At 66.6% G+C, this 52,770-nt stretch carries 61 protein-coding genes and 1 tRNA gene (2 of these 62 running past the window's edge); 27 read left to right on the top strand and 35 right to left on the bottom strand.

The features are described 5' to 3' along the window. A protein-coding gene (gene recR / locus QPR87_RS17705; RefSeq protein ID WP_285050647.1) for a recombination mediator RecR crosses the window boundary here: on the top strand, positions 1-572 show its 3' portion. Its footprint begins 28 nt before the window's first position; 572 of the gene's 600 nt are visible here — the last part of the coding sequence; its start codon lies off the left edge, out of view; its stop codon occupies positions 570-572. 105 nt (positions 573-677) lie between these two features. Here recR and QPR87_RS17700 read toward each other — a convergent pair whose 3' ends face one another. Further along, positions 678-1,124 (bottom strand): Hsp20 family protein, encoded by a 447-nt coding sequence (locus QPR87_RS17700; RefSeq protein ID WP_011749882.1) that lies wholly within the window; start codon positions 1,122-1,124, stop codon positions 678-680. Positions 1,125-1,359: 235 nt separating this feature from the next. Continuing rightward, complete coding sequence (locus QPR87_RS17695; RefSeq protein ID WP_011749881.1) at positions 1,360-1,602, bottom strand: HP1242/YdcH family protein; 243 nt, start codon at positions 1,600-1,602, stop codon at positions 1,360-1,362. Positions 1,603-1,694: 92 nt separating this feature from the next. Here QPR87_RS17695 and QPR87_RS17690 point away from each other — a divergent pair, with 92 nt between their 5' ends. Further along, positions 1,695-2,477 carry a DUF599 domain-containing protein gene (locus tag QPR87_RS17690; protein WP_285050646.1) on the top strand — a complete coding sequence of 261 codons (783 nt, stop codon included), beginning with the start codon at positions 1,695-1,697 and terminating at the stop codon, positions 2,475-2,477. On the opposite strand, the gene QPR87_RS17685 is transcribed toward QPR87_RS17690, so the two are convergent. The 7 genes from QPR87_RS17685 to QPR87_RS17655 form a co-directional block, all read right to left on the bottom strand. Beyond that, entirely contained in the window at positions 2,388-3,584 is a 1,197-nt protein-coding gene (locus QPR87_RS17685) for an MFS transporter (RefSeq protein ID WP_285050645.1), read from the bottom strand. The genes QPR87_RS17690 and QPR87_RS17685 overlap by 90 nt on opposite strands. A gap of 276 nt (positions 3,585-3,860) precedes the next feature. Further along, positions 3,861-4,646, bottom strand: a complete 786-nt coding sequence (locus QPR87_RS17680; protein ID WP_285050644.1) for a crotonase/enoyl-CoA hydratase family protein — start codon at positions 4,644-4,646, stop codon at positions 3,861-3,863. Then, positions 4,643-5,512, bottom strand: coding sequence for a hydroxymethylglutaryl-CoA lyase (locus QPR87_RS17675; protein WP_231000504.1), 870 nt, complete (start codon positions 5,510-5,512; stop codon positions 4,643-4,645). Before QPR87_RS17675 ends, QPR87_RS17680 begins: the two co-directional genes overlap by 4 nt. After that, positions 5,499-6,152, bottom strand: a complete 654-nt coding sequence (locus QPR87_RS17670; RefSeq protein ID WP_011749876.1) for a glutathione S-transferase family protein — start codon at positions 6,150-6,152, stop codon at positions 5,499-5,501. The genes QPR87_RS17675 and QPR87_RS17670 overlap by 14 nt, the downstream gene beginning before the upstream one ends. Further along, entirely contained in the window at positions 6,149-8,077 is a 1,929-nt protein-coding gene (locus QPR87_RS17665) for an ATP-binding protein (protein WP_285050643.1), read from the bottom strand. The genes QPR87_RS17670 and QPR87_RS17665 overlap by 4 nt, the downstream gene beginning before the upstream one ends. Before the next feature lie 79 nt (positions 8,078-8,156). Continuing rightward, the gene (locus tag QPR87_RS17660) at positions 8,157-8,657 is read right to left on the bottom strand and encodes an O-acetyl-ADP-ribose deacetylase (RefSeq protein WP_011749874.1); all 501 of its coding nucleotides are present in this window, start codon (positions 8,655-8,657) and stop codon (positions 8,157-8,159) included. A gap of 5 nt (positions 8,658-8,662) precedes the next feature. Then, positions 8,663-10,267 carry a carboxyl transferase domain-containing protein gene (locus tag QPR87_RS17655; protein WP_285050642.1) on the bottom strand — a complete coding sequence of 535 codons (1,605 nt, stop codon included), beginning with the start codon at positions 10,265-10,267 and terminating at the stop codon, positions 8,663-8,665. A 146-nt stretch (positions 10,268-10,413) separates the two neighbouring features. On the opposite strand from QPR87_RS17655, the gene QPR87_RS17650 reads away from it, so the two are divergent. Continuing rightward, positions 10,414-11,025, top strand: a complete 612-nt coding sequence (locus QPR87_RS17650) for an OmpW/AlkL family protein (RefSeq protein ID WP_285050641.1) — start codon at positions 10,414-10,416, stop codon at positions 11,023-11,025. A gap of 59 nt (positions 11,026-11,084) precedes the next feature. Here the strand turns inward: QPR87_RS17650 and QPR87_RS17645 are convergent, their stop codons facing one another. From QPR87_RS17645 to QPR87_RS17635, 3 genes are read right to left on the bottom strand one after another with little or no spacing between them, the layout of a single operon-like run. Further along, positions 11,085-11,549 carry a lysozyme inhibitor LprI family protein gene (locus tag QPR87_RS17645; protein WP_285050640.1) on the bottom strand — a complete coding sequence of 155 codons (465 nt, stop codon included), beginning with the start codon at positions 11,547-11,549 and terminating at the stop codon, positions 11,085-11,087. Between the two features lie 17 nt (positions 11,550-11,566). After that, entirely contained in the window at positions 11,567-12,106 is a 540-nt protein-coding gene (locus QPR87_RS17640) for a lysozyme inhibitor LprI family protein (protein WP_285050639.1), read from the bottom strand. Further along, positions 12,106-13,266, bottom strand: a complete 1,161-nt coding sequence (locus QPR87_RS17635; RefSeq protein ID WP_104494039.1) for an isovaleryl-CoA dehydrogenase — start codon at positions 13,264-13,266, stop codon at positions 12,106-12,108. The genes QPR87_RS17640 and QPR87_RS17635 overlap by 1 nt, the downstream gene beginning before the upstream one ends. 183 nt (positions 13,267-13,449) lie before the next feature. Here QPR87_RS17635 and QPR87_RS17630 point away from each other — a divergent pair, with 183 nt between their 5' ends. Further along, a complete protein-coding gene (locus QPR87_RS17630; RefSeq protein WP_285050638.1) occupies positions 13,450-14,004 on the top strand; it encodes a histidine phosphatase family protein in 555 nt (184 codons plus the stop codon). Then, a complete protein-coding gene (gene cbiB, locus QPR87_RS17625; protein WP_285050637.1) occupies positions 14,001-14,933 on the top strand; it encodes an adenosylcobinamide-phosphate synthase CbiB in 933 nt (310 codons plus the stop codon). Before QPR87_RS17630 ends, cbiB begins: the two co-directional genes overlap by 4 nt. Here the strand turns inward: cbiB and hemC are convergent. Further along, on the bottom strand, positions 14,930-15,871 hold the full coding sequence (gene hemC, locus QPR87_RS17620) for a hydroxymethylbilane synthase (protein ID WP_285050636.1): 942 nt from the start codon (positions 15,869-15,871) through the stop codon (positions 14,930-14,932). The two genes, cbiB and hemC, sit on opposite strands and share 4 nt — an antisense overlap. A 75-nt stretch (positions 15,872-15,946) precedes the next feature. Between hemC and hemE the strand changes: the two genes are divergently transcribed. After that, complete coding sequence (hemE, locus tag QPR87_RS17615; RefSeq protein ID WP_285050635.1) at positions 15,947-16,975, top strand: uroporphyrinogen decarboxylase; 1,029 nt, start codon at positions 15,947-15,949, stop codon at positions 16,973-16,975. 16 nt (positions 16,976-16,991) lie between these two features. After that, positions 16,992-17,870, top strand: coding sequence for an EamA family transporter (locus QPR87_RS17610; RefSeq protein WP_285050634.1), 879 nt, complete (start codon positions 16,992-16,994; stop codon positions 17,868-17,870). Here QPR87_RS17610 and QPR87_RS17605 read toward each other — a convergent pair. Further along, positions 17,857-18,447 carry a LysE family translocator gene (locus QPR87_RS17605; protein ID WP_104494033.1) on the bottom strand — a complete coding sequence of 197 codons (591 nt, stop codon included), beginning with the start codon at positions 18,445-18,447 and terminating at the stop codon, positions 17,857-17,859. The genes QPR87_RS17610 and QPR87_RS17605 overlap by 14 nt on opposite strands. 67 nt (positions 18,448-18,514) lie before the next feature. Between QPR87_RS17605 and QPR87_RS17600 the strand changes: the two genes are divergently transcribed. Both QPR87_RS17600 and QPR87_RS17595 read left to right on the top strand, forming a co-directional pair. Further along, on the top strand, positions 18,515-18,991 hold the full coding sequence (locus tag QPR87_RS17600) for an Lrp/AsnC family transcriptional regulator (protein ID WP_285050633.1): 477 nt from the start codon (positions 18,515-18,517) through the stop codon (positions 18,989-18,991). A gap of 143 nt (positions 18,992-19,134) precedes the next feature. After that, a complete protein-coding gene (locus QPR87_RS17595; protein ID WP_011749861.1) occupies positions 19,135-20,670 on the top strand; it encodes an ATP-dependent DNA helicase in 1,536 nt (511 codons plus the stop codon). Between the two features lie 11 nt (positions 20,671-20,681). Here QPR87_RS17595 and QPR87_RS17590 read toward each other — a convergent pair whose 3' ends face one another. Then, positions 20,682-21,503, bottom strand: coding sequence for an EcsC family protein (locus tag QPR87_RS17590; protein ID WP_041530376.1), 822 nt, complete (start codon positions 21,501-21,503; stop codon positions 20,682-20,684). A 136-nt stretch (positions 21,504-21,639) separates the two neighbouring features. On the opposite strand from QPR87_RS17590, the gene QPR87_RS17585 reads away from it, so the two are divergent. Next, complete coding sequence (locus tag QPR87_RS17585) at positions 21,640-22,209, top strand: Ivy family c-type lysozyme inhibitor (RefSeq protein ID WP_285050632.1); 570 nt, start codon at positions 21,640-21,642, stop codon at positions 22,207-22,209. Here QPR87_RS17585 and QPR87_RS17580 read toward each other — a convergent pair. Further along, on the bottom strand, positions 22,197-22,757 hold the full coding sequence (locus tag QPR87_RS17580; RefSeq protein WP_011749858.1) for a GNAT family N-acetyltransferase: 561 nt from the start codon (positions 22,755-22,757) through the stop codon (positions 22,197-22,199). The genes QPR87_RS17585 and QPR87_RS17580 overlap by 13 nt on opposite strands. Positions 22,758-22,978: 221 nt before the next feature. Here QPR87_RS17580 and QPR87_RS17575 point away from each other — a divergent pair, with 221 nt between their 5' ends. The 6 genes from QPR87_RS17575 (at position 22,979) to QPR87_RS17550 (ending at position 26,920) form a co-directional block, all read left to right on the top strand. Further along, a complete protein-coding gene (locus tag QPR87_RS17575) occupies positions 22,979-23,575 on the top strand; it encodes a flavin reductase family protein (RefSeq protein WP_285050631.1) in 597 nt (198 codons plus the stop codon). Further along, entirely contained in the window at positions 23,575-24,138 is a 564-nt protein-coding gene (locus QPR87_RS17570) for an adenine phosphoribosyltransferase (RefSeq protein WP_104494029.1), read from the top strand. The genes QPR87_RS17575 and QPR87_RS17570 overlap by 1 nt, the downstream gene beginning before the upstream one ends. A gap of 39 nt (positions 24,139-24,177) precedes the next feature. Further along, positions 24,178-25,128: a 4-hydroxy-3-methylbut-2-enyl diphosphate reductase gene (ispH, locus tag QPR87_RS17565; RefSeq protein ID WP_011749855.1), complete on the top strand. Its 951-nt coding sequence runs from the start codon at positions 24,178-24,180 to the stop codon at positions 25,126-25,128. 93 nt (positions 25,129-25,221) lie between these two features. Continuing rightward, positions 25,222-25,827 carry a glutathione S-transferase family protein gene (locus QPR87_RS17560; RefSeq protein WP_285050630.1) on the top strand — a complete coding sequence of 202 codons (606 nt, stop codon included), beginning with the start codon at positions 25,222-25,224 and terminating at the stop codon, positions 25,825-25,827. Further along, the gene (gene rnhA / locus QPR87_RS17555; protein WP_011749853.1) at positions 25,824-26,291 is read left to right on the top strand and encodes a ribonuclease HI; all 468 of its coding nucleotides are present in this window, start codon (positions 25,824-25,826) and stop codon (positions 26,289-26,291) included. The genes QPR87_RS17560 and rnhA overlap by 4 nt, the downstream gene beginning before the upstream one ends. Beyond that, positions 26,288-26,920 carry a trimeric intracellular cation channel family protein gene (locus QPR87_RS17550; protein ID WP_285050629.1) on the top strand — a complete coding sequence of 211 codons (633 nt, stop codon included), beginning with the start codon at positions 26,288-26,290 and terminating at the stop codon, positions 26,918-26,920. Before rnhA ends, QPR87_RS17550 begins: the two co-directional genes overlap by 4 nt. Here QPR87_RS17550 and QPR87_RS17545 read toward each other — a convergent pair. The 3 genes from QPR87_RS17545 to QPR87_RS17535 are packed head-to-tail and all read right to left on the bottom strand — an operon-like array spanning position 26,917 to position 28,903. Continuing rightward, positions 26,917-27,240, bottom strand: a complete 324-nt coding sequence (locus tag QPR87_RS17545) for a VOC family protein (RefSeq protein ID WP_285050628.1) — start codon at positions 27,238-27,240, stop codon at positions 26,917-26,919. The genes QPR87_RS17550 and QPR87_RS17545 overlap by 4 nt on opposite strands. 48 nt (positions 27,241-27,288) lie before the next feature. Continuing rightward, entirely contained in the window at positions 27,289-27,690 is a 402-nt protein-coding gene (locus QPR87_RS17540; RefSeq protein WP_041530374.1) for a group III truncated hemoglobin, read from the bottom strand. A gap of 40 nt (positions 27,691-27,730) precedes the next feature. Continuing rightward, the gene (locus QPR87_RS17535) at positions 27,731-28,903 is read right to left on the bottom strand and encodes an FAD-dependent oxidoreductase (protein WP_285050627.1); all 1,173 of its coding nucleotides are present in this window, start codon (positions 28,901-28,903) and stop codon (positions 27,731-27,733) included. A gap of 184 nt (positions 28,904-29,087) precedes the next feature. On the opposite strand from QPR87_RS17535, the gene ileS reads away from it, so the two are divergent. Next, positions 29,088-32,018, top strand: a complete 2,931-nt coding sequence (ileS, locus tag QPR87_RS17530; RefSeq protein ID WP_285050626.1) for an isoleucine--tRNA ligase — start codon at positions 29,088-29,090, stop codon at positions 32,016-32,018. A 49-nt stretch (positions 32,019-32,067) separates the two neighbouring features. Here the strand turns inward: ileS and QPR87_RS17525 are convergent, their stop codons facing one another. After that, positions 32,068-33,243: a GT-B fold glycosyltransferase domain-containing protein gene (locus tag QPR87_RS17525; protein ID WP_502921621.1), complete on the bottom strand. Its 1,176-nt coding sequence runs from the start codon at positions 33,241-33,243 to the stop codon at positions 32,068-32,070. A gap of 884 nt (positions 33,244-34,127) precedes the next feature. Between QPR87_RS17525 and QPR87_RS17520 the strand changes: the two genes are divergently transcribed. The 7 genes from QPR87_RS17520 to QPR87_RS17490 all read left to right on the top strand — a co-directional run bounded on the left by QPR87_RS17520 (position 34,128) and on the right by QPR87_RS17490 (position 39,250). Next, positions 34,128-34,328 (top strand): CsbD family protein, encoded by a 201-nt coding sequence (locus tag QPR87_RS17520; RefSeq protein WP_011749846.1) that lies wholly within the window; start codon positions 34,128-34,130, stop codon positions 34,326-34,328. Positions 34,329-34,529: 201 nt separating this feature from the next. Beyond that, positions 34,530-36,947: an endopeptidase La gene (gene lon, locus QPR87_RS17515; protein ID WP_285050624.1), complete on the top strand. Its 2,418-nt coding sequence runs from the start codon at positions 34,530-34,532 to the stop codon at positions 36,945-36,947. 70 nt (positions 36,948-37,017) lie between these two features. After that, positions 37,018-37,311, top strand: a complete 294-nt coding sequence (locus QPR87_RS17510; protein WP_104494022.1) for an HU family DNA-binding protein — start codon at positions 37,018-37,020, stop codon at positions 37,309-37,311. 56 nt (positions 37,312-37,367) lie between these two features. Continuing rightward, a tRNA-Val gene (locus QPR87_RS17505) sits at positions 37,368-37,442 on the top strand. Between the two features lie 133 nt (positions 37,443-37,575). Next, positions 37,576-37,740: a hypothetical protein gene (locus tag QPR87_RS17500; protein WP_285050623.1), complete on the top strand. Its 165-nt coding sequence runs from the start codon at positions 37,576-37,578 to the stop codon at positions 37,738-37,740. A 488-nt stretch (positions 37,741-38,228) separates the two neighbouring features. Beyond that, on the top strand, positions 38,229-38,609 hold the full coding sequence (locus QPR87_RS17495; protein ID WP_285050622.1) for a hypothetical protein: 381 nt from the start codon (positions 38,229-38,231) through the stop codon (positions 38,607-38,609). Between the two features lie 92 nt (positions 38,610-38,701). Continuing rightward, the gene (locus QPR87_RS17490) at positions 38,702-39,250 is read left to right on the top strand and encodes an HNH endonuclease (RefSeq protein ID WP_285050621.1); all 549 of its coding nucleotides are present in this window, start codon (positions 38,702-38,704) and stop codon (positions 39,248-39,250) included. Here QPR87_RS17490 and QPR87_RS17485 read toward each other — a convergent pair. The 10 genes from QPR87_RS17485 to QPR87_RS17440 all read right to left on the bottom strand — a co-directional run bounded on the left by QPR87_RS17485 (position 39,247) and on the right by QPR87_RS17440 (position 46,035). After that, positions 39,247-39,453 (bottom strand): hypothetical protein, encoded by a 207-nt coding sequence (locus QPR87_RS17485; protein WP_285050620.1) that lies wholly within the window; start codon positions 39,451-39,453, stop codon positions 39,247-39,249. The genes QPR87_RS17490 and QPR87_RS17485 overlap by 4 nt on opposite strands. A 147-nt stretch (positions 39,454-39,600) precedes the next feature. Then, the gene (locus tag QPR87_RS17480) at positions 39,601-39,792 is read right to left on the bottom strand and encodes a hypothetical protein (protein ID WP_285050619.1); all 192 of its coding nucleotides are present in this window, start codon (positions 39,790-39,792) and stop codon (positions 39,601-39,603) included. Between the two features lies 1 nt (position 39,793). Then, on the bottom strand, positions 39,794-40,420 hold the full coding sequence (locus tag QPR87_RS17475; RefSeq protein ID WP_285050618.1) for a glycoside hydrolase family 108 protein: 627 nt from the start codon (positions 40,418-40,420) through the stop codon (positions 39,794-39,796). A gap of 207 nt (positions 40,421-40,627) precedes the next feature. Next, positions 40,628-40,897, bottom strand: a complete 270-nt coding sequence (locus QPR87_RS17470; RefSeq protein ID WP_285050617.1) for a hypothetical protein — start codon at positions 40,895-40,897, stop codon at positions 40,628-40,630. Positions 40,898-40,932: 35 nt separating this feature from the next. Further along, on the bottom strand, positions 40,933-43,320 hold the full coding sequence (locus QPR87_RS17465; RefSeq protein WP_285050616.1) for a hypothetical protein: 2,388 nt from the start codon (positions 43,318-43,320) through the stop codon (positions 40,933-40,935). Positions 43,321-43,384: 64 nt separating this feature from the next. Beyond that, positions 43,385-43,558 carry a hypothetical protein gene (locus tag QPR87_RS17460; protein ID WP_285050615.1) on the bottom strand — a complete coding sequence of 58 codons (174 nt, stop codon included), beginning with the start codon at positions 43,556-43,558 and terminating at the stop codon, positions 43,385-43,387. Further along, positions 43,555-43,764 (bottom strand): hypothetical protein, encoded by a 210-nt coding sequence (locus QPR87_RS17455; protein WP_285050614.1) that lies wholly within the window; start codon positions 43,762-43,764, stop codon positions 43,555-43,557. Before QPR87_RS17455 ends, QPR87_RS17460 begins: the two co-directional genes overlap by 4 nt. Then, complete coding sequence (locus tag QPR87_RS17450; RefSeq protein WP_285050613.1) at positions 43,764-44,819, bottom strand: hypothetical protein; 1,056 nt, start codon at positions 44,817-44,819, stop codon at positions 43,764-43,766. The genes QPR87_RS17455 and QPR87_RS17450 overlap by 1 nt, the downstream gene beginning before the upstream one ends. Before the next feature lie 53 nt (positions 44,820-44,872). Beyond that, entirely contained in the window at positions 44,873-45,166 is a 294-nt protein-coding gene (locus QPR87_RS17445) for a hypothetical protein (RefSeq protein WP_285050612.1), read from the bottom strand. Continuing rightward, a complete protein-coding gene (locus tag QPR87_RS17440; protein WP_285050653.1) occupies positions 45,163-46,035 on the bottom strand; it encodes a phage antirepressor N-terminal domain-containing protein in 873 nt (290 codons plus the stop codon). The genes QPR87_RS17445 and QPR87_RS17440 overlap by 4 nt, the downstream gene beginning before the upstream one ends. 247 nt (positions 46,036-46,282) lie before the next feature. Here QPR87_RS17440 and QPR87_RS17435 point away from each other — a divergent pair, with 247 nt between their 5' ends. From QPR87_RS17435 to QPR87_RS17430, 3 genes are read left to right on the top strand one after another with little or no spacing between them, the layout of a single operon-like run. Next, a complete protein-coding gene (locus QPR87_RS17435) occupies positions 46,283-46,558 on the top strand; it encodes an Arc family DNA-binding protein (protein ID WP_285050611.1) in 276 nt (91 codons plus the stop codon). Continuing rightward, entirely contained in the window at positions 46,558-46,884 is a 327-nt protein-coding gene (locus QPR87_RS23670) for a Rap1a/Tai family immunity protein (RefSeq protein WP_350310461.1), read from the top strand. Before QPR87_RS17435 ends, QPR87_RS23670 begins: the two co-directional genes overlap by 1 nt. Before the next feature lie 19 nt (positions 46,885-46,903). Further along, on the top strand, positions 46,904-47,122 hold the full coding sequence (locus QPR87_RS17430) for a hypothetical protein (protein ID WP_285050610.1): 219 nt from the start codon (positions 46,904-46,906) through the stop codon (positions 47,120-47,122). On the opposite strand, the gene QPR87_RS17425 is transcribed toward QPR87_RS17430, so the two are convergent. The 5 genes in view from QPR87_RS17425 to QPR87_RS17405 are tightly spaced (at most 4 nt apart) and all read right to left on the bottom strand, a layout consistent with a single transcriptional unit that may run on beyond the window. Then, positions 47,073-48,725: a hypothetical protein gene (locus tag QPR87_RS17425; protein WP_285050609.1), complete on the bottom strand. Its 1,653-nt coding sequence runs from the start codon at positions 48,723-48,725 to the stop codon at positions 47,073-47,075. The two genes, QPR87_RS17430 and QPR87_RS17425, sit on opposite strands and share 50 nt — an antisense overlap. Beyond that, positions 48,722-50,530 carry a phage tail tip lysozyme gene (locus QPR87_RS17420; RefSeq protein ID WP_285050608.1) on the bottom strand — a complete coding sequence of 603 codons (1,809 nt, stop codon included), beginning with the start codon at positions 50,528-50,530 and terminating at the stop codon, positions 48,722-48,724. The genes QPR87_RS17425 and QPR87_RS17420 overlap by 4 nt, the downstream gene beginning before the upstream one ends. Next, the gene (locus QPR87_RS17415) at positions 50,530-51,744 is read right to left on the bottom strand and encodes a tail fiber domain-containing protein (RefSeq protein WP_285050607.1); all 1,215 of its coding nucleotides are present in this window, start codon (positions 51,742-51,744) and stop codon (positions 50,530-50,532) included. The genes QPR87_RS17420 and QPR87_RS17415 overlap by 1 nt, the downstream gene beginning before the upstream one ends. A gap of 4 nt (positions 51,745-51,748) precedes the next feature. Continuing rightward, a complete protein-coding gene (locus QPR87_RS17410) occupies positions 51,749-52,132 on the bottom strand; it encodes a GNAT family N-acetyltransferase (RefSeq protein WP_285050606.1) in 384 nt (127 codons plus the stop codon). After that, positions 52,129-52,770 carry the end of a hypothetical protein gene (locus QPR87_RS17405; protein ID WP_285050605.1) on the bottom strand. It continues 918 nt past the right edge of the window, so only the last 642 of its 1,560 coding nucleotides appear in the window; the start codon falls outside the window, past its right edge; the stop codon is at positions 52,129-52,131. Before QPR87_RS17405 ends, QPR87_RS17410 begins: the two co-directional genes overlap by 4 nt.

The raw sequence follows: 52,770 nt of genomic DNA, 5'->3' as shown, positions 1-52,770 counted from the left end.
CGCTGATCGCCACCATGGCGCGCCTGCCGGGGCTCGGCCCCCGCTCGGCGCGGCGCATCGTGCTGCACCTGATCCGCCGCCGCACCGGACAGATGGCGCAATTGGCGGGGCTGATGGCCAGTGTGGCGGAGCATGCCCGCGAATGCCTGGTCTGCGGCAACGTCACCGGCTCCGACATCTGCCCGATCTGCGAGGACCCGGATCGCGCCACCGGCGAGATCTGCGTCGTGACCGACGTGGCCGACCTCTGGGCGCTGGAACGCGGCCGCGCCTTTCACGGCCGCTACCATGTGCTCGGCGGCAGCCTCTCGGCACTGGACGAGGTCGGACCCGAGGACCTGCGCATCCCGCAACTCATCGCCCGCATCGCCGAGGAAGGCATCACCGAGGTCATCCTCGCCCTCTCGGCCACGGTCGAGGGCCAGACCACGGCGCATTACATCGCCGAGGCGCTGGCGCCGACCGGCGTCGCCGTCACCGGCCTGGCGCAAGGCGTGCCGATCGGCGGCGAACTCGACTATCTGGACGACGGCACCATCACCGCCGCGCTGCGCGCCCGCCGCAAGCTCTGAAGGGACTCTGAAAAGACAAGGGGCGCGACCCTGCGGCCACGCCCTGCGTTTTCCGTTTTCCAAATACCCCGGGGTCCGGGGCAGAGCCCCGGTCCGGCCGTGCCGTCAGGCGTCCAGCTTTTCGACCGCCTTGGCCGGTTTCGCGATCTCGATGCGGCGCGGCTTCAGCGCCTCGGGGATCTCGCGCACCAGGTCGATGTTCAGCATGCCGTCCTCGTGGCTCGCACCGCTGACGCGGACATGATCGGCCAGGGTGAAGCGGCGCTCGAATGCACGGGTCGCGATGCCGCGATGCAGATAGGTGCGGCTCTCGTCCTCGGCGGCCTTCTTGCCCGAGACGATGACGGCCCCGTCCTTGACCTCGACGGTCAGGTCGTCGGCGGAAAAGCCGGCAACGGCAAGCGAGATGCGATAGGCATTCTCGCCGGTCTTTTCGATGTTATAGGGCGGATAGCTGGCGATATCGGCCGACAGGGCACGATCCATGACATCGGCCATGCGATCGAAGCCGACCGAGGCACGATAAAGCGGGGTCAGGTCGAAGTTGCGCATTTTTCGCATCCTTTCTCAAGCGATACAAAGGCTTGCCCCCCGATCCGGGCGGGCAGGTCCGTCGGTGCCGCAAGGGCCCTCCGACAGCGTTGAGGTAGGAATGCGCCCGATGGCTTTCAAGTCCCCGCCGCGACCCCGCGGGGCGGCCGGACCAGGGCGCGCGATGCCACCGCGCGCCCGACGTTCATCACGCCCCCAAAATGGACCGCCTGACGGCCCCGGGGCAGGCGCCACATCAGGCGCGCGCGCCGGCCAGCATGCGGGCGATCTCGTCCTTCAGCGCGGCGCGCTGCTTGCGCAGGGCGATCTCGGCCTCTTCCGACATCGGCGTATGGCGGCTTTCGGCCCCCGCGACCTGATCGTTGATCTCGTCATATTCCTCGAGCAGGCGCGCGAAATGCGCATCCGAAACCTTCAGCTCGTGGATGCGCGCGGCGTCGTTGGGAAATTCCTCGTGGATGGCGTGGGGTGCTGCCATTGTCTTTACTCCGGAACAAAGTTGACCAGCCTGCTGGATAGCCGCCGGGACGGTGGCTGGCAACATCCGGACCGCAAGGGTAGAATCGCGCCATGGACCCGAATACATCCCTGCCCGGCCCGCCGATCTTCGACCCCGCCATCTTCGGCCCCCTCTCGCTGGCCGACCTCGCGGCCCTGCTATGGCTGTTCCTGGCCTGGTTCGGCATCGGCTGGATCACCGAGCATCCGCCCCGGGCCCATCCTTCGGTCACGGTGCTGATGAAGGCGCATCGCCGCGAATGGATGCGACAATTCATCACACGCAATCCGCGCATCTTCGACAGCGCCATCCTGACCACGCTGCGCGAGGGCACGTCCTTCTTTGCCTCGGCCTGCCTGATCGCGGTGGGCGGCGGGCTGGCGCTGATCGGCAATACCGACCAGCTTGCCGGCGTGGCCCGGCAGTTCGACCTGGGCCATGTGCCGACGCTGAAATGGGAAATCAAGATCGTCGTGGTGCTGTTCTTCGTGGCCAACGCGCTCTTGCGCTTCGTCTGGTCGCACCGGCTGTTCGGCTATTGCGCGATCATCATGGCCTCGGTCCCCAACGAGCCCGAAGACGCACGCGCCATGCCGCTGGCGATGCAGGCGGCCGACATCAACATCACCGCGGCGAAAAGCTTCAACTCGGGGCTGCGCTGCGTCTATTTCGCGCTGGGGGCACTTGGCTGGCTGGCAGGACCGCTGGGGCTGTTCCTTGCCACCAGCTATGTGCTGCTCATCTCGTGGCGGCGGGAATTCGCGTCACACTCGCGCCGGGCGATCATGCAGTTGGTACCCGGAGAGACGGGCCTGCCGCCAGGCAAGGCCGAGGGCGAGCAGACCCGCCCCTGACAGCGCCACCGCCACCAGGCCCGAGGAACGCCAGCCCCAGCCAGCCGCCAGCGCCAGCCCGGCCAGCCACGGCCCCAGTGCATTGGCGGCGTTGAAGGCCGCATGGTTCATCGCCGCGGCCATGCTTTGCGCCTCGCCCGCGACATCCATCAGCCGGGTCTGCAAGGGCACCACCATGCCCGAGCCCAGGCCCAGCAGGAAGGACGAGACCAGCATCAGCCCCCAACTGCTCACCGCCCAGGCCGCAAAGCCCTGGGTCACGGCCATGAACAGCATCAGCCGCAAGGCCGCGCCCCAGGTGCCGTGGCGGATGGTCAGGCGGGCGGCCAGAATGCTGCCCAGCGTGCCGCCGATGCCAAAGGCCGAAAGCGCAGCCGGTATGGCCCAGCCCGGCGGCTGGGCCGTCGCCAGCATCGCGGCGGAAAGATAGGAATAGACCGCGAAAAGCCCGCCGAAGCCGATGGCGCCGACCAGCAGGATCAGCATGACCGCCGGATTGCGCAGCGCCCTCAGTTCGGCCAGCGGCCGCGCGTCCTTGGGCGCGCCGACCCGGGGCGCCAGCCGCAGGATCAGCCAGCCCGCCAACAGCGCCAGCACGCCGGGCAGCGCGAAACCCCAGCGCCAGCCGAAGCCCTGCCCCAGGATACCGGCCAAGGGCACCCCGGCGATATTGGCGATGGTCAGCCCCAGCAGCACCTGCGTCACGCCCTTGGCACGCTGTTCGCGCGGCAGGGCATCGGCGGCAAACAGCATGGCCACGCCCAGAAAGCCGCCATGCGGCAAGCCGGCCAGAAAGCGCATGCCGACCAGCGTGCCGTAACCCGGCAGCACCGCCGCCAGCAGGTTCATCGCGCCATAAACCGCGATCAGCGCCGCAAGATAGCGCCGCCGCGGCAGCCGCGCGCCCAGGATCGAGGTGACGGGTGCCCCCACGACCACGCCAAGCGCATAGGCGGAAACCACATGGCCCGCCTGCGGCTCGGTGATGCCCAGGTCGCTGGCATACCAGGGCAGCAGCCCCATGGCGGCGAATTCCGAAGTGCCGATGGCAAAGGCACCAAGGCCAAGGGCAAGGATGGCAAGCTTGAGATTGGGCTGCGGCGGCATGGCGGCACCTTCGGGATGGCGGATGGGGGAAAACAGGCCCGCTAGCGTTAACAGATGCGACCATATGTCGCCAAGCCGCCCGCCGCGAAGCCCTGACATGCAAAGGGCGCAAGGCTCCGACGCCGCGCCGACCCGCGTCTTCTTCGTTCCTCAAATACTCGAATCCCGCAGTGCGGGCGGGCGCGACGTCGATATGAGGACCAAATCCGCAACCTAGGCGCTGCGGGACGCCTGCCGATGAGTATTTCCAGAACGAAGAAGACGCAGGTCGGCGCCTCAGCCGACATGCCAGCGCGGTTTGCGCTTGTCGAAGAAGGCGGCGATGCCCTCGGGGGCCTCGTCGCCCTCCCAGACATCGACGAGGGCCTGGATGCTGGCCTCGATTTCGGCCTCGCCGATGGGGGGGCCGAGGCGGCGGGCCAGGCGCTTGGCCGCCGCCACCGCGCCCGGGGCGCAGGAGAGATAGGGCACGACCTCGGCCTCGACCGCGGCGTCCAGCGTATCGGCATCCGCAAGGCTTGCCAGCAGGTTCAGCCGCAACGCCTCCTCGGCGCCGAACAGCCGCGCGGACATGAAGACGCGCCGCGCCTTATCCTCGCCCATGCGGGCCAGGACATAGGGGCCGATGGTGGCGGGGATGAGGCCCAGCCGCGTCTCGGTCAGGCCGAAGCGCGCCTCGGGCACCGCCACGGCCACGTCGCAGACCGAGATCATGCCGATCCCGCCGCCGAAGGCATTGCCCTGCACCCGGCCGATCAGCGGCTTGGGCAAGGTGTTGAGCGCGTTCAGCATCATGGCAAGCTGGCGCGCGCCCTGGCGGCGGGTGTCCGCATCGGCGCGCATCTGCTCCTGCATCCAGCCCAGATCGCCGCCGGCGCAGAAACTGCGCCCCTCGGCCGCCAGCACAACGACGCGCACCGCCGGATCGACCCCGAGCGCCTGCGCCGCCCGGGTCAATTCGCGGATCATCTGCGCCGAAAGCGCATTGTGCTTGTCGGGGCGCGCGAGCCACAGATGCGCCACGCCGCGGGCGTCGGTGTCGATGCGGATCGTTTCCATCATGCTCCTCCCCTCATGGTGCGGGCCCTCATGGTGTGGGCCATGGCGGCGGCCTGTTCGATCACCGCCATGTCCAGCCCGGTGTCGTGGCCGTGCGCGGCGAGATGCGCGGCAAGTTTTTCGGTCGCGACATTGCCCGCCGCGCCCGGTGCATAGGGGCAACCGCCCAGCCCCCCGACAGCGGCGTCGAAGACCCGCAAGCCGCGCGAAAGGCTTGCATCGACATTCTCCAGCGCCCGGCCTGCGGTATCGTGGTAATGGCCGGCGAGGTTTTCGGGCGGCAGTTCCTCCAGCACGGCAGAGAGCATGGCGTCGATGGTCTCGGGCCGGCCCTGCCCGATGGTGTCGCCCAGGCTGACCTCATAGCAACCCATGTCGCGAAGCGCGGCGGTCACCCGGGCGACGTTCGCGGGCGGCACCGGCCCGTCGAAGGGGCAATCCGTCACCACCGAGACATAGCCGCGCAACGGAATGCCGTCGGCCCGCGCCGCCTCGGCCACCGGGGCGAAGCGTTCCAGGCTTTCGGCGATGGTCGCGTTCAGGTTCGCCCTGGAAAACCCCTCCGAGGCCGAGGCGAAGATCGCCACCTCGTCCGCGCCGGCCGCCTTCGCGGCCTCGTAGCCCCTGAGGTTTGGGGTCAGCACCGCATAGCGGATGCCGGCGTGCCGGGTGATGCCGGCCATGACCTCGGCGGCATCCGCCATCTGCGGCACCCATTTCGGCGGCACGAAGCTGGTCACCTCGATGCGCCGGAAGCCGGCCTGCGACAGCAGGTCGACCAGCGCGACCTTTTCCGCCGCCGGGATCAGGCGCTTTTCGTTCTGCAGGCCGTCGCGCGGCCCGACCTCGAAGATCTCAACCCGGGACATCCGGCACCTCATAGAAATCGCGTTCATAGATCGCATCGCCCCCGGCGCGGGCCAGGGCGCGGCGATAGGCCGGCCGCACCGTCATGCGGTCGCGATAGGCCGCCAGCGCCGGATAGTCGGCAGTTGCCAGAAAGCGGAACAGCGCCTCGATGTTGAAGCCCAGCATGCAATCGGCGGCCGAGAATTCGGACAGCAGCGTCCCGCGCCCCGCCAGGTGATCGTCCAGCGCCCGGGCGGTTACCGCAAGCCGTTTCGTGTCGAGCCGCATCAGCGGGATCGAGCGCGCGCTTTCCGGCCGCAGGAAGATGTGGTGGATGTTCAGGGCTTGCAGGATATTCGCCTGGGTTTCGGCAAAATTGACCCATTCCAGGAAATCGGCGCGCTCGGGCTCGCCCGGCCCTGGGGCAAGCCTGCCCTCGCGCTCGGCCAGGTATTGCACGATGGCGCCGGATTCGAAGATGGCGCGGCCGTCCACCTCGAGCGCCGGGATGCGGCCGGCGGGCGAAAGCGCGCGGAATTCGGGGCTGCGCAGGCCGCCATCGGTCAGCGACCAGAGCCGCAATTCGCAATCGAGCCCCAGTTCCTCGATCAGCCAGAGGACGCGCATCGAGCGCGAGCCGGGGACATGGTGCAGGATCATGCGTCCCCTTCCTCCTCCAGCCGGATCAGCGCCGCGCCGGCCTCGACCTGGTCGCCGGCCCGGGCGAAGACCTCGGCCACGCGACCGTCGCGAGCGGCGGTCAGCGTATGTTCCATCTTCATCGCCTCGAGGATCGCCAGCCGCGCGCCCGCCGCGACCTCCTGCCCCGGTTCGACGAAGATCGCCTTGACGAGCCCCGGCATGGGCGAAAGCGTCATGCCGCCGCCCGCCTCTTCGCCGCCGCGCGCCAGCGGGTCGAGCGGCGCAAGCGTCAGCGAGCGGCCGCCGAAGACGCTGGTGCCGGCCGCATGGTTGACGATGCGCGAACGGCGCGGGCTGCCATCCACCCACCAGCGCCCGCCTTCATAGGCGATCTCGTGGCTGCTGCCGTCCAGCGTGACGCGGGCGGCGCCGGGGCCGAGCACCTCCAGCACCGCCTCGCCGCCTTCCCAGGCGATGGTACGGCGCAGCGGCTGCCACAGCGTGATGCCGCCGCGCACCATGGGGTCCTCCAGCCCGGCAAGGCCCAGCACCGCCAGCGCCTTGGCCCGCGGATCGGGCTCGGCAGCGGCGATCAGCGCCTGAAGGTCGCGGGCGATCAGGCCGGTATCGACCTCGCCCTTGCCGAAACCCTCGTGCCGGGCCAGCGCAATCAGGAAATCGACATTGGTGACCGAGCCCGCCACCTCGGTATCGACCAGCGCCGCCTCCAGCGCGCGCAGCGCGATGGCGCGGGTGGCGCCATGGGTGACGATCTTGGCGATCATCGGGTCGTACCAGGGCGAGATCGCGTCGCCGGGACGCACCCCGGTCTCGATCCGGGCATGGTCGGGAAAACGCAGATGCGCAAGCCGGCCGGTGGCGGGCAGGAAGCCCGCGGGCACGTCCTCGGCATAAAGCCGCGCCTCGAAGGCATGGCCGGTGATCGTCAGATCCTCCTGCCTGGCCGGCAGCGGCTCTCCGCTGGCGACGCGCAGCTGCCATTCCACCAGATCGACGCCAGTGACGAGTTCGGTCACCGGATGCTCGACCTGAAGGCGGGTGTTCATCTCCATGAACCAGAAGCCGTCGGAGCGCAGGCCCCGGCTGCCATCGACGATGAATTCGATGGTGCCGGCGCCGGCATAGCCGATCGCCTCGGCGGCGCGGACGGCGGCGGCGCCCATGGCGGCACGCATCTCGGGCGTCATGCCGGGCGCCGGGGCCTCCTCGATCACCTTCTGGTGGCGGCGTTGCAGCGAACAGTCGCGCTCGAACAGGTGGACGGCGCGATGGCCGTCGCCGAAGACCTGCACCTCGATATGGCGGGGCTGCTGGATGTATTTCTCGACCAGTACGGCCGGGTTGCCGAAGGCGGTGGCGGCCTCGCCTTGCGCGGATTGCAGCGCGGCGGCGAAGTCCCCTGCACGCTCGACCAGGCGCATGCCCTTGCCGCCGCCGCCGGCCACAGCCTTGATCAGCACGGGATAGCCGATCTTGTCCGCCTGCGCCGCAAGATGGCCGGCGTCCTGGTTCTCGCCGTGATAGCCGGGCACGACCGGGACGCCCGCCTCGGCCATCAACGCCTTGGCCGCGTCCTTGAGGCCCATCTTGCGGATGGCATCGGCCGAGGGGCCGATGAAGGTCAGGCCCGCGGCCGTCACCGCATCGACGAAGTCGGGGTTCTCGCTGAGAAAGCCATAGCCGGGATGGATGGCCTGCGCCCCGGTGTCGAGCGCGGCCCGGATGATGGCATCGCCGCGCAGGTAGCTGTCCTTGGGTGCGGGGCCGCCGATGGGAACGGCCTCGTCGGCGATGGTGACATGACGCGCAGCGCGGTCGGCTTCGGAATAGACCGCGACCGTGCGCACGCCCAGCTTGCGGGCGGTATCGATGACCCGGCAGGCGATCTCGCCCCGGTTGGCGATCAGGATTTTCTGGAACATCCGGCACCTCTTGTGGCGGGCGAGGCACCGGGGGTTTCACACCCCCGGACCCCCGTGGAGTATTTGGAGAACGAAGAAATCATCGGCGGGCCTCTTCCACGGCTTGCCGGAGCGTCGCATGGCCGGGGCCGTCGAAGCCGACCAGGATCACCTCGATATCGGCGGCATGGTCGAGGATGGTCGCGACGGCGATGCGAGCGGCACGTTCGGCCGGAAAACCGTAGATGCCGGTCGAGATCGCCGGGAAGGCGATCCGGGCAAGGTCGTGGGCCTGCGCAAGCAGCAGGCTGTGGCGGTAGGCGCCGGCGAGCAGCGCGTCCTCGCCCGCCATGCCGCCTTGCCAGACCGGGCCGACGGCGTGGATGACGTATCTTGCCGGCAGGTCGTAGCCCCCGGTGATCCGGGCCTCGCCGGTGGGGCAGCCGCCCAGGGTGCGGCATTCCTCGAGGAGTAACGGGCCGGCCGCGCGGTGGATGGCGCCGTCGACGCCGCCGCCGCCCAGCAGCGTGCGATTGGCCGCATTGACGATGGCATCGACGGCGAGCCGGGTGATGTCGCCTTGCCGGGTGGAGATGCGCATGGCCGTCACATCCTGAAGATGCCGAAGCGGGTCGGCTCGACCGGCGCGTTGAGGCTGGCGCGCAGGCTCAGCGCCAGCACGTCGCGGGTCTTCCTGGGGTCGACGATGCCGTCGTCCCAGAGCCGGGCCGAGGCGTAGAGCGGGTGCGACTGGCGCTCGAACATCTCGATGGTGGGACGCTTGAACTCGGCCTCCTCCTCGGCGGTCCAGGTGCCGCCCTGGCGCTCGATCCCGTCGCGGCGCACGGTGGCGAGCACGCCGGCCGCCTGTTCGCCGCCCATCACCGAAATGCGGGAATTGGGCCAGGTCCAGAGGAAGCGCGGCCCGTAGGCGCGGCCGGCCATGCCGTAATTGCCGGCGCCGAAGCTGCCGCCGACCAGCATGGTGATCTTGGGCACGCTGGTCGTCGCCACCGCCGTCACCATCTTGGCGCCGTGCCGCGCGATGCCCTCGTTCTCGTATTTGCGCCCGACCATGAAGCCGGTGACGTTCTGCAGGAAGACCAGCGGGATCCCGCGCATCGAGCAGAGTTCGATGAAATGCGCGCCCTTCTGCGCGGCCTCCGAGAAGATCACGCCGTTATTGGCGACGATGCCGATGGGACAGCCTTCGAGATGGGCGAAGCCCGTCACCAGCGTCTCGCCGAAGCGGGCCTTGAACTCGTCGAAGCGCGAGCCGTCCACGACGCGCGCGATGACCTCGCGGATGTCGTAGGGGATCTTCAGGTCGGCGGGGACGATGCCCAGGATGTCTTCCGGGTCATGGGCCGGAGGCTCGGGGGATTGCCATTGCACGGTCGCCGGCAGGCTGCGGTTGAGGTTCCCGATGGCGCGGCGGGCAAGGGCCAGCGCATGGGCGTCGTCCTCGGCCAGGTAGTCGGCCACGCCCGAAAGCCGGGTGTGGACGTCGCCGCCGCCCAGATCCTCGGCCGAGACCACCTCGCCGGTGGCGGCGCGCACCAAGGGCGGGCCGGCCAGGAAGATCGTGCCCTGGTTGCGGACGATGATGGTCACGTCGGACATGGCCGGCACATAGGCGCCGCCTGCCGTGCAGGAGCCCATGACCACGGCGATCTGCGCGATACCCTTGGCCGACATCCGCGCCTGGTTGTAAAAGATGCGGCCGAAATGGTCGCGGTCGGGAAAGACCTCGTCCTGGTTGGGCAGGTTCGCGCCGCCCGAATCGACCAGATAGACGCAGGGCAGCTGGCATTCCTCGGCGATCTCCTGCGCGCGCAGGTGCTTTTTCACCGTCATCGGGTAATAGGTGCCGCCCTTGACGGTCGCGTCGTTGGCCACGACCATCACCTCTTGCCCATGCACGCGGCCGATGCCGGCGATCACCCCGGCGCAGGGCGCGGCGGCGCCATACATGCCATGCGCCGCCGTGGCGCCGATCTCCAGGAAGGGCGAGCCGGGGTCGAGCAGGTTCGCCACCCGTTCGCGCGGCGGCATCTTGCCGCGCGCGACATGGCGCTCGACAGCCTTGGGGCCGCCGCCCGACGCCGCGGCCAGCGCCGCCTCGCGCACCGTCTCCAGCATGGCGAGATGCGCCGTGCGGTTGGCGCGGAACGCCTCCGAGGACGGCAGGGCCGAGGTGCCAAGCTTCATCGCATCATCCTTTCGGTCGAAGTGCCGGCGCTGCTGCGCCAGTTTGTCGCATCCCTGCCAAAGGCGGGAAAATCTTGATCCAGATCAACGTCGAAGCCCGGGACAAGGAGCCATGAGCGGGCATGCGACAAGAAGAGAGGATCGCCATGAGACACAAGCTTGCCATTGCCGCGGCGCTCGCCGCGCTTGCTTCGCCCGCGCTTGCGCAATCGCAGGGTGATTGGACGCTCGGCTTCGGGATCGCAAACGTGAACCCGAAATCGGACAACGGGACGCTGGCGGGGGGCACGGTGCCGGTCAGCATCGACGACAACATGCGCCCCAGCATCACCTTCGAATACTTCATCCGCGACAATATCGGCATCGAGGTGCTGGGCGCCCTGCCCTTCAAGCATTCGATCAAGTCGAACGGCACCGAGATCGGCACGGTCAAGCACCTGCCTCCGGTCGTTTCGCTGCAATATCACTTCGACGCGCATCCGCGCTGGAAGCCCTTTGTCGGCCTGGGCGTGAACTTCACCGGCTTCTGGGACGGCGAGGCCAAGGGTCCGCTGGCCGGCAGCGATCTGCGGGTCAAGAACAGCTGGGGCCTGGCCGCGCATCTGGGCGTGGATCACTGGATCAACGAGCGCTCGGCCCTGCGCGCCGATCTGCGCTGGATCGACATCGGCGCCGATGTCGAGCTGAACGGCCAGAACATCGGCACGGTCGATGTCGATCCGGTCGTGGTCGGCATCAGCTATGTGATGAAGTTCTAGGCCCTCGTCACCGCCAAGGGGGCGCCGCCGCTGGTGGCGCCCGTTTTCCGCGGCCCCGCTCATTGCGGTTCCGCCAGCGAGGTCAGCAGCGCCGCCTGCCGCGCCGTTTCGTCCCGGATGCAGCGGCCATGGGCCAGGTCGCCGCCCGTTTCCCGCGCCCGCTCGCAAAGGATCTCACGGAAGTCGATCCAGCTGCGTTCGACCCGGCGCAGCGTCTCCTGCGCCTCGCCGCCCTCCAGTGCCGCCTGATAGACGGCGGTCAGCTTCGCCTCCCATGCCTGGTGCGAGGCGTCGAGGCAGTTCGCCATCGGGAAATCCGGGTCGTCGCCGGTGTATTTCTGCCGGGCGTAATCCAGGCAGGCATCCATCCCCGCCGTGGCGCAATCGGCGCGCGCGCCCTGCGTTTCGGCCGCGGCCAAGCATTGGTCGATCACCACCGGATCGAATCCCGAGGCATCGCCTGCCAAGGCGGCGGGGGCGGCCATGGTCGCGGCCAGCCAGAAAAGCAGTCCTGCCTTGCGCATCCTCTCCTCCCCGGTGCCTACATGTCCTTGCCGCGATACTGGTCCAGCCACAGATATTGCCGCGCGGTCAGGGTCAGCGCACAATGCAGCCCGGCCGGACCGCCGCCGGTGCCGCCGCCCCAGCGGCTGCGTTCGAACCCGCAGGCGGTATCGCGAAAGGCGATCCAACTGCGCTGCATGTCGCGCAGCAGCGGCGATTCCTTTTCGGCGGCCGAGCCCAGTTCGGCCATGTTCCCGTCCGTGGCCTCGGACTGCGCCATGACCTCGCGATAGGTCTCGTTCAGCCTTGCGTCCCACAAGTCCAACTCGTTCCCGAGACAGGCCGACATGCCGACCGTCGTCGAGCCGCCCTGGCTGTCCATGCAGGGATCGGCGGCAGCGCCTATGCAGGTCTCGCGCGCATCGACCGGGCCGTCGCCGCGTTCCGTCCCCGACAGGCATCGCTCCAGAAGCGCGGCGTCGAAGGCCGGCCCGCCATTCTGTGGCTGCGCCACGGCGGTGCCGGTGCCAAGCGCCAGCAGCGCACCAAGGACCAGCACGCGCCGCAAGCCGGCCATCAGGCCAGCCCCAGAAGCTCGCGGCCGATCAGCATGCGGCGGATCTCGCTGGTGCCGGCACCGATCTCCATCAGCTTGGCATCGCGGAACAGCCGGCTGACCACCGAATCGTTGAGGAAACCCGCCCCCCCCAGCGCCTGCACCGCCTGATGCGCCTGCACCATGGCCTGCTCGCTGGCGTAAAGCACCGCGCCCGCCGCGTCCTGCCGGGTGACCTTGCCCGCATCGCAAGCCTTCGCCACCTCGTAGACATAGGCCCGCGCCGTGTTCAGCGCGACATACATGTCGGCGATCTTGCCCTGCATCAGCTGGAACGACCCGATGGGCTGGCCGAACTGCTTGCGCTCCTTGACATAGGGCATGACCTCGTCGAGGCAGGCGGCCATGATGCCGGTGCCGATGCCCGACAGCACCAGCCGCTCGTAGTCGAGGCCCGACATCAGCACGCGCACGCCCTTGCCCTCGGCGCCCAGCACGTTCTCGAAGGGCACCTCGCAATCCTCGAAGATCAGCTCGCCGGTGTTCGAGCCGCGCATGCCCAGCTTGTCGAAATGCGGGCTGGTCGAGAAACCTTTCATGCCGCGCTCGACGATGAAGGCGGTGATGCCCTTGCTGCCCGCCTCGGGATCGGTCTTGGCATAGACCACCAGCGTATGGGCGTCCGGCGCGTTGGTGATCCAGTATTTGTTGCCGTTCAGCACATAGCGGTCGTTGCGCTTTTCGGCGCGCAGCTTCATGCCGACCACGTCGCTGCCCGCGCCCTCCTCGGACATGGCCAGCGCGCCGACATGCTCGCCCGAGCAAAGCTTGGGCAGGTATTTCGCCCGCTGCTCATCGGTGCCGTTCAGCTTGATCTGGTTCACGCAAAGATTCGAATGCGCGCCATAGGACAGGCTGACCGAGGCCGAGGCGCGGGCGATCTCCTCGGTCGCGATGACATGGGCCAGATAGCCCATGCCGCTGCCGCCAAGTTCTTCGGACACGGTGATGCCCAAAAGGCCCAGATCGCCCATCTCGCGCCACAGCTCGTTCGGGAATGCGTTCTTGCGATCCACCTCGGCCGCGATGGGCTTCACCCGCTCCTGCGCCCAGCGGTGCACGGTCTCGCGCAGCGCGTTCACGTCCTCGCCCAGATCGAACTGCATTCCCGCATTGAACATCGGCGATCTCCTCCATTTATTGAACAAGTGTTCATTTAACTGTCTTATGCCGCCGGAGCGTGGCCTGCGTCAAGCCTTCTGTCACGGCATCCCCCCTGCAATCGATCCTGCGCCGGGCGGGGCTTCGTTGACAAGCCCGTGCCCCCGCGCCATCCATGCCGCGCAATGCCGCAAGGATGCCCGATGAGCCCCGCCCCCGATGCCGCCGCGCGGCTGCTGATTCTGCGCCATGCGCCGCTGGCCCACCCCGGGCTGGCCGGGCGGCGCGACGTGGCGGCGGATTGCAGTGACCTCGCGGCGCTCGGCTGGGCGCGCGAGACGCTGCGCAGGGCCGAGAGCCATTGGTCCAGTCCCGCCCTGCGCTGCCGGCAGACCTGCGCGGCGCTGGGGCTGACCCCCGAATGGCACGCCGCCTTGTGGGAACAGGATTTCGGCGCCTGGGAACAGCCCGGCGCCGCCATCCCCGACCTCGGCCCGCTGCCGCCCGGGGAACTGGCCCGCCAGCGCCCGCCCGGTGGCGAAAGCTTTCTCGACATGGCCGCGCGGGTGCAGCCGCTCCTGGACCGGGCGCGCGGCACGGTGGCCATCGTTGCCCATGCCGGCACCGTTCGCGCCGCGCTGGCCCTGGCGGTCGGCCCGGCGGCGCTGTCCTTTTCGGTGGCGCCGCTGTCGCTGACCATCCTGTCGCGCAGCCCCGCCGGCTGGGCCGTCGAGGCCGTCAACCGGGTCGCGCCATGACGCAGGACACGCTGGTGATCGCGCTGATCGCCCTGTTGGTCGATGCGCTGATCGGCTGGCCCGATGCGCTTTATCGCCGCATCTCGCATCCGGTGGTCTGGATCGGCGGGCTCATCTCGACGCTCGACCGGCGCTGGAACCGGGGCGCAAGCCGCATCGCGCGCGGCGCGCTGGCGGTGGCGGTGACGGTCGGCGCGGCGGTGATCCCGGCGCTGCTGCTGACATGGGCGCTGGCGCCGCTGCCCTTCGGCCCGGTGGTGCTGGGCGTGCTGGCCTGGCCGCTGGTCGCTGCCCGCTCGCTTCACGATCACGTCGCCGCCGTCGCGCAGCCCCTGGCCTCGGGCGACATCCCGGCGGCAAGGGCGGCCGCGGCGATGATCGTCGGCCGCGATCTGGACGACGGCCGGCCCGAGCCCATCGCCCGCGCCGCGCTGGAAAGCCTGGCCGAGAACACGTCCGACGGCGTGGTCGCGCCGCTGTTCTGGGCGGCGGTGGCCGGGCTGCCGGGGATCGCCGCCTACAAGGCGATCAACACGCTCGATTCGATGATCGGCCATATGAGCCCGCGCCATGCGCTGTTCGGGCGGGTGGCGGCGCGGCTGGACGATCTGGTGAACCTGCCGGCCTCGCGCCTGACCGGACTGCTGTTCGTGGCCGCAGCGGGATCGCGACGGTCCTGGCGGGTGATGCGCCGCGACGCAGGCCGCCACCGCTCGCCCAATGCCGGCTGGCCCGAGGGTGCCATGGCCGGCGCGCTGGATGTGCGCCTGTCCGGTCCGCGCCGCTATCACGGCGTGGAAAGCCCCGAGCCCTGGCTGAACGGGAGCGCCCGCGACCCTCTGGCGCAGGATCTGCTGCGCGGGCTGGCGCTTTATCGCCGGGCAATGGTTCTGCTGGGACTGGGGCTGGCGCTGGGGCTGGCGCTTTAGGACCAGTCGAAGAAGTCGGCAGGCGCCCGGCCGCGCAATTCCTCGGCCAGATCGGTGCCCATGGCCGCGCCGTCCGCGGCCGGACCGACGCGCTCGGCCGCGATGACCTCGCTGCCGTCGGGGCGCAGGATCTCGCCGCGCAACCGCAGCCGGTCACCCAGCAGTTCCGCCAGCCCGGCGATGGGCGTCTGGCAGGAACCGTCGAGCCGCGCCAGGAAGGCCCGCTCGGCCGTCACCCGCAGCGCGCTGTCCCGGTCCGAAATCGCGGCCAGTAGCGAGGCGGTGCGCGCATCGTCGGCGCGCCGCTCGACCCCGATGCAGCCTTGCGCCACGGCAGGCAGCATCTCGTCGGGTTCGACCGCGCCGCGCGCGACATGCAGCATGCCCAGCCGCGTCAGCCCGGCCATGGCCAGGAAAGTCGCTACAGCAACGCCGTCTTCCAGCTTTTTCAGGCGCGTCTGTACGTTTCCTCGAAACTCCACAAGCTTCAGGTCGGGCCGCCGCGCCGCCAGTTGCGCCCGCCGCCGCAAGCTCGAAGAACCGACGACAGCCCCTTGGGGAAGCTCGGAAATCGCCGCGAACTGCGCGCTGACAAAGGCGTCGCGCACATCCTCGCGCGGCAGGTAGCAGTCGATCACCAACCCCTCGGGCTGGATCGTCGGCATGTCCTTCATGGAATGCACGGCGATGTCGATCTCGTGCGCCAGCAGCGCATCCTCGATCTCGCGGGTGAACAGGCCCTTGCCGCCGATCTCTTTCAGCGGCCGGTCCAGCACGCGGTCGCCGGTGGTCTTGATCACCACGATCCGGAAGGCGTCGGCGGCAAGGCCATGCGCGGCCATCAGCCGGTCGCGGGTTTCATGCGCCTGCGCCAGCGCCAGGGCCGAGCCTCGGGTGCCGATGCGGATGGGGTTCTGGGGGTCGGGCATCTGGGTCATGACACAGGGCTTAGCGCCCCCCCTCGGCCTTGACAACGGGGACGCGCGCGCCATGAAAGGGGCGAGAGGTGAATTATGTCCGAAAAAACCATCCTGCGCGCGCTGAAGGGCGAGCGTTTGCCCGTCCCGCCTGTCTGGATGATGCGCCAGGCCGGCCGCTACCTGCCGGAATACCGCGCCACCCGCGCCCAGGCCGGCGACTTTTTGTCGCTGTGTTACACGCCGGACCTGGCGGCCGAGGTGACGCTGCAACCGATCCGCCGCTATGGTTTCGACGCGGCGATTCTCTTTGCCGACATCCTGCTGCTGCCGCAGGCGCTGGGGCTCGACCTGTGGTTCGTGACCGGCGAGGGGCCGCGGCTCTCGACCGTGACCAGCGCCGCTGGGGTCGCGGCCCTGAAACCCGCCGCCGCGATCCACGACACGCTGTCGCCGGTCTATGAAACCGTCCGCATCCTGGCGCGCGAACTGCCGCGCGAGACCACGCTGATCGGCTTTGCCGGCGCGCCCTGGACCGTCGCGACCTACATGGTCGCCGGCCGCGGCACCCCCGACCAGGCCCCCGCCCACGCCTTCAAGGCCGAGGACCGCGCCGCCTTCGCCGCCCTGATCGACCGGATCACCGAGGCGACCATCGACTATCTCTCGGCCCAGATCGAGGCCGGGGCCGAGGTGGTGAAGCTGTTCGACAGCTGGGCCGGTTCGCTCAAGGGCCGGGACTTCGACGATTTCGCGGTCGAGCCCGCGCGCCGGATCATCGCCGCGCTCAAGGCCCGCCATCCCGGCATCCCGGTGATCGCCTTCCCGCGCGAGGCCGGGCCGCGCTATGCCGGCTTCGCCCGCGCGACGGGGGCCGATTGCGTGGCGCTGGACAATTCGGTCAGCGCCGACTGGGCGGCCGCCGAGGTGCAAAAGGACGGCTGCGTGCAGGGCAATCTCGACCCGCGCCTGCTGGTCAGCGGCGGCGAGGAGCTCATCTCCGAAACGCGCCGGATCGTGCAGGCCTTCTCGCAGGGTCCGCATATCTTCAACCTCGGCCATGGCATCACCCCCGAGGCCGATCCCGAAAACGTCGCGCGGATGCTGGAGGCGATCCGGGGCTGATGGGCGGGGTCGGGGCTTGAGTTGGATCGTCGCCACGCTGATCGCTGCCGCGGCCCAGACCGGACGCAACGCGGCGCAGCGGCGGCTGACCGCCGAACTGGGCACGATGGGCGCGACTGCCGTGCGATTTCTCTTCGGCCTGCCCTTCGCCGCGCTGGTCCTGGCGGGCATGGCAGCGCTGGTGCCGGTGCCCCGGCCCGATGCGGCGGTGCTGGGCTGGGCGGCGCTGGGGGCCGCCTCGCAGATCGCCGCCACCGCGCTGATGCTGGTGACGATGGAAAGCCGCGGCTTCGGCGTCACCACCGCGCTGATCAAGACCGAGCCGGTGACGCTGGCGCTGATCGGCACCTTGCTGCTGGCCGAGCCGCTGGGCCTCGCCCGCATGGCGGCGATTGCCACGGCGACGCTGGGCGTGGTGCTGATGTCGGGCGCGGACTGGCGGCGCAGCACCTGGCGCACGGCCGGCCTCGGCATCGCGGCGGGGGCGCTGTTCGGCCTCTCGGCCATCGGCTTTCGCGGCGCGATCCTGGCCCTGCCCTTCGGCGCCGAGCCGGTGCGGGCCGCGACCGTCCTGGTCCTGGCCCTCGCCATGCAAAGCGCGATCATGCTGATCTGGCTGGGCACGCTCGACCGCCCGGCGCTGGCCGGCATCGCCCGGCACTGGCGCGGCTCGCTGGGTGCCGGCGCCCTGGGCGCGCTGGCCTCGCTGTTCTGGTTCCTGGGCTTCGCGCTGACGGCGGCGGCCAATGTCCGTACGCTGGCGCTGGTCGAGGTGGTGATGGCGCAACTGGTTTCGGGCCGGGTCTTCCGCGAAGGCGCCAGTCCGCGCCAGCTTGGCGGGATGGCTCTGATCGTCGCCGGCGTCGCGACGCTGATCGCGGTCAGTGCCCGGTGACGACCGGCAGCATCGAGCCGACCAGCAGCACCGCCATCGCCCGGTTGAACAGCATGAGCCGCGCCGGGTCCTGCAAGGCGCCGCGCAACCCCTGCCCCATCGCCGCCCAAAGCGCGACCGAGGGCAGGTTCACCAGAGTAAAGACCAGCGCCACCACTAGCGTGCCGCCCACCCCGGCCGAATAGGCCGAAAGCGCCCCCAGCGCCATCATCCACGCCTTGGGATTCACCCATTGAAAGGCGCAGGCGGCCAGGAAGCTCATCGGCCGCGCCGCCGCCCCTTCGGTTCCGGGCGCCGCAGCACGGGCGATCTTCCACGCAAGCCACAGGACGTAAGCCATGCTGATCCATTTCAACGCCTCGGCCAGCCGCGGCGCGCCTGCGATCAGCCGGTCCACGCCCAGCCCCAACAGCGCCACCATGGCGCCAAATCCCAGCGCCACGCCCAGAAGATGCGGAATGCTGCGGCGGATGCCGAAATTCGCACCCGAGGCCATCAGCATCAGGTTGTTGGGCCCCGGCGTGACCGAGGTGACGAAGGCGAAGGCGACAAGCGCCACGAGTATCTGATGCGACATTGCGGATTTCCCGAAAGAAGCCACAATGATATTGCGGATCAGGCGCAATTTCCGATCAAGTTTGAAGATGAACAGCATAGATAAGCAATCAGAGTTCGAAATTGATATTATCTCCGCGCGAATCTTGCGCATTCTTGCGCGGAACGGCCGCATTCCGAATCAGCAACTCGCCGCCGAGGTCGGGCTCTCGCCCTCGGCCTGCCTGCGCCGCGTGCAGGACCTCGAACGGCGCGGCGCCATCCAGGGCTACCGCGCCATCATCGCCCCGTCCGCCCGCGCGGCGGGCTTCACCGCCTATGTCACCGTGGGCCTCGCCCGCCATTCGAACGAGGCGCAGCAGGCTTTCGAGCGCGCCTGCCGTGCGGCACCCCAGGTCCGGGAATGCCACAACATCACCGGCTCGGTGGAATACCTGCTGCGCGTCGAGGTGCGCGATCTGGACGCCTATCGCCGCTTTCATACCGAGGTGCTGGGCGCCTTTCCGCAGATCGCCACCATCACCACCCATGTCGTCATGGGCTCGCCCAAGGACGAACGGGCCTGAATGCTGCACCAGGGCATGAGTATTTGGGGAACAGAGAAGCGGCTGGCACCCTGTCGGCCTTCTTCGTTCTCCAAATACTCAAATCGCGGCGGCACCACCGGATCGGCCTTTCAGCCTCTCGCGCGGCGGGCTAACAAGGGCTCATGACCCTGCCCGCCCTTTCCCCCGATCAGGCCGAAGCCTGGGACGCGCTTGCCGCCGTACTCGAAGAATCCGGTATCGACCTGGTTTCGGAAGAGATCGCGCCGCCGAAGCCCGGCAAGGGCCGCGTCATGGCGGTGATCGGCAAGGCCGGCTCGGGCAAGACGCTGCTGCTCGCCGAACTGACCAAGGCATTGAAGGCAGCCGGGGTCGATATCGTTTCGGGCGATTACGAGGGCAAGAAGCGCAAGGACCGCCGCACCGTCGCCATCCTTGCGCCCACCAACAAGGCGGCCTTCGTGCTGCGCATGCGCGGCGTGCCGGCGACGACGATCCACCGCATCCTCTATACACCGGTCTACGACCCGGAATACGAGCGCATCGCCGATTGGCTGACCGGCGTGGGCGAGCGGCCCTCGGTCGACGGGCTGATGGAGGGGCTGACCGAGGCCGCGCTGGACCGGGCGAAGGCCTTTTACGACCAGCATGCCTCGATTCCCGGCGCCCTGGCCGCCGCCGGCCTGCGCGGTTCGGACTTCATCCGCGGCTGGAAACGGCGCGAGGAGGGGCTGGACATCGGGTTGATCGACGAGGCGTCGATGCTGGACGAGCGCCAGTTCGAGGACCTGCGCGAGATCTTCCCGATCCTGATCCTGTTCGGCGATCCCGCGCAATTGGCCCCGGTCGGGCAGTCGGGCGAGATGGTCTTCGACCGGCTGGCCGCCTCGCAGCGGCTGACGCTGAGCCGCATCCACCGGCAGGAGGGTGACAGCCCGATCCTGGACCTTGCCCATGCGCTGGCCGATCCCAGGCTGGAATTCGACGCCTTCGAGCGCATGATCCGCGAGGCGGCAGCCAGCGATCCGCGCGTGATCTGGGCCGAGCGGGTGGAAAGCGACCTGATGGCGCAAAGCCCGGTCCTGGTCTGGCGCAACATCACCCGCATCAAGCTGATCCAGGCGTTCCGCTCGGCCTATGGCGCGCCGGGCGATGCGCTGCTGCCGGGCGAGCCCCTGATCTGCGACGGGCTGGAACTGCCCCTGAAGCACCGCAAGAAGCGCATCGACCTGGAGGCGCGCGGGCTGATCAAGGGCGCGCAGGTGGTTTATCTGGGACCGGGGCGCAAGCCCGGCTTTTCGCGCCTGCATGTCGTGGGCGCCGAGGAGCCGCGGCTTTCCGCCGCCAGCATCGTCAAGATCGAGATGCCGGATGTCGAGGAGCCCTTCATCCCCTTTGCCGCCCGCATGGGCGCGGCTTTCCTACATGGCGCGGCGGTGACGATCCACAAGGCGCAGGGTTCGCAATGGCCCGATGTGCAGGTCTTTGCCCCCGACATCGCCGCCGCCGCGTGGTCGGGCCGCTCGGAAGCCGGCATCGCGCTGTGGAAGCGGTTGGCCTATGTCGCCATCACCCGCGCGCAGGAGCGGCTGCATTGGGTGGTGAAATCGCGGCTGGCCCGGCCCTCGGGCCCCTTGCGGACCGATCACCTGGAGGCCCCGGCCAGCGTGCTGGAGCTCGCCGCCGAACCCGGGGAATAGCCGAAGGGGGGCTAGCCGCGCCGCGACAGCTTGCGCGCCGCGGTATTCGGGCGCAGCTGGATCATGCGCAACTCCAGCGCCTCGGCCAGCGCCTCGCGCGGGATGCCGGTTTCCTGAGACAGCCGCAGCAGGCCGAAATGCACTCGCGCCAGTTCCTGATAATAGCGGGTAAAGCTGTAATTGATCGAGGCCCCCGCAAGCGCGCCCAGCACCGGCACCGCCTGCGCCGCCAGCTTCTGCGCCAGCGAGGCGGAAAGCCGCGGCGCCACCCGCGCGATCAGCGCCTGCACAGTCTGGCCGGTGATGGTCATGCGCGCCGCCAGCAGGCCCAGGTCGGTGCCGTCGTCATCGGCAAGCGGCCCGGCCGAGGCGAAGACATGCAACGCCTCGCGCCGCGCCTCGTCCGAAACCGGGTCGAAGCCGTGCTCGGCGGCAATGTCCATGATCGCGCGCAAAAGCAGCGTGACCGTCACCGGCAATTCCAGCATGGCGCCGCCGATCCCCGCGAGCCCGCCCACCGCGCCCGAGGTGGTCGACAGCATGCGGTTGAACAGGTCGCCGCGATCCCGCAACACCCCGCGCGAGCGCGATGCCGCGTCGAAGGCGCGGTTCAGCGCCGCCAGGGTGATCCGGTCCATGCGCCCGCGCACCGGGGCCGGCAGGCGTTCGATCAGCCCCTCGGCCTTGCCGCCGACAGCGGTCAGCAACTCCATCGCCACGCCGCCCGCCTGAAGATAGCGTCGCGCCAGCCGGTCGATCGCGGCATGCACGGTCGGGTCGTCGATCGGAGGCAGCACGGCCTGGCGGACGGGGATCTGGCTTTGTTCGGTCATCCTGCGGCTTCTCTGGGTTGTCTGGCCTGCGCCAGAACTGGGCATCGGCAAGGGAACCCGCAAGGCGTCGCCGGGGTTCCGACGGAAGAATGCAAACCTGCCGCATGGCGGCGGGACAAGGACAAGGAAGACTGGAATGAGCATCCGCCGCATGATCCCGGCCCTGACATTGACCGCTGCCCTGGCCCTGGGGCAGGCCGGGTTGGCGCAAGAGGCCGACCCGGCGACGCAACCGGCGCAGGACCCCGCCCAGGCCGCCGCGCAGGAGACGGCGCAGGGCGAAACGCCCGGGGGGGCCCAGGCTGCGGCCTCCGATGTCGGGTTGACCCTCGCCGACCTGGGCAAGGACGAGGGGTTGACCGCCGCCGTCGAGAAGATGGCCGAGGGGCACCAGATGCCAGAATGGCTGCGCGAGGGCGCGGTGATCTCGCCCAGCCAGAAGGTCGGCTTCGGCGGCCAGGAATACCTGGCCATGACCGCCTGCAAGCAGCATGACTGCGCGGCGAACCAGTTCGCGGTGCTTTACGCGCCCGGCAGCGGCACCGCCCATGGCGTGCTTTCGGTGCGCGACGGCGAGGGGGCGGAGCTGCTGACATGGCTTGGCATGGCCGGCGGGCCCGAAACCATCGACGGCCGCACCATCCTTTATGCGGCGCTGACCGGCAGCCTGGCCAACCACCCGCAGGATTTCACCTACGCCGAGTGATCGGGCGGCTCGACCTGGGTGCAGCCCTCGCGGCGCATCTCGCGCAGGCCGGCGGCAGTGTCGCCGGTCTCTCGCTCGACCGGGCCCGCGATGCCGGACCAGGCATCGGGCACCAGTTCCAGCCCCAGGATCCGGTCGGGATTGGTGGGCGGCGGCATCTCGACATCTTCGAGCTTCCAGAAGCCAAAGCGCTGATAATAGGGCAGATCGCCGACCAGCATTGCCCGCTGCCAGCCCATCTCGGCCGCCCGCGTCAGGCTTTCGCGCATCAGAAGGCCGCCCAGCCCCTCGCCCTGCGCCGTGGGATGCACCGCGACCGGCCCCAGCAACAGCACCGGCCGCCCGCCCACGCGCACCGGCCAATAGCGGATCGCACCCATCAGCGCGCCGAAATCGTCGCGCAGCATCAGGCAAAGCGGCCTGACCGGCGCAACCCCCTCGCGCAGCCGATAGGAGGACAGCGCCGTGCGTCCCGGCGCAAAGCACAGGTCCAGCAGCGCCTCGACCTCGGGCGTGTCGGCGGGGGTTTCGGGGCAAAGTTCGTACATCCTGCCTCCGGTTCTGGGGTCGGGATTCGGGTGGTCTCGGCGCGGCGCAGGGACCGCGTAACATGCGGGCGCGGCCGCGAAAACCGCCTGCGGGACCCGAAGGGCAAATTTCGCCGTCCCATGGCCGGGCGGGACGGGCGAAGCTGCGAGAATGCTTGACGCGCCGCGCGCATGGGGTCACTTCTGGGCCCCGCATCAGGGATGGATCAGCGAGGCACGCCATGTTCTACCGACCCCAGGACGGCCACGGGCTGCCGCATAACCCGCTGAGCGCCATCGTCGCGCCGCGCCCCATCGGCTGGATCTCGACCCGCGGCCGGCAGGGCGACAACCTGGCGCCCTATTCCTTCTTCAACCTCACCGCCTATGTGCCGCCGCAGCTGATGTTCGCATCGACCTCGGCCAAGCCGGATCGGCCCGGGACCAAGGACAGCGTGGCCCAGATCGCGCAATCGCGGGTGTTCTGCGTCAACATCGCCGACGGATCGCTGAGGGATCAGGTGAACGCCAGTTCCGCCGCATTGTCCGCCGGGGTGAACGAATTCGAGGCGGCCGGCATCGAGGCGGCCGAATGCGAGACCATCGACTGCCCCCGCGTCGCCGGCGCCGCCGCCGCGCTGGAATGCCGCGCCACGCGCATCCTGCGGCTGGCGGGCGAGGCGAACTACATGGTGCTGGGCGTCGTCACCGGCATCCACCTGCGCGAGGACTGCCTGAAGGACGGCCGCTTCGACCTGCGTGGGATCGGCTGGCTGTCACGGCTGGGCTACAAGGACTACACCATCACCACCGAGACCTTCGAGATGGAGCGCCCCTGATGGAAACGCCCGCCGGAAAGCGCCGCCGCGACAGCCGCACGGTGCGCGACTACATCCGCACCATCGTCGATTTCCCGCATGAGGGGATCCTGTTTCGCGACGTGACCACGCTTTTCGCCGATGCGCGCGGCTTTCGCATGGCGGTGGACCAGCTTCTGGCCGCCTATGCCGGCGAGGATATCGACAAGGTGGTGGGACTGGAGGCGCGCGGCTTCATCCTGGGCGGCGCGGTGGCGCATCAGCTTTCGGTAGGCTTCGTGCCGATCCGCAAGAAGGGCAAGCTGCCCGGCGCCGTCATCAGCCAGGCCTATGCGCTGGAATATGGCGAGGCGGTGATGGAAATCCATGACGACGCGCTGAAACCGGGTGAGCGGGTGCTGATCGTCGACGACCTGCTGGCCACCGGCGGCACCGCGGCGGCCGGCATCTCGCTTTGCGGACGGCTGGGGGCCGAGGTCGTGGGCTGCGCCTTCGTGATCGAGCTGCCCGAGCTGGGCGGACGGGCGCTGCTGGAGGGGCTGGGCCACGAGGTCCACGCCCTGACCGCCTTCGAGGGCGCCTGATCCCTTGCGAGGCGCCTTTCCCGGGGTTAGGTGAAGCCCATGGACAAGAAACCGCCCCTGACCCTGTATCTCGCCGCGCCGCGCGGATTCTGCGCCGGCGTGGACCGCGCCATCAAGATCGTCGAGATGGCGCTGCAGAAATGGGGCGCGCCGGTCTATGTGCGCCACGAGATCGTGCATAACAAGTTCGTCGTGGACTCCCTGCGCGACAAGGGCGCGGTCTTCGTCGAGGAACTGGACGATGTGCCCTCCGACCGGCCGGTGATCTTTTCGGCCCATGGCGTGCCCAAGGCGGTGCCGGCCGAGGCGCGGCGGCGCGAGATGGTCTTCGTCGACGCCACCTGCCCGCTGGTCAGCAAGGTCCATGTCGAGGCCGAGCGTCATCACGCCGAGGGCTTGCAGATGGTGATGATCGGCCATGCCGGCCATCCCGAGGTGCTGGGCACCATGGGGCAGTTGCCCGAGGGCGAGGTGCTGCTAGTCGAGACGGTCGAGGACGTGGCGCGGATCGAACCGCGCGACCCCGGGCGACTGGCCTTCATCACCCAGACCACGCTCTCGGTCGACGACACCGCCGCCATCGTCGCCGCCTTGCAGGCGCGGTTTCCGGGCATCAGGGGCCCGGCCAAGGAGGATATCTGCTATGCGACGACGAACCGGCAGGCCTCGGTCAAGGCCATCGCCGGGCGGATCGACGCGCTGCTGGTGATCGGGGCGCCGAACAGTTCCAACTCGCGCCGGCTGGTCGAGGTGGGCAGCGCCGCCGGCTGCGCCTATTCGCAACTGGTGATGCGGGCCGACCAGATCGACTGGCGGGCCATCGCGGGCGCGCGTGCGGTGGGCGTGACCGCCGGCGCCTCGGCCCCCGAGGTGCTGGTCGACGAGGTGGTCGCGGCCTTTCATGCGCGTTATGACCTGACCGTCGAGATGGTCGAGACGGCGCGCGAGAATGTCGAGTTCAAGGTGCCGCGGGTCTTGCGCGAGGCCTGAGCCGGGCTTTCGGGGCGGCACCGTCGCAGGGGGCGCTGCCCCCGGCCCTGCGGGCCTCCCCCGGAGTATTTTTGAAACGGAGAAAGGGTCGGGATGAAGCTCTGGTCGATGCCGTCCTCGGGCAACAGTTACAAGGTGCGGCTGCTGCTGGCGCTCCTGGGCCGCGATTGCGAGATCGTGGATGTCGAACACCTGACCGAAGCGCTGGAGGCGGCCAAGGCGGCGAGGCGGCTGCCCTTCGGCAAGGCGCCGGTGCTGGAGCTGGACGACGGGCGGCTCTTGCCGGAATCGAATGCCATCCTGTGCTGGCTGGGAGAGGGCACCCGCTTCGTGCCGGGCGATGCCTTCGATCGCGCCGCCATGCTGGGCTGGATGTTCTGGGAGCAGAACCAGCACGAGGGCGTGATCGCCGTGCGGGCGGCCTTGCAGGTCTATCCGCATCGCCGCGCGCAGGCGACGCCCGAGCGCATGGCCGAGTTGCTCGACCGGGGCCATGTCCTGCTGCAGGTGATGGAGGACCGGCTGGCGGCGCATGACTGGCTGGTGGGCGATGCCCCCAGCCTCGCCGATATCTGCCTTTACGGCTATACCCATACGGCGGGCAGCCGGGGCGGCTTCGAGATGGAGCGTTTTCCCGGCATCGGGCGCTGGCTCGACCGCATCGCCGCCCTGCCCGGCTACAGGGGGATCGAGGCATGAATGCGCTCTTTGCCTGGACCGACGGGGCTTGCAGCGGCAATCCCGGCCCGGGGGGCTGGGGCGTCCTGATGCGCGCCATGGACGGGGACCGGATGCTGAAGGAGCGCGAGCTGTCGGGTGGCGAGGCCGAGACCACCAACAACCGCATGGAACTGATGGCGGCGATCTCGGCCCTGGAGGCGCTGACCCGGCCGAGCGAGATCACCGTGACCACCGACAGCGCCTATGTGAAGAACGGCGTCACGCAATGGATCCATGGCTGGAAGAAGAACGGCTGGCGCACCGCCGACCGCAAGCCGGTGAAGAATGCCGATCTGTGGCAGCGGCTGGACGCGGCGCAGGCCCGGCACCAGGTGCGCTGGGAATGGATCAAGGGCCATGCCGGCCATCCCGAGAACGAGCGCGCCGATGAGCTGGCGCGGGCGGGCATGGCGCCCTTCAAGCCCGCACGGGTCTCGGGATGAACGTCGAGGCGCTGGTCCCGCTGCTGGATTACGCCAGCGTGCTGGTCTTTGCGCTGACCGGCGCGCTGGTGGCGAGCCGCGGGCAGCTTGATGTGGTCGGCTTCATCTTCTTCGCCACGCTGACCGGGATCGGCGGCGGCACCTTGCGCGACCTGGTGCTGGGCCGGTTGCCGGTCTTCTGGGTCGGGCGGCCCGAGCTTTTGCTGCTGACCGCCGGGGCGGCGATCATGGTGTTCTTTACCGCGCATCGGCTGGAGAGCCGTTATCGCGCCATCCTGTGGCTGGATGCCTTTGCCCTGGCGGTCGCGGTGCCGGCCGGGGTCGGCGTGGCGCTGGAGGCGGGGGTCAGCCCGGTGGTCACGGTGCTGATGGGGGTGATAACCGGCACCTTCGGCGGGCTGATGCGCGACGTGGTCGGCAACGAGGTGCCGCTGGTGCTGAAACAGGGCGAGCTTTACGTCACCGCCGCCTTTGGCGGGGCGGTGGCGGCGCTGCTGTTGCTGATGCTTGGCACCGGGCGCGGCTGGGCGTTGATCGGCTGCGCGGCGGTGGTGCTGCTGTTGCGTGCCGGGGGCATGAGCTTCGGATGGCGGCTGCCGGTCTACAAGGCGCGGCCACCGCGGCGCTAGCGTTCGGACCAAACGGCCATTTCGGTTCCGCCCGGCTCGCGGAACTGGAAACGGCGGCCGCCGGGAAAGCTGAAGATCGGCCGGGTGATCGTTGCCCCGGCTTCGGTCACCCGGGCCAGGGCCGCCTCCAGATCCTCGGCCTTCAGGATCACCAGCGGCGGGGCCAGCGTCCCGGCGGCAATGCCGCCCGCAAGGCCGGCATCGGCCATCTCCTGATAGTCCGGGCCGTAATCGTTGAAGCTCCAGCCGAAGGCGCGGGCGAAGAAAGCCTTCGTGGCCGGCAGATCGGGCGAGGAAAATTCGAGATAGTCGATCTTCATCGGGAAGCCCTTTCGGATGTTCCCGTTTTGTTTACGCCCGTGCGCGGCTCAGCGCAAGACCGGCGGGCCGGGGCGGCGCTCGCGCAGGTCCTCGACCCCCATGCGCAGCCCCGCGCCGATGCGATGCGCCAGCGCCGACCAGGCCCGGGCCGTCTCGGCCGGCAGCGTCCGGCGCAGGGTTTCGTCGAAAAGCATGAGCCAGGGCGCGAAATGCTGGGCCTTCACGTCTCCGGCACGCATGTGCACCTGCATCGGATTGCCGTCATAGCCGCGCTCATACAGGATGGCGTTGCGCCAGAAGCGGGCGATCTTGGCCTCGTGCTCGGGCCAGTCGGCGACATGGCCGGCAAAGACCGGGCCCAGCACCTCGTGCCGGCGGATCGCGGCGTAGAAGGTGGCGACGACGCGGTCGATCTGTTCGGGGGTGACGTCAAAGCGCGGCGGGATCATGCGGCGGATATGGACCCGCACGGCCGGTCCTGCAAGCCCGTCACGGATCGCGCACCCCCGAAAGCGGCGGGATCATGGTGCCCGCGACAAGATGCGTCAGCCCGCCCCGCAGCAGCGGCAAGGTAGAGAGCGGCGCGAGCACCAGGTCGCGCAGCCAGGGCAGGCTACGGCTGCCCGACTGATACATCGGGGTGAAGGCGGCGCTCATCGCCTGGTAGATGCGGACATGCCAGCGGCGCATGGCGGCGTAATCCGGCAGGGCCTCTTCGAGCGGACGGCGCAGCGCACGGGCCAGCGCGAAGGCATCGAGCAGCGCCATGTTCGCCCCCTGCCCCAGTTGCGGGCTGGCGCGATGCGCAGCGTCGCCGATATGGACCAGGCCCGGCGCCCAGGGGCGGCGCAGGGTGCCGTGGCTGTAGCGCGCCTGGGTCATCTGCGCATTCTCGCGGATGGTTTCCAGGAACGGCGCCATCTGCGGCCAGAGCGCGGCAACCCCGTCGCGCCAATGGGCCATCGGCGCCTGCGGCCAGCGGTCCAGTTCGTCCAGCGGCATGGACCAGAAGACGGCGGCGCGGGGCGTCGGATCGCCGGGCAGGCAGCCGATGGGCAGCACGCCCGCCATCCGGCTGGCGGCGCGGTAACGCTGCCGCAGTTCGCTGCGCGGGAAATCCGTTTCGGGCCAGGGCACCGTGCCCCAGATCGCGCCATAGCCCAGCGGCCGCGCCTGCAGGGGCGACAGTCGCGAACCCGCGCCGCTGGCATCGACGACCAGGTCGAAAGGGCCGAAATCGCGCCCGTCGGCCAGCATGAGGCGCCGCCCGGCCCCGTCCGGGCCGGCCGAGACGATCTCGGCCGAGGTCACCATCGGCAGGCCGAGCGCAGCAACCCGGTCCCAGAGCAGTTGGAACAACGTGGCGCGGTGGATGCCGCGGCCCGGCGCATCCGCGGGATAGGAGACGTCCAGCACCTTGCTGCCCCGCGCCTCGTGCCCGAGCATGCGGGCGATGGGGCTGGAGAGGCGGCGCGTGTCCTCGCCCGCGCCGATCCGGTCCAGCACGGCCAGCCCGACCGGCTGGATCACCAGCCCCGAGCCCAGGGGACGCGGCGCGGCGAAACGCTCGAACAGAGTGACGTCGTGGCCCTCGCGGGCCAGCAGCGCGGCAGCGGCGAGGCCGCCGATCCCGGCGCCCGCGATGGCGATCCTGTAGCTCATGGCCGCTTGCTGCCCCAGGCCGGCCGCAGGTGCAAGCCGCGCTTGCAGGGGTCGGGGCGGTTTCCTATAACCCGCGCATGTTCAGCAGGGCCGGGATCTTTCGAATTATCCGCCCGGCGGCGTAGGAGCGTCCCTCGCCGCCGGGTCATGCATGCCTGCCCAGCCACCGAAGGATTCCCGCCAGATGAGCGATACGACCACCGATACCCAAGCCGCGCCCGATTACCGCGACACCGTCTTCCTGCCCCAGACCGATTTCCCGATGCGCGCCGGCCTGCCGCAGCGCGAGCCGGAATGGCTGGCACGCTGGGAGCGCATCGGGATCTACGACCGGCTGCGCGAGCGCGCCGCGGGCCGCACGCCCTTCATCCTGCATGACGGCCCGCCCTATGCGAACGGCAACCTGCATATCGGCCACGCGCTGAACAAGACGATCAAGGACATCGTGGTGCGCAGCCACCAGATGATGGGCCGGGATGCGCGCTATGTGCCGGGCTGGGACTGCCACGGCCTGCCGATCGAATGGAAGATCGAGGAGAAATACCGCAAGGCCGGCCTGGACAAGGATGCGGTCGACATGATCGAGTTCCGCCAGGAATGCCGCCGCTTTGCCCAGGGATGGGTCGATATCCAGCGCGAGGAGTTCAAGCGGCTGGGCATCACCGGCAAATGGGACGATCCCTACCTGACCATGGATTATCATGCCGAGGCGGTGATCGCGGCCGATTTCATGAAGCTGCTGATGAACGGCTCGCTCTACCAGGGTTCGAAGCCGGTGATGTGGTCGCCGGTCGAGAAGACCGCGCTGGCCGAGGCCGAGGTCGAATATCACGACCATACCAGCCACACCATCTGGGTGCGGTTCCGGGTGGCATCGTCGCAGGGTATTTGGGAAACGGAAAAGGGCGCCAGCGTGGTGATCTGGACCACGACCCCCTGGACCATCCCGCAGAACCGGGCAGTGGCCTATAATCCGGGCATCGGTTACGGGCTTTACCGGGTCGGCGCGGTGGCCGAGAACGCGACCGCGAAGCCCGGCGAATTGCTGGTGCTGGCCGACGCGCTGGCCGAAAGCCTGCGGCAGGCCGCGAAAGTCGAGGATTGGCAGCGCGTCCGCGACGTCGCGGCGGCCGACCTGGAGGGGCTGGTGCTGGCGCATCCGCTGCGCGGCGTCGAGGGCGGCGCCGGCGAGTGGGACTATGACGTGCCCATGCTGCCGGGCGATCACGTCACCGACGACGCCGGCACCGGCTTCGTGCATACCGCGCCCAGCCATGGCGACGACGACTATCAGCTTGGCCTGAAATACCGGCTGCCGATGACCTATAACGTCGAGCCGGACGGGTCCTATCGCGCCGACCTGCCGATCTTCGGCGGGCAGGCGATCATCGGCCCGGACGGCAAGGAAGGCCCGGCCAATGTCAGCGTGATCAAGCAGCTTGCCTGGGCGGGCGCGTTGCTGGCCAAAGGCAAGATCAAGCACTCCTACCCGCATAGCTGGCGTTCCAAGGCGCCGCTGATCTATCGCAACACGCCGCAATGGTTCGCCGCCATCGACCACGAACTGACCGACGGCATGGGCGAATACGGCGGAACCATCCGCACGCGCGCGCTGACCAGCATCGACAGGCTGGTGAAATGGTGGCCGCAATCGGGGCGCAACCGCATCCATTCGATGATCGAGAACCGGCCCGACTGGGTGCTGTCGCGCCAGCGCGCCTGGGGCGTGCCGCTGACCTGTTTCGTCCAGAAGGGCGCCAAGCCGACGGATGCGGACTTCCTGCTGCGCGACCAGCGCGTGAACGACCGCATCATCGCCGCATTCGAGCGGGACGGCGCCGATGTCTGGTATCGCGCCGGCTTCAAGGACGAGGTGCTGGCGGGCATCGTCGCCCCCGAGGATTACGAGCAGGTCATGGACGTGCTGGACGTCTGGTTCGACAGCGGCTCGACCCATGCCTTCGTGCTGCGCGACCGCGCCGACGGGGCGCCGGACGGCATCGCCGACGTCTATCTGGAGGGCACCGACCAGCATCGCGGCTGGTTCCAGTCCTCGCTCTTGCAGGCCTGTGCGACCAAGGGCCGGGCGCCCTATCGCAACGTGGTGACGCATGGCTTCACGCTGGACGAGAAGGGCATGAAGATGTCCAAGTCGCTCGGCAATACCATCGTGCCGGCCGAGGTCATCAAGCAATACGGCGCCGACATCCTGCGGCTGTGGGTGGCGCAGACCGACTACACCGCCGACCAGCGCATCGGGCCGGAGATCCTGAAGGGCACCGCCGACAGCTATCGCCGGCTGCGCAACACGCTGCGCTTCATCCTGGGCAACCTTGCCGGCTTTACCGAGGCCGAGCGCATCGACGTGGCCGAGATGCCGGAACTGGAGCAATGGGTGCTGCATCGCCTTGCGCAGATCGACCGGCAATTGCGCCATGGCTATGACAGCTTCGACTTCCAGGGCGTGTTCCAGGCCGTGTTCCAGTTCGCCACGGTGGACCTGTCGGCCTTTTATTTCGACATCCGCAAGGATGCGCTTTACTGCGACGCGCCCGATGCGCTGCGGCGGCGGGCCGTGCGGACGGTGCTGGACCTGCTGTTCCATCGGCTGGTGACCTGGCTGGCGCCGATCCTGCCCTTTACCATGGAGGATGTCTGGCTGAGCCGCTTCCCGTCCGAGGACGGCTCGGTCCATTTGCAGGATTTCCCGGCCACGCCCGCCACATGGCTGAACGATCCGCTGGCCCGGAAATGGGAAACCATCCGCCGCATCCGCCGCGTGGTGACCGCCGCGCTGGAGATCAAGCGCACCGACAAGGTGATCGGCGCCAGCCTGGAAGCCGCGCCGGTGGTGCATGTCGATGAGGCCGATGAGCTCAAGGCGCTGAAATCGGTGGATTTCGCCGATATCTGCATCACCTCGGACCTGAGCCTGACCGGCGATCCGGCGCCGGGCGAGGCGTTCCGGCTGTCGGACGTGCCGGGCGTCGGCGTGGTTTTCGAGCTGGCCGAGGGCGAGAAATGCCAGCGCTGCTGGAAGATCCTGCCCGATGTCGGCAGCCACAAGCATCCGGGCACCTGCGCCCGCTGCGACGCGGTGCTGAGCGCGGGCTAAGGAAAACACGGCCGGGCCGGGATGGCGCATCCCCGGCCCGCAGCCGCCGTCAGCGCAGCCAGAGGCCGGCCTTCTTCAGGATCTGCCGCGTCCGCCCTTCGATCAGTGGGGCGCGGCGGTCGAACATGGGGCGGATGCTGTTGCGCCCCACGCCCTCCAGCACGATCTTCCTTGCCGGCTCCCATGCTTCGGCCAGCGGTCCCAGGCGCGGATCGCGCAAAAGTGCCTCGACCGTCTCGACGGCATGGTCGCTTTCCCGGGCATAGAGCAGGGGCAGATCGCGGTAATGACAGGTCACGTCGCCGTCGAGACCGGCCAGACCTGGCCCCGGGCGCCCGCCGCCAAGCGCGTGGATCACCAGCGGAAGCGCCACCTGGTCCAGCAACACATCGAGCTTCTGGCAGGCCAACGCCTCGCCCGGATCGGTGCGGATCGCCAGCGTCCAGTCCAGGAAACGCCGGCCGAACTCCTGCGGATCGGCGCCGAAGAACCAGCCGGCATTGAAATAGAGGTAGCGCTCCCAATGCTCGTCCGGGTGGCTGCGGTCCAGCGAGCCTTCGTAATCCAGCCCGAAACGGTCATAGAGCGATTTCCAGATCGCGCCGTAGCCTGGACCGTAGAGCGGCGGCTCGGGCCAGGTTCCGGTCCGGCGCATCGAGGCCGAGGGGCGCGAAAAGTCGAAGGGCAGCCGGTCCAGCGGTCCCGTCACCAGCGTATCGCTGTCGAAGAAGATGAACGGTTCATGCGGCGGCAGGACCGCCAGGGCCTCGATCTTGTTGCCGTAGGGATAGCTGGCGCCGAAATGCCGGGCGGCAAAGGGCAGGATCTCGGCGTCGAAGCCGGCAAGCGCGTGGCGGATGGCATCGGGCATCAGGGTCTGCGTGCCGGCCCAGGCGCCCTCGGGCCGAGGCTCCGCGACGATCAGCCGTCCCTGCCAGTCCGGGGCATGGCGGCGCAGGCTGGCGGCGAACAGCACCGCCTCCATGCCCAGGCGCATGCCCTGCCCGACCAACAGGATATTGAAGGAAGTTGCCTGTGCTGGGGCGGGGTCGGCTGCCAGAACCCCGGCGGCCGCATCGGCCCTGCGCCCCTTGCGTTCGGCCTGGCGGGCCTGGCGTCGCGCCTCGCGCTCGGCTCGGTTGGCCGCCTGGCGCGCGGCCCTTTCGGCCGCCCGGGACACGGGGGACATATCCCTCTGGTCCTGATCCTTGCCCTCGTCCGTCATGGCACACCTATCATGCGAATCTTTACCGCGACAGGTCTTAGCAACAAGACGGCATCTCATTCCAGAGATGAATTCAGATTCCCGTATTCAACCTGAATGCGAGAAAGCTCGAAAACAGGCACCGTAAACACGTCTGAATTGTGCGGGCAGGAAAAATTCGCAATGAACCTCACCAAAAAGGCAGGTTCCCGCTAAACGGCTTTCATTGCAGGGTTAGTTTCAGCCGTTGAACGATTTCCACTTTTACAGGTTCGGCAAGACCGGGTGAGACGTGGGCACCGTCCTCACCCGGTCACTCTAGACCTCAAATTTGACATTCCGCCAAAGACTTGTCGATCACTTCGACAAAGCCATGGCGCTTTTCCGCCGATGCCCTAAGGGAAAGTTTCGTTAAATGATCAGATTTACCGGCCAAACCAACGGGAATTGCTTGGCATTCCCCCATGGCGTGCATTTGGTAATATGGATCGCCCAAAAGATGATCTCGGAAAATGCGCACGACTTGCTGCGAACCTCCGAAAATCGCTCTGGAACATGGCCGGCCGGAACCGCCGATTCCCGCGCATCCGGGCCATGCCACCTCGCCCTGTAAGGGCGGTGGATGCAGCCGCAACCCCGTCGAAGCATCGGAATTCGGCAATAGCGCTCTTCGGAGGGCGCGGGATCGCCGGGCAAGGCCGGCCGGCTCGGCCGAAGCGGATTCTTGCATTTTCCCTGCCCGGGATTTTCCCCTTCCGGATCAGGCCGCTTCGGCCGGGATGCCGGCGCGCCAGGCCATCGGGGACCGATCCGCGACAGGATTTCCGCATCGGCCCGGGAACCCCCGGCCCGGAACGGGTGTTCAATTCCCATATGCAAATGCAATCCGATCGAAAGGAGAGCCGATGAACTGGGATATCATCGAAGGCAAGTGGAACCAGCTCAAGGGCAGCGTCAAGGAGAAATGGGGCGATTTCACCGATGACGAATTGACCGAGGTCGCGGGCAAGAAGGATAAGCTTGCCGGCAAGCTTCAGGAAAAATACGGCTGGACCAAGGAAAAGGCCGACGAGCAGATCAACAGCTTCTTCAAGGACAAGGTCTGAACGCGTCAATCACCCAGGTTAGACGACTGCCAGGGCCCCCGGTTCGCGCCGGGGGCTCTTTTCCATCCGCCAGCCCAGGAACAAACGACGAACCAATCCCCCATTGAACCTCCTGCGCCGGCTTCCTATCTTGTCAGCCAGCAGGGGGCGCAGACTGCCTGTCTTAGGGGTTGCGCCTCTTGGCGAGAAAGGACTGATTCCATGAACGAATTCGCCCAAACCACCCATCCGGTCCTGCCCTTGCGGGATATCGTGGTGTTTCCGCACATGATCGTGCCGCTGTTCGTCGGGCGCGAGAAATCGGTGCGGGCGCTCGAAGCCGTGATGGAACAGGATCGCCCGATCCTTCTCGCAGCGCAGAAGGATGCCGCGGTCGATGAGCCCGCCGCCGATGGGATCTTCCGCACCGGCGTGCTGGCCAATGTGCTGCAACTGTTGAAACTGCCCGACGGGACCGTCAAGGTTCTGGTCGAAGGGCGCGAACGCGTGCGCATCACCGAATTCGTGCCGAACGACGCCTATTTCGAGGCCCGCTGCGAAACGCTGGCCGAGCAGCCGGGCGACGAGGATACGCTGACCGCCCTGACCCGCGCCGTCGCCGAGGAGTTCGAGCGTTACGTCAAGGTGCGCAAGAACATCCCCGAAGAAGTCGTCTCGGCCGTGGCCGAGGCGCGCGATGCGGAACGCCTGGCCGATCTGGTCAGCGGCCATCTGGGCATCGCGCTGGACAAGAAGCAGGAACTTCTGGAAACGCTGGTCACCGCCGAGCGGCTGGAAAAGGTCTATGGCCTGATGCAAGGCGAGATGTCGGTCCTGCAGGTCGAGAAGAAGATCAAGTCCCGCGTCAAGACCCAGATGGAGAAGACCCAGCGCGAATACTATCTGAATGAGCAGATGAAGGCCATTCAGCGCGAGCTGGGCGACGGCGAGGACGGATCGAACGAGATCACCGAGCTGGAAGAAAAGATCCGGCAGACCAAGTTCAGCAAGGAAGCCCGCGAAAAGGCCGAGGCCGAGCTGAAGAAGCTGAAGTCGATGTCGCCGATGTCGGCCGAGGCCACGGTCAGCCGCAACTATCTCGACTGGCTGCTGTCGCTGCCCTGGGGCGTCAAGTCGCGTATCCGCAAGGACCTCGGCAAGGCCGAGGAGGTCTTGGATGCCGATCATTACGGCTTGGAAAAGGTCAAGGAACGGATCGTCGAATACCTGGCGGTGCAGAACCGTTCGGCCAAGCTGAAGGGGCCGATCCTGTGCCTCGTCGGCCCTCCGGGCGTCGGCAAGACCTCGCTGGGGCGTTCGGTGGCGCGCGCCACGGGCCGCGAATTCATCCGCATCAGCCTTGGCGGGGTGCGTGACGAATCCGAGATCCGCGGCCACCGCCGGACCTATATCGGCTCGATGCCCGGCAAGATCATCCAGGCGCTGAAGAAAGCCAAGACCACCAACCCGCTGATCCTGCTCGACGAGATCGACAAGATGGGCCAGGACTTCCGCGGCGACCCGGCCTCGGCCATGCTGGAGGTGCTGGACCCCGAACAGAACGCGACCTTCGTGGACCACTATCTGGAAGTGGAATACGACCTGTCGAACGTGATGTTCGTGACCACGGCCAACAGCTACAACATGCCGGGGCCCCTGCTCGACCGGATGGAGATCATCCCGCTGGCCGGCTATACCGAGGACGAAAAGCGCGAGATCGCGCGCCAGCACCTGCTGCCCAAGCAGATCAAGGCGAACGGGCTGCGCAAGGGCGAGTTCTCGGTGACGGACGAGGCACTGACCCATGTGATCCGCTACTACACCCGCGAGGCGGGCGTGCGGTCCCTGGAGCGCGAGATCGCCAAGCTGGCCCGCAAGGCCGTGACCGATATCCTCAAGGGCAAGGTCAAGACGGTCGAGGTCACGCCCGAGAAGGCCGAGGAATACCTGGGCGTGCGCCGCCATCGCTATGGCCTGGCCGAAAAGGACGACCAGGTCGGCGTGGTGACGGGCCTGGCCTGGACCCAGGTCGGCGGCGATCTGTTGCAGATCGAGGCACTGAAGCTTCCGGGCAAGGGCCGCATGAAGACGACCGGGAAACTGGGCGACGTAATGAAGGAATCGATCGACGCCGCGTCCTCCTTCGTCCGCTCGATCAGCCCCCTCATCGGGGTGAAGCCGCCGAAATTCGAGACGGTGGACATCCATGTCCACGTCCCCGAAGGCGCGACGCCCAAGGACGGGCCTTCGGCGGGGGTCGCCATGGTGACCTCGATCGTCTCGGTGCTGACGCAGATCCCGGTCCGCAAGGATGTCGCCATGACCGGCGAGGTCACCTTGCGCGGCAATGTGCTGGCCATCGGCGGGCTCAAGGAAAAGCTGCTGGCGGCGCTGCGCGGGGGCATCAAGACCGTGCTGATCCCGGCCGATAACGAGAAGGATCTGGCCGAGATTCCGGCCAATGTGAAGGAAGGGCTGAAGATCATCCCCGTCAGTCATGTGCGCGAGGTCTTGCAGCACGCGCTGGTGCGGATACCCGAACCCATCGAATGGGACGAGGCCGCCGAGGAGGCGGCCGAGGCCACCCGCCTTGCCGCGACCCGCGACCAGGGAAGCGGCGGCGCGGCGGTCGCCCACTGACACCGGAACCGCGCGGGCCATCCCGCGCGGTTTTTTCTTGACCGAGGCTCCAACAGAAAGGAGTTCGCTCATGGCAAGATCGGAGGGGAAACCGGAAGGAAAAAGCATCGCCGAGCCGGAACCGGCGAAAGTTCTGCAAAAGCGGCAGCTTCTGGCCCAGGTGGCGCGCCGGACCGGCCTGCGCAACAGCGAGGTCAAGGCTGTGGTCGAGGCGACCCTGGCCGAGTTGGACGAGGCCATCGCCGCAGGCATGACGCTGGCCCTGCCACCGCTTGGCCGCGCCCGGATCAGCCGGCGCAACGACAGTTCCGGCGGCGAGGTCATCACCCTGCGCCTGCGCCGCCGCGCCGCCGACGAGGCGTGATTTTTCACCCGAATCCTCTTGCAGCCCGCCGCGGCTGCGGCTATCTAGCGCGCATCGGGCGATTAGCTCAGCGGTAGAGCGCTTCGTTCACATCGAAGATGTCAGCGGTTCAAATCCGTTATCGCCCACCATTATTTTCAACGACTTAGGCCAGCGCATACGAAGCGCGCATAAGTCGATTGAACCTTCCCCTGCGGACGCAATCACAGAACTCGCGCAATTCAGCGCGCGATTCTCCACGCCCCACCACAGAGGAAAGACCCCATGACCAGAGCGCAAGGATACGAGCTTATCGGCATCGCATGGCTGTTCTTGGCCGCCTATGACCGCCCCTTGGATATGGGGTCACTGGTCTATTTCTGCGCCGCGCTCTGGGCGTTCTGGCGTGCTGCTGACGCCGCTTTCCGTAGCCCCACCACAGAGGAATGACGCCATGAGCCGGCGCTGCGATGGGGTCACCCCGCCAGACTATTACCACGCCCCCCTGTGGCGCCCGCAGACTGACGGCTGGTCGGCCATTGCGTGGGACATGGACGATCACTGGATGACGACAGCGGAGTGGCTGGCGTGGCAGAGACGTAAGGGAGGCCCGCGCGTCTGGGACGGCAGGCGATGGCATTATCCGCTACGCACACAGGTCATGCTGCGAAGAGTATGGCTGCAATCAACGAGGAAGGTTCGGAAGCTCCCACCCCACCCCCGAGACCAGAAGGAGAGGACATGAGCGACTGGCAACCGATTGAGACGTGCCCTGACTATGGCGATCCGTTCATCGCGACATATCGGAATGAGGATTGGCGGTGGGTGCCGGCGATCTGCGTCTTGTCGGATCGGATACGCACCACTGCCGGCGAGGAGTTCCCAGCCACCCACTGGGCGCCGCTTCCGAAGCCGCCCCAGCCCCCGGAGGACGCGCGATGAGTGACGATCTGATTGAACGGCTGCGGGACTTTACCGAGGAAGATGCCTACGCCATGCCATGGACTTTCGGCGCGGTCGTCCGAGAAGCCGCCGACGAACTCGCCCGCCTCCGCGCCGAGGTGGAGAGGCTGAAATGGGAGCGGGACGTTTGGCGCGAGAAGATGGACCTTGCGCTGAAATGTGAGCGAGATGCTCGCGCCGCCCTGTCCGACGAGCGGGCGCATGCGGACGCGCTGGCGGGGGCGGCTTATGGGCTGGACAGCCACGCTGTAGCGATCCACGACGCAGACGGAAAACGCTACAGCGTCAGGGCCATGGATTACGCACGGCTCTTTGACACTCTCGCTCAGCACAAAAAACGCAGGAAAATCACTTGAGTTAGCGATTCGTTCCTGCGAAAATTAGGCAGCCAACCAAGGCATCTCACCTCCTTGGCTGGCCTAACCATAACGAGCGATAGGAGCGCCCGATGGCTACCAAGCCCTTACCCTCTCCGGATGTTCTTCGTCAACTTCTGTCCTATGACCCTGAGACAGGCGCGTTGACTTGGAAGACGCGCGGACCCGAGTGGTTTAAAACAGCTAGAGATTGCAATGGCTGGAATACTAGATTTGCCGGGAAGCCCGCATTCTGCACATTAAACGGCTGCGGTTATCTCAACGGAACAATCTTTGGGCGCACTGCAAAAGCCCACAGGGTGGCCTTTGCGATATATTATGGCCGCGATCCGATTGGAATGGTCGACCATTCAGACGGGGATAAGCGCAACAATAAAATATCCAATCTCAGAGAGCGCAACCCGTCTCAAAACGCAAGAAATTCAATAATTTCATCAAGAAATAAAACAGGATTCAAAGGGGTTAGCACGACGCCAACAAAAAGGGGCTATCTGTCTCACATCCAAAGCAACGGAAAATTGACTTACCTTGGAAGGTTTGATAGCGCCGTGGACGCAGCGCGCGCTTACGATGCTGCGGCATTAAAACTGCACCGCGAATTTGCCAAGCTAAATTTTTAATGCCCAGCGCATCCAACGGCCCGCTTGTCCAGCAGCATCAGCCCCGTGCGCTTGCTCAGGGGCCCGCCGTCCATCAGCAGCGCATCAGCATGGGCGCGTGCCGCCTCGGACGTCCCTGCGCAGACCGCGCTATCGCTTTGCGTGGTCGCGCAAGCGGCGGTCAACATCAGCGTCAGAAGCGCTGTCCACGTCATTGCCCGCATGATCGATCCTTTCCCTTGTCTCACGATAGGCCGCATCCTCTCGCGCCTGTGCGTCCGCCCTGCCCCGTGACCGGCCCTTGAGCCATGCGCCGAGGATAGCAACGAGGGCCAGCCCGAGCGCAGCGAGCCAGCCCTTGATCCGGGCGATCATGTCGGATCGCCGCGCTTGCGGGCGACGAGATAGACGCCCTCGGTGATGGCCGCGATGCCCATACCCAGCAGGATTGCCAGATCCGGATCATTGGCGATCTGGTAGCCGGTATCGGGGCCGAGCATGCCCCAGCCGACGAGGATGCCGGCGATGTAGCGCAGGACGATTCGGGCAACGAGTTGGGGCATGTCACTTCCCTCCGGACATGGACTTGAAAAGCGCCAGAAGCGCGGCGATGATGCCCGCTGACGGCGCCGCAGGCTTGGTGGCGTTCGGCGCCGTCACCTTCGACATGGCTATTGCCGTCTCGCGCACGCTTTCCACGCGGATCGACCAGCCCTTGCCGTAGGTCGGCCAGAGCAGCTTGCCGGTATCCTTGTGTTTGGTCGTCCGAAGCCATGCCAGACGCGCGCTGCACGCCCGATCGATCACCGCCTCGGGGTGCGCCGCCTTTGCTGCAGCTAAGGTCTGCGGCCCGATCTTGCCGTCCACCGTGACCCCGACCGCGGTTTGCAGCCACTTCGCGCCGCGCGAGACGCCGCTGTTGACCGCTCCATCGAAGGCCACCAGATCCAGCCCGAGGGGCAGGTCGTCGCCACGCACCGGGTTCCAGTAGTTCTGGCGGTAGATGGCGCGGACCTCACTGTCAGGGATGGCGCGCAGTTCGGCCTTGGTGACGGCCCGGCCCTTCCACGCGCGGTAGGTGCCGATGGTGATACCTTTCATGGTGGCCCCGCCGGGGTCCTTGGGGTCGTCGGCCCATCCGCCCTCGCTCGCCAAGACGTGCGAAAGGCAGCGGTCAAAGTTGGTTTTCATGTCGTCCTCGTGGGTTGCAGCGCCTTCCAGCGGCGATGGATGCGGGCGCAGTGCTGAAATTCGCCGAATGCGAGGTCGGCGCAGAACATGAACACCGCCCGCCACCGGCTGGGAGGCTGGCGGTAGACGCGGCTGCACAGCGGTTCTGACGCACTGCCGCACAGGGCGCGGTTGATCAGGAGAGAGGCAGCCCACCAGCGGGTCACGTCATTCCCTCCGGTTGACCGCCGCATAGAGACGGTCCAGCGTGGTCTTGATGCCGCTCAGAGCTTCCTCGATCCGGGCTTGCAGGATGGCCTGCGCCTGCGCCTGTTGCTCGATACCGCGCAGCCTCGCCTCGTGACGGTCCAGCCGGTCGGCGTGGTCCTTGGTCCGCAGGTCGATCTTGCGGCTCCACCAGATGACGCCGACGATAGCCATGATCTGCGTCCAGCCGGACTGGATCAGGCCAAGCAGCCCGTGGGGTGTGTCAGGCATGCCGCCTCCGTATTTTCGTGGGGGTCAGGGGTGGCTCAATAGCCCGTATCGAGCCGCAGCCAGCCGCCGTCTGTGGCGACTTTGAGCGTCACGTCCTCGTTGGTGCCGAGAGTGGTGCTGGTGGTGGCGTTCAGGGTCGGAATGCCGGGTGAGCCAGTCGCGAACATCATGGAAAAGGCGTCAATCGCCTTGTCCCCTGATTTCTGTTCGACGACCACATGCGCGAGGTCCGACACCGAAACCGTGGGCGCCGCGACCATATCCAGCCAGGACAGGCTGAACCGCGCCGTGCTGGCCGCGATCTGGTTGCCGCCCGTGATGCGGACAGGGCCGCCACCGTCCCGCAGCGCCTGCCACAGATAGCGGTTGTCTGGCGTCTGATCTTGCGAGCCGCTTTCCCACGGCGCATCGTTGCCGATCCAGACCGACCAGCCGACCAGTTGCGACCCCATCCACTGCCCGGCAATCGCGCCCGTGGTCAGGCGGATTTCGACGCTGGTGACGTTGACCAGATCGGCCCCGAGGTCGCCCACCTCGTAGAACAGCGTTGCGCACCACGGCCCGGTCACATGATCAGGGACGCGGGGATAGGTGACGAGCGGCGATGTGGTGATGTTGCTGCCGTTGATGCGCAGTTCCAGATCGATCACAGGCGGCGCCCCGATACCGTAGACGCGCGAGACGATCCCGCCCGCCCGATCCAGCAATGCAGCGATCCGACGCGCATCCGAGCCGACATGCACTTGCTCAATCCCGGAGTTGGCCTTGGCCGCATCGGTCGCCAGCGTCAGCCCATGCGTTGCCCACGGCAGTATCCCGCGCTCGGCCTCCGACAGCGGCGCCCATTGGGCGGTGACGTTCGGGTTGTCATTGCCGGGACGCAGGCGGATGCGATCACATGCAGGCGTCAGAGCGTTGACCGGCCCCCACGAGGTTCCTCGCCGCGACAGGCCGAACGCCCAATTCGTGATGACCTGCTTTGCATCGCTGGGCTGGCGAGCAGCAACCGGCACCTGCCCGATCCGCACCAGAGACGCCCGTGCCCCGCGCGAGGTGGACCTGCTTTCACCGGCCTTGAGGTAATGGACCCAGCGGCCTATCGGATCGGCCGGGCTGGGCGCGATACGAACGCTGTCGATGTAGCCGATGGCCCGCGCCGGCAGATCGGCCTCGCGCACGCGCGGCAGGCGCACGATATGCCCCGGATCGGCCCAGAGCGCAGCAGGGTCAATGCTGATCGTCATCAGGCAGTCGTTGATCGGCGTGCCATCATATGTGGACCTGTAGCACATAGCCAGATTGACCCGGCCACCGTCATACACGGCATGTATGGGGTTGCTGCCCAGCACTACACCCGTGTCTTGCCATGGCCCATAGGTCAGGCCATCCGAGGACAAAGACACCCACAGATTGTTGGCAGCGACGGGACTGGTTTCAACCCGGGTAAACATGGCCCAGCCGTAGCCAGGAACGCGCACCTGCACTTGCTCCGAGGGGTTGGGCAGCGTGCCGGGCAAGCCGTCCGCGTTGCGCAAGACGCTTTCCGCCCAGGTGGCGCCATTGTCCAGCGTCCGCAGCCGTTTCGCAGCGCGCGAGCCCGCATAGGTGCCGACCATCCAGTCGCCCGATGCCCCGGATGGCCCGCGCATGATCGCGCCGTGCACAAAATGATTGACGCTCAGCCCAGTAATCTCGGCGCAGGACCAAGCCATTCCCGAGGTCGCCGCAACGCCAGCGGGGAAGTTGTCGCACCAGATGAACCACTGCTTTCGCGTCGTGTCGCCCGTGGAAATCACGCCGCCGATCCGACCGTCATCCATGCGGCCAATCGCGGCAGCACGGATGCGCGGGTTGTCAGCGTCGGAAAAGATCGTGACACGCCAGCGCTCGGTCAGGCCGGCATCCTCATAGGCCACCAGATCGAGCCGTGAGCCGCGCGAGGCATCGTGAGAGGCCGACACCATCTCGCAGCGATAGAGCCAGTTCGTTTCGGCGTCATACCAGAGGCCGGCGTTCCAGAAGGTCCACGGGCGGTTGCTGTCCACAATGACCGCCTGCCCCTCGAAAGGTCGCTGTTCGCGCGGCGGGGCGCTGATGTAGTCGCCGCCCAAAAGAAAGACGCCGTTGACCGGGGCAATGTCGGTCGGAACTTCGCTCACGGAGTAGACGCGGCCCAGAAGGTCCACGGAGCGCCCCTGCTGCACGGACTCAAGCGCCGCCGTGTCGTCGGTAACACCATCGCCGGCAGCGCCCGTGCGCAAGGCGTTGAACGGCAGGCGGTCCTGGACTTCGGTTGCCTTCTCGTCTGCGTCTAGGGCAATGGGCAGGGCCTCTGCCCCCGGCCCATTGTCGATCTGGTAAGCGACTTCCTCGGCCAGTGGAGGAACCATGCTCAGGGAAATCAGCCGTCTCTTGTCAGCCATTGATGACCTCAATGCAAAAAGCCCCGCCGAAGCGGGGTCACGGCCAGCGGCCATGTCGGTTAAGTCAGGGTTCTTCCGGCTCGGGCAGGCCGATCACGATGAAGGGTGCTCCCAGATCGCTGATCACGATGGGAACGCCCAAGCCGTTCTCCGCGATCTGCATGCCGGGCGCGTTGCGCTCCACCGGCCGGACAGGCATTCCCAGACCGTTATCGGCAATCACAGCGGGGATGCTCATGCTTGCGGCTCCTGCGGGGCAATCTGCCCGTAATCGCCGCGCATCAGGCCATCCCATATATCGCGCATATAGTCAGGCTCTCTGGACCACGGTTCGATATTGCCATTTACAGCGGTGAAGTTGATCCATCCGAAATCTGGATGCATCCATTCAACATCAACGCTGGTTTCGCTCGACCAGCGCGGGTTTCTGATTTCGTAGCTCATCATGAAATCCTCAGCCAGTTCGTTGCGGCACCGTTGGGGCAATACCCGCAGCATTGCCACGTTCCCGAAAGAGCATCCGGCGACGATAATCCGCTATGGTCGCTGGGGCGAAGGTTTGACCCGCTCGTCGTAGCGCCCATTCCGATCAGGCTCCCATTGTTGACGGCAAAGACCACGCTGCCCACTTGTCCGGGCTGGATGTAGTTTGCCATCATGTCTCTGAACGCAGCTTGCGGCAGGCTATGCGTGTGCGTGTCGCCAGACGCGGTGTTCGTGCTGGTTCTCGTAATGCTGCTTGGGGTGCCCATTGCGATAGTGCGGTTCGCAGACAGATCACCGCCGCCCGTCAGCCCCGCCCCTCCGCTCACGGAGCGGGTGTTTCTGACGACAGTGTTGTCCACAGAAATTGTGCGATCCGCGCTCAGGGTGCCGCCGCCTTGCAGGCCGTCTCCGGCAGAAATCACCCTGCTTGTCCTGACGACCGTGTTATTCACAGCGACAGTGCGGTTTGCGCTGCCGTTGCCCCCGCCCGTCAGGCCATCTCCCGCCGTGATAGACCAGGACTGCTGCATATAGCGGGCATCACCGCTTTCGCGCCTGACTACATCGTTCGGGCTGGTAAGATCCGCGCCTCCGGTCATGAAGCGGTAAAAGCCCTGACCGCCCAAAGGGTCGGTGACGCGCAGGTAAACGAAATTTTCGTCGGCTGCACTGGTATACAAAAGGGCGCGTTCATCACCCGCGTTGTTCGACATGCGCAGGGCAGTGTAGTTCTGGATGGTGATCGTTCCGGTCACCGTCCCGCCAGACAGGGGCATGACCTGATCGTAGCGGGGGACATGGCTGCCAGACACGGCGGCTGCGATGCCCGTGATCCTGTTGCCGCCCATGGGCAGGTTGCCGGTCATGGGGGCCGTGCCGTTGCGCGGCAGGCTATCGGTCAGGGCCTGCGCAATGTCCTCAAGGGGCGGGTTGTGCTGGGACGGCTGGATGATTTCGCCGGAAGTGGCGAAGTAGCCGGATGGCAAGGTGTAGATACCGCCTGTGCGGGGCATGGCGTTTCTCCATGAAAAAGCCCCACCGAAGCGGGGCCAGTTGGGCAGTGATTTCAGGCCGCTCGATACCGTGCGATGGCCGATTTCAGACGGCGCTTGGCGTTGTAAGCCTTGCGCCGAGCGGCCTCGGAAGCGTCGTATTCGCCCTTCGTTTCGTCCATCATCGCGCCCCACTCCGGGGTATCGGGATTGATGTGCGCGATGCCGTTCCGCTCCTTGAAGTCCTCGTAGGCCGCATTCAGGTCAGCCTTTTCCAACGCGGCAAGGCGCTCCATTTCATCGGCCTCAATGGCGCGGTTGGCAATTTCGATCAGCTTGCCGATGTGATGTGACAGAACGTCCGTCATTCCGCCGCCTCCACCAGCTTGAGACGCCCCTGCCCCATCCGCTCGGAGCAATAGACGCGCACCTTGTGCAGCAGACCGTTATCCATGCAGAACGCGACGTTGTCCGGATCGTAAACCCGCGCCAACCTGCCGCCGAGTTCCGCGCGACCATTCCCACCGACCTGGCAGCCCATCTTGCTCAGCCGGTTCCCCAGCCACGTGGGGCCGTTCTTGAGGCGCGGCAAGCCATACTGCGCCCAGATCTGACCGGCGGTCATGCCGCGCCGGATCATCATGTTCTGTTCAGCCAGCCGGGCCGAAACCATCGGCTCGATCAGCGCAGGCAGAAGGTTCGCCAATTCCTCGCGGATCACGACGCCAGCGCACCGCTTGACGATACCGCCGATAGCGTTCCGGTCAGCGGCTGTAATCTCGTGGCTATCTGCCAGCTTCGCGCCGAAGAAGTGGTTGAACAGGGCGTCAGCGGCTTCGGTCTGGAACAGGATCACCCGAGCGCGGATTGCGTCGTCTTTAATCTTGTTCGGCTGGATGGTCGCAAGCCAGAAGTGGATGCGGTTCAGCGGAAGGGCCGTCACTTCTTGAACCCCACCGGCAGAAGGTATCTCCATTACGGAGACACCTTGGGCAAGAACCGGATGGCTCGACAGCTTCTTGTGCTGACCGCCCCAATCAAGCCCCATCCCCTCGACCACGGGCTTCATCGCCACCAGCGTGGTTTCCGGCGCATCGCCACGGCGCACAAGCAGGGTGGCGTCGTGGAACTGGATCGTTGTAAGATCATTCTTAGGCATGCTGATACCTTTCATCAGCGTGTTGAGGTTTGCCGCGTTAGCGCGCGGCGGCTTCACTTCCGGCAGCGGGGGCCTCACCGCCAAGTTTGCCCCCCGCTGCCTCCATCCGCTCCTTCACAGAACGGACGATTTCTGCGTTCCGGCTGGTGAAGTTCTCATCACCTACCTTGTCCAAGAAATCCGCTGCCCACTTCGGGAGCCGGACTGTCATGCGCACTTCTGCGTTCATAGCTTCTCCTTTCACGACACCAAACTAGTGTGACCCTATTTCAGTGTCAACAAGGAATCGGGTGACGAGACCCTAATTTGGTGCTAGGGCCGCAGCATGGCTAAGCAAGACGATTGGGCGCGCATTACACTCAGGCTTCCTCGTGAACTTCACGAGAAGCTCAATATTGCGCTGGACGAAACGAACCGCTCCATGAACGCGGAAATCGTGGCCCGGCTGACCGAAAGCCTTGAGCGCGACGATTTGATGCGAACCCCTGCGCCCGGAGGCGGTCTGTTCGGGATGCGTCCCAGAAGCCCGGAAGTGAACGAATTCGCCTCAGAAGTGGCTAGGATCTTGGCCGAGGAACTGGCGAAAACGGAGAGGAAGTGATGCGGTGGGGCGTTCTTGCGGTAGGGTTGGCGCTGGCAGGGCCGGCATGGGGGCAGATGATGTTCTACGATGGGAACAAGATCCTAGAATGGTGTGAAGCCTCCAGGCCGTCTGCATATTCATACGTTTCCGGCGTAGTCGACACCTTCAATTTTATAGGCACCAGGCCGGGCGAGAAGCCCGAGTTCTGCATTCCCCACGGGGCAACACTCAGGCAAATCACAGACACGGTATGCAAGCACATTGATGCATTCCCGGCCGCTCGTCATATCTCGGCAGCAGGTTTAACCCGAGGGGCATTGAACATCGCCTTCCCCTGCCCATGATCTGCGCTATATTGCGACAATGGACATCATCACCTTCGTAGCGGCCGGCGTTTTCCTCGGCAACATCCTGACAGCAGCGTTCATCTGGTCGATGAGCCGGGCGGCGAGATACAAGGACGAGAAGCAGATACCGGGATTGGTGTTTATGGGGCTATTGCTGCCTCTGGCCTTCATGCTGCTGGCATTCATTAGCGCGGGAGCGAGGCTGCCGTTCCTCGCTGCATTAGGGCTTCAATAAGCGGGCTGACCTGCGAACCAAGGCGAGGAACATCAGGCAGCCCACCGTTTGCGATCAGCGCCCGGACTACTTCTGCATTACGCATCGACAAGGCTTCGGCAGCCCGCCGCGAGCCCGCTGCAATTCCAGCACCAGCAAGGCCGCCAACCGCCCCTGCCGTCTGCGCGCCCCCGAGAATGGTGGCAAGCTGCCCGATGCCGCCGCTGAACAGGTTCAGGATGCGCTCGGGGGCGCTTCCGTTCACCACTCGCCGCATCATCGTCTTTTCCGATTCCGAGAAACTCCGCGCCAACCTCGGGTTACGCAGGATGCGCGCAAATTGGTTCTTGATTCCGCTCGACCCGCCAGAGAGATAATTCTGGCTGTTCTCAATGGCATCATCAATCATCTGGCTGCGCTTCATCTTACCCCAAATGTCGCGCGCGGTTTGCAGCATCTTGGGCAGTTCGTCAGCGTTACCGGCAACGACCTGATCGGGACGCAGGTTGGTAATGAAATCGTCCAGACCACCGATGGCGGTAGAGCCAAGCGCGCTTTCCAGCGGGTTTGCCAGATCGGAGGCAGGGGCACCGGCAATCTTGCGCAGCGTGTCGATTTCGCTGAACGGGACGCCGCCTTGCAATCGCGGATCGGTGGCAACATCGGTCAGGGTATCGGCCAGCGCGGCGGATTTCGGCGCCAGTTCGCGCCCGACGCCCTGGCGCATCCCGCCAGCCTTCATATCGTCCACCAGCGCGGATACGACGCCGCTGAACTCGCCGGGTTTCACCACCACGCCAGCATCGTCAATGGCCTTGTAGGCGGCGCGTCCCGCAGCTTTCAGTTCCTCTGTGGATGGGGCGTTTCGCGCGATCTGGCGCGCGGCGCGCGAGGCGGCATAGCGATCCATACCCTTCTGAGCCATGGAACCCAGCGCAGGGATTCCGGCACCGATTATCGCCCCAAGCCCACCCGCTCCAATTGCATCATTGGCTCTTTCCTTTGCCCCACCCTCACCAGCCAGGAAGCCATAGGCCCCCGACAACGCCCCGGTGACTCCGGCCGACTTCGCCATGCGCGCCGGAAGGCTGCCCGCCTGAGACGCCATTCCGACCGGCAGAGTCAGAGCGCCGACAATCTCGGATGCAGCCGACGATATGGGGCGCTCATCGCGACCGCGATCCAGCCGCGCCCGCTCACGCGCCAGTTCAGTCTCATAGCTGTTCGGTCCAAACAGGCTTGAACCTGCGGCGACAATCTCATCACCCGCGCCGAAGGTGAGGCCCTGAAATGCCGAGCGAGCCGCCGAACCCAGACCGCCGCCAGTGTCGACACTCCCATACAGCGAAGCCTCTGCTGGCGTGGCGCCTTTCATGATCTGCGCGATGGCTGCCTGATCGTTGGTCGACATGCCGGGGCTGGAAAACGACAGGCTGCCGTCCGACATGCGATATACCTTGCCGCCGTCTGGCGTTGTGGCGATCACCGGAGGGGCTTCATACGGGGCTGCAACCGGCGCCGGTTGCGATGCGAAGTTATCGCGCATCACTTGATCAATGGTAGCATCATCGGTCCCATCGGGGAATTCGATGATGCTGCCGTCCGGGGCTTCGATTTCGATCATTGCAAGCCTCCATCGGGCGTCCATCGGCGGCGAACAGGCTGGCCTTGCGTGGAAGTGGACGATTGCGACATTTGGCCCTTCCACGTCTGACGGAAAATCTGGTCACCCGCATCGGGGCCGTGAATGGTCCGCAGCAAGGTTCGGGTATAGTCGGCCAGATCGCGCTCGAAATGCGGCGATGACGGGTCAAGGGCGCCGGATTTATCGCGCAAGATTTTCAGGTCAGCATCAGAAGCGTTTCCGAGCGCGCCTCCGGTGGGCGAAGCCTGACGCATAGCATTGATGTTCTCAGACGACGCCATAGCTTTGAGAACGTCTGTCTGTCTCTGCACTTCTGCTGAGTCAGTCCAAGGAAGATTGCCAACAATGCCTTGCCCAAAGCTACCAAGAGCGCGGCTTTGCGCGGCCTGCAATGCGCGGTCTGCGGCGGTGACGACCGTATCCCCTGCCGTATCCGCCATGCCCTGCTTGAGCCCCTGCTGCTGGCTCTTATCTTCCGGGCCACCGGGAATCACCTCCTGGCTAACCAAGTTCCCCGCCTCGTCATACACGTTCCTGTATCCCGATGGCGGCGCGGGGTTCGTCCGATTGTCCAAGGCAACCTGCGGCTTGGTCACAGCATCGACAATGGCCTGAGCATATTCGGGCGTTCCAGGCATGATGCCCGCCGCCTCAAGGTTCTGCATCAACGTGGTTGGATCAATCGCCCTATCCGTGAGTGGCTGAGGTTGCCCCCCGGAAACGTCCCACCACTGACCGCCCTCAAATACCGGCGCGGCAGGTGCGGGATTTCGCATGGCGTCCAACTCAAACTGCGACTTCGCCAACTGCGCCTGATACATCGGGTCCAGCTGCCGCAACTGCTGCTCATAGGCCGCATTCTGCCGCTGCATCTCCTGACCCATCAGGGCTTGGATGACGGGGCCGTATTCTTGCTTCACCCAAGGGTCACTCAACGCCTCCACCAAGGCAGGGATGTTCGTTGATTGCGCCTGTTGACCCCCGCTAAAGGACGGCGCTGCGCCACCCAAATACGCCGCCTCACGGCGCGCTCGGTGTTCCTCGGCGGGGCGCAGGAAGTTGTTGACGATGGCAGCCGCCGCGGTCGGCGTGTCCTGTGCCGACAGGATCGACTGAGCCGCGCGGCTTTCCGGCCCCTGCAACTCGGTCATCAGGAAATCAAGCTGCGTGTTCATATCCGAAACCGGCGTCCCGCGCTGCGCTGCGAATGCCTCAAGCTGGCGGCGACGAGGGCCGGTCCATTGGGCCAGTCCGAAGCCGCCGCGCGAGCCGGGAACGATGGGATTTTGCTCGTTGATGCCGGGGTTCAGCCCGCTCTCGTCCTGAAAATTCAGAATGAACGCATCCGCGATATGCTCGGGCAACCCGCGCTCGACAAGGCCCTGGCGGATGATCGACCCATCGGGGGCGAATTGCGGCTGTTGCTGTTGCGGCATCATGGCAGACACGACCGGAGAAGCTGGCGGGGCGCTCGCATCAGGCGAGGCTTCAGCCAGCGCCGCTGCAACAGGCGATCCGCCGAAGTATCCAGACAGGGCGGGATTAGACCGGACCTTTTCCCTAGCCGCAGCAAGGCCCTCTTGCTCGGCGCGGTCAGCGTTCCTCATGTCATAGCCGGCCATGAGCCCCTGAACAACGCGACCGAGGCCCTGAGACCAATGGCCGACCGGCGAAAAGTCAACAGCCCCCTTCGCCATGACAGACGCGGCTTCGCGCTCACGCGCAACCTGCTCAGGCGTGAGCTTCTGACCGTTCCGGCCCCAAAAGAAGGGAGTGAGTGCCATTATGCCACCTTCGAATAGTCGACCGCAAGGAAGCCGCCTTCCGCCTCGAATGCGGCTTCCGGCACGTCTTGCGCCATCACGCCCATGTGGACCGGGCCGCCCCAGACATAGCGGTAGGTGTAGATCGGAACGCCGCCATCAGTGGTCCCGACCCGCTGAACATCGGTTTTCAGGCGCCGATCTGATAGCAACCCATATTTCATCGCGCCCATGCCCAAGGTTCCGGCTAGGCCGAAAAGCCCGCCCATCCCTCCGCTCGATGCTTGCAGGCGAGCCTGATAGTTATCGTTGATCATCCCAGTCAAATCGGTGCCCCCGACCTCGACTTTCGGCGTGGCGGCATAGCTCGGGGCCTGCACCTGCGAGGACGTAAGCAGCGCGTTCAACTCGTTGATCGGCTGATTGCGCGTGTCGAACAGTTCCTGCATGCCCTGTGCCCGGGACTGGTTGCCAAAGGCCGCCTCCCCTGCCGCTGCCGCATTCTGCGCCTGCTGGGCCCCGAGGCCGAAAAGACCCTGCTGGGTGAGCGCATCATTGCCGAATTGCGCGGCCTGCCGGGCCATCTCGACCATGCGCTGCTGTTCCTGCCCGCCCGCCAGAAGCGTTGCCAGGCGCGCATCGGTGTTCTGGCGCGTCAGCCGCTCCATCTCGGAATTCCAAGCGGCAGTGCCTTCCTTGATGCCCTTGTTCGCCAGCGTGGCCCGTAGATTGGCCTCCTGCGACGACCTGTCGCCCGCCGTGCGTTCCCACAGCGCATCCTCATACCGCTGCCTGTCGGCGCTGAAATCGTCAGCCCCGGCATAGCTGGTTGTCAGACCAAGATCGCCGTTGAAGGTCTGGTTGTAGTTCGACCCGAAGTCGCCTTGCAGGGCGGGCAGCCCGGACGTGTCCAGAGGCTGGCCTAGCGAGCCTCCGAGCGAGCCGGAAAGCTGCTTCGCGAGGTTGGCTAGGTTGCCTTGCGCTGCGGTGCCGGCGTCATAGATGCCCTGTTGCTCCGGGGATAGCGTGGTCGTCTGCGTGTAGCGCGGCACCTCGATAGGCTTGCCGTCCGGCCCCATGATGGAGACAGTTCCGCTCTGGGCGTATTCCACGCTGCCCCACGGCCCATATTGGTTGGTCGTGTTCATCGACATGTTGGCCGCAGCCGTGCCGATGTTCGCGCCCATCTGGGCTTGGGCGGTATCGTATGGATCGGGTGCCTTGGGTGTTTTCACCGGATCAACTCCTGAACTTGTATTCGTCGGCCAGCACGCCGATCACGATTCCATCCCGTCCGGGACCGAAGTAGCTGCGCATGACGCCCTCCCGGACACCGCCGAGACGTTCGGCCAGTCGGGCAACCGCCTCTTGTTCGGTGGTGAACCCCATCCGGCTGCATTCCATCTGGCGAAACACGTAGTCGCCAACTGCGCGGAAAAACGCCCGGTCCCAGCCCTTGCCCGCTACCGTCACCTCTACCGAGGCCCCCGTGAAGCAATTGAACACGGCTCCGGCGACAATCTCACCGCCCCTCTCGATCCCGAGGAAGGTGAACGGCGGATAGATGAATGAGCCGGTGCGTTCCGCGACGAACTGACCGACCCGATCATCGGTGACGATCACGAGACGATCCCGCAGATTTCAAATGTCGCAACCAGCCGGATCAGTTCCACATCGGTCGGCGTGATATCCCCGCTCGTCACCTGAAATGCGACCGATACGTCCCGCCCCGACCCGCCGAGCGATACCCACCGCCCGGTGACAATCTCGCCCGCGCTATCACCCCACAGAGCCGCGCCCCAGATGCCGCTGCCCCAAGTGGACGACTGATCGGTCAGGTAAGCATCCGGCGCGGGGCCGGGGTTCTTTTCAAAGTCGAATACCGCCGTCAGTTTCTCGACGGCCTTGTATCGAGACCGCTTGGTAGCCGAGGCGTTCCGGGCAATCTTCCGCGATGCCGGGCTGCCCAGATCCTCGAACAGTGGTATGCAAACCCCGGTATAAGGAGCGCCATCGTCTGCCCCGGTTATGTTTCCGATCCAGACATTGCCATCCCGGTCCCCGAAATGAAGCTGACCGTTGAAAACCTCCATGGACGCAATGTCCCAGGTCGTGAACCGGCACCACGCCCCGGTATTGCTGTTTGCCACAAGGCATACCGGGCTGTAGTTTACGCCACTCGGCGGCGACACGATCACCATCTTGCCCTCGGGCCAGATCATGCATCGCCAGTCGACCATGCCGCGCAGGCTGACGGCCTC

The organism is Paracoccus sp. SSJ (genome assembly GCF_030234105.1).
Lineage (GTDB): Bacteria > Pseudomonadota > Alphaproteobacteria > Rhodobacterales > Rhodobacteraceae > Paracoccus > Paracoccus denitrificans.
The sequence above is the reverse complement of the archived record's forward strand: the minus strand, read 5'-3'. Positions and strand labels throughout refer to the sequence as shown.

What these genes read in the sequence shown, in the direction of transcription:
- QPR87_RS17700 (WP_011749882.1), bottom strand. Translation starts at nt 1,124, where the DNA reads ATGCGCAACTTCGACCTGACCCCGCTTTATCGTGCCTCGGTCGGCTTC.
- QPR87_RS17695 (WP_011749881.1), bottom strand. Translation starts at nt 1,602, where the DNA reads ATGGCAGCACCCCACGCCATCCACGAGGAATTTCCCAACGACGCCGCG.
- QPR87_RS17690 (WP_285050646.1), top strand. Translation starts at nt 1,695, where the DNA reads ATGGACCCGAATACATCCCTGCCCGGCCCGCCGATCTTCGACCCCGCC.
- QPR87_RS17685 (WP_285050645.1), bottom strand. Translation starts at nt 3,584, where the DNA reads ATGCCGCCGCAGCCCAATCTCAAGCTTGCCATCCTTGCCCTTGGCCTT.
- QPR87_RS17680 (WP_285050644.1), bottom strand. Translation starts at nt 4,646, where the DNA reads ATGATGGAAACGATCCGCATCGACACCGACGCCCGCGGCGTGGCGCAT.
- QPR87_RS17675 (WP_231000504.1), bottom strand. Translation starts at nt 5,512, where the DNA reads ATGTCCCGGGTTGAGATCTTCGAGGTCGGGCCGCGCGACGGCCTGCAG.
- QPR87_RS17670 (WP_011749876.1), bottom strand. Translation starts at nt 6,152, where the DNA reads ATGATCCTGCACCATGTCCCCGGCTCGCGCTCGATGCGCGTCCTCTGG.
- QPR87_RS17665 (WP_285050643.1), bottom strand. Translation starts at nt 8,077, where the DNA reads ATGTTCCAGAAAATCCTGATCGCCAACCGGGGCGAGATCGCCTGCCGG.
- QPR87_RS17660 (WP_011749874.1), bottom strand. Translation starts at nt 8,657, where the DNA reads ATGCGCATCTCCACCCGGCAAGGCGACATCACCCGGCTCGCCGTCGAT.
- QPR87_RS17655 (WP_285050642.1), bottom strand. Translation starts at nt 10,267, where the DNA reads ATGAAGCTTGGCACCTCGGCCCTGCCGTCCTCGGAGGCGTTCCGCGCC.
- QPR87_RS17650 (WP_285050641.1), top strand. Translation starts at nt 10,414, where the DNA reads ATGAGACACAAGCTTGCCATTGCCGCGGCGCTCGCCGCGCTTGCTTCG.
- QPR87_RS17645 (WP_285050640.1), bottom strand. Translation starts at nt 11,549, where the DNA reads ATGCGCAAGGCAGGACTGCTTTTCTGGCTGGCCGCGACCATGGCCGCC.
- QPR87_RS17640 (WP_285050639.1), bottom strand. Translation starts at nt 12,106, where the DNA reads ATGGCCGGCTTGCGGCGCGTGCTGGTCCTTGGTGCGCTGCTGGCGCTT.
- QPR87_RS17635 (WP_104494039.1), bottom strand. Translation starts at nt 13,266, where the DNA reads ATGTTCAATGCGGGAATGCAGTTCGATCTGGGCGAGGACGTGAACGCG.
- QPR87_RS17630 (WP_285050638.1), top strand. Translation starts at nt 13,450, where the DNA reads ATGAGCCCCGCCCCCGATGCCGCCGCGCGGCTGCTGATTCTGCGCCAT.
- cbiB (WP_285050637.1), top strand. Translation starts at nt 14,001, where the DNA reads ATGACGCAGGACACGCTGGTGATCGCGCTGATCGCCCTGTTGGTCGAT.
- hemC (WP_285050636.1), bottom strand. Translation starts at nt 15,871, where the DNA reads ATGACCCAGATGCCCGACCCCCAGAACCCCATCCGCATCGGCACCCGA.
- hemE (WP_285050635.1), top strand. Translation starts at nt 15,947, where the DNA reads ATGTCCGAAAAAACCATCCTGCGCGCGCTGAAGGGCGAGCGTTTGCCC.
- QPR87_RS17605 (WP_104494033.1), bottom strand. Translation starts at nt 18,447, where the DNA reads ATGTCGCATCAGATACTCGTGGCGCTTGTCGCCTTCGCCTTCGTCACC.
- QPR87_RS17600 (WP_285050633.1), top strand. Translation starts at nt 18,515, where the DNA reads ATGAACAGCATAGATAAGCAATCAGAGTTCGAAATTGATATTATCTCC.
- QPR87_RS17595 (WP_011749861.1), top strand. Translation starts at nt 19,135, where the DNA reads ATGACCCTGCCCGCCCTTTCCCCCGATCAGGCCGAAGCCTGGGACGCG.
- QPR87_RS17590 (WP_041530376.1), bottom strand. Translation starts at nt 21,503, where the DNA reads ATGACCGAACAAAGCCAGATCCCCGTCCGCCAGGCCGTGCTGCCTCCG.
- QPR87_RS17585 (WP_285050632.1), top strand. Translation starts at nt 21,640, where the DNA reads ATGAGCATCCGCCGCATGATCCCGGCCCTGACATTGACCGCTGCCCTG.
- QPR87_RS17580 (WP_011749858.1), bottom strand. Translation starts at nt 22,757, where the DNA reads ATGTACGAACTTTGCCCCGAAACCCCCGCCGACACGCCCGAGGTCGAG.
- QPR87_RS17575 (WP_285050631.1), top strand. Translation starts at nt 22,979, where the DNA reads ATGTTCTACCGACCCCAGGACGGCCACGGGCTGCCGCATAACCCGCTG.
- QPR87_RS17570 (WP_104494029.1), top strand. Translation starts at nt 23,575, where the DNA reads ATGGAAACGCCCGCCGGAAAGCGCCGCCGCGACAGCCGCACGGTGCGC.
- ispH (WP_011749855.1), top strand. Translation starts at nt 24,178, where the DNA reads ATGGACAAGAAACCGCCCCTGACCCTGTATCTCGCCGCGCCGCGCGGA.
- QPR87_RS17560 (WP_285050630.1), top strand. Translation starts at nt 25,222, where the DNA reads ATGAAGCTCTGGTCGATGCCGTCCTCGGGCAACAGTTACAAGGTGCGG.
- rnhA (WP_011749853.1), top strand. Translation starts at nt 25,824, where the DNA reads ATGAATGCGCTCTTTGCCTGGACCGACGGGGCTTGCAGCGGCAATCCC.
- QPR87_RS17550 (WP_285050629.1), top strand. Translation starts at nt 26,288, where the DNA reads ATGAACGTCGAGGCGCTGGTCCCGCTGCTGGATTACGCCAGCGTGCTG.
- QPR87_RS17545 (WP_285050628.1), bottom strand. Translation starts at nt 27,240, where the DNA reads ATGAAGATCGACTATCTCGAATTTTCCTCGCCCGATCTGCCGGCCACG.
- QPR87_RS17540 (WP_041530374.1), bottom strand. Translation starts at nt 27,690, where the DNA reads ATGATCCCGCCGCGCTTTGACGTCACCCCCGAACAGATCGACCGCGTC.
- QPR87_RS17535 (WP_285050627.1), bottom strand. Translation starts at nt 28,903, where the DNA reads ATGAGCTACAGGATCGCCATCGCGGGCGCCGGGATCGGCGGCCTCGCC.
- ileS (WP_285050626.1), top strand. Translation starts at nt 29,088, where the DNA reads ATGAGCGATACGACCACCGATACCCAAGCCGCGCCCGATTACCGCGAC.
- QPR87_RS17525 (WP_502921621.1), bottom strand. Translation starts at nt 33,243, where the DNA reads ATGACGGACGAGGGCAAGGATCAGGACCAGAGGGATATGTCCCCCGTG.
- QPR87_RS17520 (WP_011749846.1), top strand. Translation starts at nt 34,128, where the DNA reads ATGAACTGGGATATCATCGAAGGCAAGTGGAACCAGCTCAAGGGCAGC.
- lon (WP_285050624.1), top strand. Translation starts at nt 34,530, where the DNA reads ATGAACGAATTCGCCCAAACCACCCATCCGGTCCTGCCCTTGCGGGAT.
- QPR87_RS17510 (WP_104494022.1), top strand. Translation starts at nt 37,018, where the DNA reads ATGGCAAGATCGGAGGGGAAACCGGAAGGAAAAAGCATCGCCGAGCCG.
- QPR87_RS17500 (WP_285050623.1), top strand. Translation starts at nt 37,576, where the DNA reads ATGACCAGAGCGCAAGGATACGAGCTTATCGGCATCGCATGGCTGTTC.
- QPR87_RS17495 (WP_285050622.1), top strand. Translation starts at nt 38,229, where the DNA reads ATGAGTGACGATCTGATTGAACGGCTGCGGGACTTTACCGAGGAAGAT.
- QPR87_RS17490 (WP_285050621.1), top strand. Translation starts at nt 38,702, where the DNA reads ATGGCTACCAAGCCCTTACCCTCTCCGGATGTTCTTCGTCAACTTCTG.
- QPR87_RS17485 (WP_285050620.1), bottom strand. Translation starts at nt 39,453, where the DNA reads ATGCGGGCAATGACGTGGACAGCGCTTCTGACGCTGATGTTGACCGCC.
- QPR87_RS17480 (WP_285050619.1), bottom strand. Translation starts at nt 39,792, where the DNA reads ATGCCCCAACTCGTTGCCCGAATCGTCCTGCGCTACATCGCCGGCATC.
- QPR87_RS17475 (WP_285050618.1), bottom strand. Translation starts at nt 40,420, where the DNA reads ATGAAAACCAACTTTGACCGCTGCCTTTCGCACGTCTTGGCGAGCGAG.
- QPR87_RS17470 (WP_285050617.1), bottom strand. Translation starts at nt 40,897, where the DNA reads ATGCCTGACACACCCCACGGGCTGCTTGGCCTGATCCAGTCCGGCTGG.
- QPR87_RS17465 (WP_285050616.1), bottom strand. Translation starts at nt 43,320, where the DNA reads ATGGCTGACAAGAGACGGCTGATTTCCCTGAGCATGGTTCCTCCACTG.
- QPR87_RS17460 (WP_285050615.1), bottom strand. Translation starts at nt 43,558, where the DNA reads ATGAGCATCCCCGCTGTGATTGCCGATAACGGTCTGGGAATGCCTGTC.
- QPR87_RS17455 (WP_285050614.1), bottom strand. Translation starts at nt 43,764, where the DNA reads ATGAGCTACGAAATCAGAAACCCGCGCTGGTCGAGCGAAACCAGCGTT.
- QPR87_RS17450 (WP_285050613.1), bottom strand. Translation starts at nt 44,819, where the DNA reads ATGCCCCGCACAGGCGGTATCTACACCTTGCCATCCGGCTACTTCGCC.
- QPR87_RS17445 (WP_285050612.1), bottom strand. Translation starts at nt 45,166, where the DNA reads ATGACGGACGTTCTGTCACATCACATCGGCAAGCTGATCGAAATTGCC.
- QPR87_RS17435 (WP_285050611.1), top strand. Translation starts at nt 46,283, where the DNA reads ATGGCTAAGCAAGACGATTGGGCGCGCATTACACTCAGGCTTCCTCGT.
- QPR87_RS23670 (WP_350310461.1), top strand. Translation starts at nt 46,558, where the DNA reads ATGCGGTGGGGCGTTCTTGCGGTAGGGTTGGCGCTGGCAGGGCCGGCA.
- QPR87_RS17430 (WP_285050610.1), top strand. Translation starts at nt 46,904, where the DNA reads ATGGACATCATCACCTTCGTAGCGGCCGGCGTTTTCCTCGGCAACATC.
- QPR87_RS17425 (WP_285050609.1), bottom strand. Translation starts at nt 48,725, where the DNA reads ATGATCGAAATCGAAGCCCCGGACGGCAGCATCATCGAATTCCCCGAT.
- QPR87_RS17420 (WP_285050608.1), bottom strand. Translation starts at nt 50,530, where the DNA reads ATGGCACTCACTCCCTTCTTTTGGGGCCGGAACGGTCAGAAGCTCACG.